Annotated in this window: 53 protein-coding genes and 1 pseudogene (1 of these 54 running past the window's edge); 33 read left to right on the top strand and 21 right to left on the bottom strand. The window is 60.3% G+C overall.

The genetic code is table 11. The features are described 5' to 3' along the window. On the top strand, positions 1-1,372 hold the 3' portion of the coding sequence (locus tag CKW16_RS27980) for an ATP-binding protein (RefSeq protein ID WP_095132467.1). The gene continues 239 nt to the left of window position 1, outside the view; the window shows 1,372 of its 1,611 coding nt (coding positions 240-1,611); the start codon falls outside the window, past its left edge; the stop codon is at positions 1,370-1,372. Between the two features lie 141 nt (positions 1,373-1,513). Here CKW16_RS27980 and CKW16_RS27975 read toward each other — a convergent pair whose 3' ends face one another. Next, positions 1,514-2,239, bottom strand: a complete 726-nt coding sequence (locus CKW16_RS27975; protein ID WP_218244134.1) for a 4'-phosphopantetheinyl transferase — start codon at positions 2,237-2,239, stop codon at positions 1,514-1,516. Between the two features lie 266 nt (positions 2,240-2,505). Here CKW16_RS27975 and CKW16_RS27970 point away from each other — a divergent pair, with 266 nt between their 5' ends. The 3 genes from CKW16_RS27970 to CKW16_RS27960 all read left to right on the top strand — a co-directional run bounded on the left by CKW16_RS27970 (position 2,506) and on the right by CKW16_RS27960 (position 5,245). Continuing rightward, positions 2,506-3,108 (top strand): hypothetical protein, encoded by a 603-nt coding sequence (locus tag CKW16_RS27970; protein WP_095132462.1) that lies wholly within the window; start codon positions 2,506-2,508, stop codon positions 3,106-3,108. Positions 3,109-3,224: 116 nt separating this feature from the next. Next, on the top strand, positions 3,225-3,902 hold the full coding sequence (locus CKW16_RS27965) for a response regulator (protein WP_046046505.1): 678 nt from the start codon (positions 3,225-3,227) through the stop codon (positions 3,900-3,902). After that, on the top strand, positions 3,899-5,245 hold the full coding sequence (locus CKW16_RS27960) for an ATP-binding protein (RefSeq protein WP_095132460.1): 1,347 nt from the start codon (positions 3,899-3,901) through the stop codon (positions 5,243-5,245). Before CKW16_RS27965 ends, CKW16_RS27960 begins: the two co-directional genes overlap by 4 nt. A 129-nt stretch (positions 5,246-5,374) precedes the next feature. On the opposite strand, the gene CKW16_RS27950 is transcribed toward CKW16_RS27960, so the two are convergent. Continuing rightward, entirely contained in the window at positions 5,375-6,373 is a 999-nt protein-coding gene (locus CKW16_RS27950) for an AraC family transcriptional regulator (RefSeq protein WP_095132458.1), read from the bottom strand. A gap of 340 nt (positions 6,374-6,713) precedes the next feature. On the opposite strand from CKW16_RS27950, the gene CKW16_RS27945 reads away from it, so the two are divergent. Further along, positions 6,714-8,048: a dicarboxylate/amino acid:cation symporter gene (locus CKW16_RS27945; RefSeq protein WP_074879147.1), complete on the top strand. Its 1,335-nt coding sequence runs from the start codon at positions 6,714-6,716 to the stop codon at positions 8,046-8,048. 144 nt (positions 8,049-8,192) lie between these two features. Further along, complete coding sequence (locus CKW16_RS27940) at positions 8,193-9,374, top strand: CaiB/BaiF CoA-transferase family protein (protein WP_095132456.1); 1,182 nt, start codon at positions 8,193-8,195, stop codon at positions 9,372-9,374. 109 nt (positions 9,375-9,483) lie between these two features. Here CKW16_RS27940 and CKW16_RS27930 read toward each other — a convergent pair whose 3' ends face one another. Together CKW16_RS27930 and CKW16_RS27925 are read right to left on the bottom strand one after the other, a co-directional pair. Then, positions 9,484-9,978, bottom strand: a complete 495-nt coding sequence (locus CKW16_RS27930) for a SprT family zinc-dependent metalloprotease (protein ID WP_033055255.1) — start codon at positions 9,976-9,978, stop codon at positions 9,484-9,486. A gap of 158 nt (positions 9,979-10,136) precedes the next feature. Then, on the bottom strand, positions 10,137-10,739 hold the full coding sequence (locus CKW16_RS27925; RefSeq protein WP_095132452.1) for a Yip1 family protein: 603 nt from the start codon (positions 10,737-10,739) through the stop codon (positions 10,137-10,139). A 281-nt stretch (positions 10,740-11,020) separates the two neighbouring features. Between CKW16_RS27925 and ttcA the strand changes: the two genes are divergently transcribed. Both ttcA and CKW16_RS27915 read left to right on the top strand, forming a co-directional pair. Then, entirely contained in the window at positions 11,021-11,845 is an 825-nt protein-coding gene (gene ttcA / locus CKW16_RS27920) for a tRNA 2-thiocytidine(32) synthetase TtcA (RefSeq protein WP_095132450.1), read from the top strand. A 126-nt stretch (positions 11,846-11,971) separates the two neighbouring features. Then, positions 11,972-12,646 carry a DNA-3-methyladenine glycosylase I gene (locus tag CKW16_RS27915; protein WP_074879137.1) on the top strand — a complete coding sequence of 225 codons (675 nt, stop codon included), beginning with the start codon at positions 11,972-11,974 and terminating at the stop codon, positions 12,644-12,646. 137 nt (positions 12,647-12,783) lie between these two features. On the opposite strand, the gene CKW16_RS27910 is transcribed toward CKW16_RS27915, so the two are convergent. The 3 genes from CKW16_RS27910 to arsC are packed head-to-tail and all read right to left on the bottom strand — an operon-like array spanning position 12,784 to position 14,157. Continuing rightward, the gene (locus CKW16_RS27910; protein WP_095132448.1) at positions 12,784-13,209 is read right to left on the bottom strand and encodes a DUF2069 domain-containing protein; all 426 of its coding nucleotides are present in this window, start codon (positions 13,207-13,209) and stop codon (positions 12,784-12,786) included. Position 13,210: 1 nt separating this feature from the next. Next, positions 13,211-13,807, bottom strand: coding sequence for an NAD(P)H:quinone oxidoreductase (gene wrbA / locus CKW16_RS27905; protein ID WP_046046494.1), 597 nt, complete (start codon positions 13,805-13,807; stop codon positions 13,211-13,213). Further along, positions 13,804-14,157: an arsenate reductase (glutaredoxin) gene (gene arsC / locus CKW16_RS27900; RefSeq protein ID WP_095132446.1), complete on the bottom strand. Its 354-nt coding sequence runs from the start codon at positions 14,155-14,157 to the stop codon at positions 13,804-13,806. Before arsC ends, wrbA begins: the two co-directional genes overlap by 4 nt. Positions 14,158-14,271: 114 nt before the next feature. Here arsC and CKW16_RS27895 point away from each other — a divergent pair, with 114 nt between their 5' ends. Continuing rightward, positions 14,272-14,739, top strand: coding sequence for a TlpA disulfide reductase family protein (locus CKW16_RS27895; protein ID WP_095132444.1), 468 nt, complete (start codon positions 14,272-14,274; stop codon positions 14,737-14,739). A gap of 128 nt (positions 14,740-14,867) precedes the next feature. Here the strand turns inward: CKW16_RS27895 and CKW16_RS27890 are convergent, their stop codons facing one another. Together CKW16_RS27890 and CKW16_RS27885 are read right to left on the bottom strand one after the other, a co-directional pair. Next, positions 14,868-15,272 (bottom strand): META domain-containing protein, encoded by a 405-nt coding sequence (locus tag CKW16_RS27890; protein ID WP_095132442.1) that lies wholly within the window; start codon positions 15,270-15,272, stop codon positions 14,868-14,870. After that, positions 15,272-15,706 carry a hypothetical protein gene (locus tag CKW16_RS27885; protein WP_095132440.1) on the bottom strand — a complete coding sequence of 145 codons (435 nt, stop codon included), beginning with the start codon at positions 15,704-15,706 and terminating at the stop codon, positions 15,272-15,274. The genes CKW16_RS27890 and CKW16_RS27885 overlap by 1 nt, the downstream gene beginning before the upstream one ends. Positions 15,707-15,840: 134 nt before the next feature. Between CKW16_RS27885 and CKW16_RS27880 the strand changes: the two genes are divergently transcribed. Further along, positions 15,841-16,236 (top strand): hypothetical protein, encoded by a 396-nt coding sequence (locus tag CKW16_RS27880; RefSeq protein ID WP_095132438.1) that lies wholly within the window; start codon positions 15,841-15,843, stop codon positions 16,234-16,236. 5 nt (positions 16,237-16,241) lie between these two features. Here the strand turns inward: CKW16_RS27880 and CKW16_RS27875 are convergent, their stop codons facing one another. Both CKW16_RS27875 and CKW16_RS27870 read right to left on the bottom strand, forming a co-directional pair. Next, entirely contained in the window at positions 16,242-17,231 is a 990-nt protein-coding gene (locus CKW16_RS27875; protein ID WP_095132436.1) for a 2-hydroxyacid dehydrogenase, read from the bottom strand. Between the two features lie 172 nt (positions 17,232-17,403). Next, the gene (locus CKW16_RS27870) at positions 17,404-20,157 is read right to left on the bottom strand and encodes a response regulator (RefSeq protein ID WP_095132434.1); all 2,754 of its coding nucleotides are present in this window, start codon (positions 20,155-20,157) and stop codon (positions 17,404-17,406) included. Between the two features lie 214 nt (positions 20,158-20,371). Between CKW16_RS27870 and CKW16_RS27865 the strand changes: the two genes are divergently transcribed. The 8 genes from CKW16_RS27865 (at position 20,372) to CKW16_RS27830 (ending at position 29,983) form a co-directional block, all read left to right on the top strand. After that, the gene (locus tag CKW16_RS27865) at positions 20,372-21,094 is read left to right on the top strand and encodes a response regulator transcription factor (protein WP_095132432.1); all 723 of its coding nucleotides are present in this window, start codon (positions 20,372-20,374) and stop codon (positions 21,092-21,094) included. Then, the gene (locus CKW16_RS27860; protein ID WP_095132430.1) at positions 21,081-22,511 is read left to right on the top strand and encodes a sensor histidine kinase; all 1,431 of its coding nucleotides are present in this window, start codon (positions 21,081-21,083) and stop codon (positions 22,509-22,511) included. Before CKW16_RS27865 ends, CKW16_RS27860 begins: the two co-directional genes overlap by 14 nt. A 182-nt stretch (positions 22,512-22,693) precedes the next feature. Then, positions 22,694-23,716, top strand: a complete 1,023-nt coding sequence (locus tag CKW16_RS27855) for a YhcG family protein (RefSeq protein WP_095132428.1) — start codon at positions 22,694-22,696, stop codon at positions 23,714-23,716. Positions 23,717-23,824: 108 nt separating this feature from the next. Beyond that, the gene (cysM, locus tag CKW16_RS27850) at positions 23,825-24,727 is read left to right on the top strand and encodes a cysteine synthase CysM (RefSeq protein ID WP_008148007.1); all 903 of its coding nucleotides are present in this window, start codon (positions 23,825-23,827) and stop codon (positions 24,725-24,727) included. Further along, the gene (rlmD, locus tag CKW16_RS27845) at positions 24,727-26,079 is read left to right on the top strand and encodes a 23S rRNA (uracil(1939)-C(5))-methyltransferase RlmD (protein ID WP_095132426.1); all 1,353 of its coding nucleotides are present in this window, start codon (positions 24,727-24,729) and stop codon (positions 26,077-26,079) included. Before cysM ends, rlmD begins: the two co-directional genes overlap by 1 nt. A gap of 123 nt (positions 26,080-26,202) precedes the next feature. After that, complete coding sequence (relA, locus tag CKW16_RS27840) at positions 26,203-28,446, top strand: GTP diphosphokinase (RefSeq protein ID WP_095132424.1); 2,244 nt, start codon at positions 26,203-26,205, stop codon at positions 28,444-28,446. 132 nt (positions 28,447-28,578) lie between these two features. Further along, positions 28,579-29,412, top strand: coding sequence for a nucleoside triphosphate pyrophosphohydrolase (mazG, locus tag CKW16_RS27835; protein ID WP_095132422.1), 834 nt, complete (start codon positions 28,579-28,581; stop codon positions 29,410-29,412). Positions 29,413-29,440: 28 nt separating this feature from the next. Further along, entirely contained in the window at positions 29,441-29,983 is a 543-nt protein-coding gene (locus CKW16_RS27830) for a DUF2058 domain-containing protein (RefSeq protein WP_008148015.1), read from the top strand. Positions 29,984-30,053: 70 nt separating this feature from the next. On the opposite strand, the gene CKW16_RS27825 is transcribed toward CKW16_RS27830, so the two are convergent. From CKW16_RS27825 to CKW16_RS27800, 6 genes are all read right to left on the bottom strand, one after another. Then, positions 30,054-30,242, bottom strand: coding sequence for a hypothetical protein (locus tag CKW16_RS27825; RefSeq protein ID WP_095132420.1), 189 nt, complete (start codon positions 30,240-30,242; stop codon positions 30,054-30,056). 443 nt (positions 30,243-30,685) lie between these two features. Beyond that, positions 30,686-31,906 carry a beta-ketoacyl-ACP synthase I gene (fabB, locus tag CKW16_RS27820; RefSeq protein WP_056743264.1) on the bottom strand — a complete coding sequence of 407 codons (1,221 nt, stop codon included), beginning with the start codon at positions 31,904-31,906 and terminating at the stop codon, positions 30,686-30,688. Positions 31,907-31,917: 11 nt separating this feature from the next. Next, positions 31,918-32,433: a 3-hydroxyacyl-[acyl-carrier-protein] dehydratase FabA gene (gene fabA, locus CKW16_RS27815; protein ID WP_008148022.1), complete on the bottom strand. Its 516-nt coding sequence runs from the start codon at positions 32,431-32,433 to the stop codon at positions 31,918-31,920. 247 nt (positions 32,434-32,680) lie between these two features. Continuing rightward, entirely contained in the window at positions 32,681-34,582 is a 1,902-nt protein-coding gene (locus CKW16_RS27810; RefSeq protein ID WP_095132418.1) for an ATP-binding protein, read from the bottom strand. Continuing rightward, the gene (locus tag CKW16_RS27805) at positions 34,579-35,511 is read right to left on the bottom strand and encodes an ABC transporter substrate-binding protein (RefSeq protein WP_095132417.1); all 933 of its coding nucleotides are present in this window, start codon (positions 35,509-35,511) and stop codon (positions 34,579-34,581) included. Before CKW16_RS27805 ends, CKW16_RS27810 begins: the two co-directional genes overlap by 4 nt. A 1-nt stretch (position 35,512) precedes the next feature. Then, a complete protein-coding gene (locus tag CKW16_RS27800; protein WP_095132415.1) occupies positions 35,513-37,636 on the bottom strand; it encodes a TonB-dependent siderophore receptor in 2,124 nt (707 codons plus the stop codon). Between the two features lie 196 nt (positions 37,637-37,832). Between CKW16_RS27800 and CKW16_RS27795 the strand changes: the two genes are divergently transcribed. The 10 genes from CKW16_RS27795 (at position 37,833) to CKW16_RS27750 (ending at position 46,471) form a co-directional block, all read left to right on the top strand. Continuing rightward, the gene (locus tag CKW16_RS27795) at positions 37,833-38,858 is read left to right on the top strand and encodes an NAD(P)H-dependent glycerol-3-phosphate dehydrogenase (protein ID WP_056743259.1); all 1,026 of its coding nucleotides are present in this window, start codon (positions 37,833-37,835) and stop codon (positions 38,856-38,858) included. A gap of 31 nt (positions 38,859-38,889) precedes the next feature. Beyond that, complete coding sequence (locus CKW16_RS27790) at positions 38,890-39,237, top strand: DUF4389 domain-containing protein (protein ID WP_095132413.1); 348 nt, start codon at positions 38,890-38,892, stop codon at positions 39,235-39,237. Further along, positions 39,234-39,686 (top strand): phosphohistidine phosphatase SixA, encoded by a 453-nt coding sequence (gene sixA / locus CKW16_RS27785; RefSeq protein ID WP_095132411.1) that lies wholly within the window; start codon positions 39,234-39,236, stop codon positions 39,684-39,686. Before CKW16_RS27790 ends, sixA begins: the two co-directional genes overlap by 4 nt. Before the next feature lie 207 nt (positions 39,687-39,893). Further along, positions 39,894-41,561, top strand: coding sequence for an AMP-binding protein (locus tag CKW16_RS27780; protein ID WP_095132409.1), 1,668 nt, complete (start codon positions 39,894-39,896; stop codon positions 41,559-41,561). 32 nt (positions 41,562-41,593) lie between these two features. Then, complete coding sequence (locus CKW16_RS27775) at positions 41,594-42,037, top strand: hotdog fold thioesterase (RefSeq protein WP_095132407.1); 444 nt, start codon at positions 41,594-41,596, stop codon at positions 42,035-42,037. A gap of 126 nt (positions 42,038-42,163) precedes the next feature. Next, positions 42,164-42,970, top strand: a complete 807-nt coding sequence (locus CKW16_RS27770) for an alpha/beta fold hydrolase (RefSeq protein ID WP_095132405.1) — start codon at positions 42,164-42,166, stop codon at positions 42,968-42,970. Next, the gene (locus CKW16_RS27765) at positions 42,967-43,821 is read left to right on the top strand and encodes an alpha/beta hydrolase (protein ID WP_095132403.1); all 855 of its coding nucleotides are present in this window, start codon (positions 42,967-42,969) and stop codon (positions 43,819-43,821) included. Before CKW16_RS27770 ends, CKW16_RS27765 begins: the two co-directional genes overlap by 4 nt. Positions 43,822-43,871: 50 nt before the next feature. Further along, positions 43,872-44,531, top strand: coding sequence for a glutathione S-transferase family protein (locus CKW16_RS27760; protein ID WP_095132401.1), 660 nt, complete (start codon positions 43,872-43,874; stop codon positions 44,529-44,531). 8 nt (positions 44,532-44,539) lie between these two features. Further along, positions 44,540-45,346, top strand: a complete 807-nt coding sequence (locus CKW16_RS27755; protein WP_095132399.1) for a DUF4892 domain-containing protein — start codon at positions 44,540-44,542, stop codon at positions 45,344-45,346. Positions 45,347-45,415: 69 nt separating this feature from the next. Further along, complete coding sequence (locus CKW16_RS27750) at positions 45,416-46,471, top strand: AI-2E family transporter (RefSeq protein ID WP_095132397.1); 1,056 nt, start codon at positions 45,416-45,418, stop codon at positions 46,469-46,471. Positions 46,472-46,586: 115 nt separating this feature from the next. Here the strand turns inward: CKW16_RS27750 and xopAW are convergent, their stop codons facing one another. The 3 genes from xopAW to CKW16_RS27735 form a co-directional block, all read right to left on the bottom strand. Then, positions 46,587-47,435 (bottom strand): XopAW family type III secretion system calcium-binding effector, encoded by an 849-nt coding sequence (gene xopAW, locus CKW16_RS27745; RefSeq protein ID WP_095132395.1) that lies wholly within the window; start codon positions 47,433-47,435, stop codon positions 46,587-46,589. 112 nt (positions 47,436-47,547) lie between these two features. After that, the gene (locus CKW16_RS27740) at positions 47,548-48,597 is read right to left on the bottom strand and encodes a HAMP domain-containing sensor histidine kinase (RefSeq protein WP_095132393.1); all 1,050 of its coding nucleotides are present in this window, start codon (positions 48,595-48,597) and stop codon (positions 47,548-47,550) included. Then, complete coding sequence (locus CKW16_RS27735; protein ID WP_046046464.1) at positions 48,597-49,355, bottom strand: response regulator; 759 nt, start codon at positions 49,353-49,355, stop codon at positions 48,597-48,599. Before CKW16_RS27735 ends, CKW16_RS27740 begins: the two co-directional genes overlap by 1 nt. A gap of 292 nt (positions 49,356-49,647) precedes the next feature. On the opposite strand from CKW16_RS27735, the gene pyrF reads away from it, so the two are divergent. After that, complete coding sequence (gene pyrF / locus CKW16_RS27730) at positions 49,648-50,346, top strand: orotidine-5'-phosphate decarboxylase (RefSeq protein ID WP_008148060.1); 699 nt, start codon at positions 49,648-49,650, stop codon at positions 50,344-50,346. 114 nt (positions 50,347-50,460) lie between these two features. Here pyrF and CKW16_RS27725 read toward each other — a convergent pair whose 3' ends face one another. After that, a complete protein-coding gene (locus CKW16_RS27725; protein WP_095132391.1) occupies positions 50,461-51,465 on the bottom strand; it encodes an NADP-dependent oxidoreductase in 1,005 nt (334 codons plus the stop codon). A 234-nt stretch (positions 51,466-51,699) separates the two neighbouring features. Between CKW16_RS27725 and CKW16_RS27720 the strand changes: the two genes are divergently transcribed. The 4 genes and pseudogenes from CKW16_RS27720 (at position 51,700) to CKW16_RS32980 (ending at position 56,110) form a co-directional block, all read left to right on the top strand. Further along, entirely contained in the window at positions 51,700-52,461 is a 762-nt protein-coding gene (locus tag CKW16_RS27720) for an SDR family oxidoreductase (protein ID WP_046046461.1), read from the top strand. Between the two features lie 184 nt (positions 52,462-52,645). Next, positions 52,646-54,037, top strand: a complete 1,392-nt coding sequence (locus tag CKW16_RS27715) for a PLP-dependent aminotransferase family protein (RefSeq protein WP_095132389.1) — start codon at positions 52,646-52,648, stop codon at positions 54,035-54,037. 108 nt (positions 54,038-54,145) lie between these two features. Beyond that, positions 54,146-55,249, top strand: a pseudogene (locus tag CKW16_RS32985) (HAMP domain-containing protein); the annotation flags it as partial. Then, on the top strand, positions 55,229-56,110 hold the full coding sequence (locus CKW16_RS32980) for a methyl-accepting chemotaxis protein (protein ID WP_371317146.1): 882 nt from the start codon (positions 55,229-55,231) through the stop codon (positions 56,108-56,110). The pseudogene CKW16_RS32985 and the gene CKW16_RS32980, both read left to right, overlap by 21 nt. Positions 56,111-56,318 lie beyond the last annotated feature (208 nt).

The following is a 56,318-nucleotide window of genomic DNA, read 5'->3' as shown; positions in this document are numbered from 1 at the left end:
GACTTTTGCCCAAACCGACCTCGACCTCACCCAACGCACCCGCGTGCTGCGCGGACAGGCGTTGGTGGAACAGACCGGTCCGCATGCGGCGAAGGTTTACCGGTTGGTCAGCGACAAGGAACAGCTGGTGTTGACTGGCGAAGTCCAGCAGATCAGCGAGCAACTGGCCCGGGCGACTATTTACCTGCTGGCCGATGAGCTGGTGCGCTACCCGGTGGCCGAGCAACCCGAGCGCCTGGCGCAGTTGAAGCGCGACAAAGGGTTTGGTTTCGACTTGCGGCTGGTGACGATCGAACAGGCGGACATGGACGAGGACCAGAGTCGCCGGGTGTCCGAGGGCGACACGGTGATGGCGCTGGGCAAGGGCGGCGATTCGATCCGGGTGTTTGCCGGCATGGTCGGTACGCCGTGGGTGCTGGAAATCGGCCCGTTGTATCAGATGAATCCTTATCCGCCGGAATGGCTGGTGCTGATCGCCGCACTGGGTTTGAGCCTGATCGGTTTGATCGTCTATTTGTTGGTGCGTCAACTTGAACGCCGCTTGCGTGGCCTGGAAGCGGCCGCCACGCGCATCGCCAAGGGCAGTCTGGAAACCCGCGTGCCGGCACGCGGCGCGGACTCGGTGGGACGGCTGGCTTCGGCGTTCAACGGCATGGCCGAGCACTTGCAACAGTTGCTGGCGATCCAGCGTGAGCTGGTGCGCGCCGTGTCTCATGAGCTGCGCACACCCGTGGCGCGGTTGCGTTTTGGCCTGGAAATGATTGGCTCGGCCACCACACCACAGGCGTTGGAAAAATACTGTGAAGGCATGGACCACGACATCGAGGATCTCGATCGACTGGTGGACGAGATGCTCACTTACGCACGACTGGAGCAGGGTTCGCCGGCGCTGAATTTTCAGCGGATCGATCTGGATGCGTTGGTCAATCAGGTGATCGAAGAACTGGCGCCGTTACGCGCCGAGGTCACGGTGCAGCGCGGTTTGTGTTTGTCCGCCGCTGACAACGACGACGCGTGGGTCGAGGCCGAGCCGCGCTACCTGCACCGAGCGTTGCAGAACCTGGTGAGCAACGCCATGCGCCACGCCCAATCACGGGTGACCGTCAGCTATCAGGTCGGGCAGCAGCGCTGTCGAGTGGATGTCGAGGATGACGGGCCGGGCGTACCGGAAACGGCCTGGGAGAAGATTTTCACACCATTCCTGCGCCTCGATGACAGCCGTACCCGCGCCTCCGGTGGGCATGGGTTGGGGTTGTCCATCGTGCGGCGAATCATCCATTGGCATGATGGCCGGGCGTTGATCAGCAAGAGCAAAAGCCTGGGCGGGGCGTGTTTCAGCCTGAGCTGGCCGAGGAATCAGGAGAAGCGGTGAGAGCAGTGTTGTCTGTGAGGGCCCCATCGCGAGCAAGCTTTGCTCCTACGGGTTTTGTGTCGAGTGCGAAATTGACGAACGCCGCCGGTCCGTAGGAGCAAGGCTTGCCCGCGATGGCGTCATTGGAGACGCTAAAAGCCTTCAGGCCTTGATGCTGACCAGACTCAACAACTGCCCATCCACCACCCCAAACTGCGCATCCAGCTCAGTGCCGTTGCACCATTCGCTGGACAGATCAGTCAGCAATCGCAGCCGCACCTCTCCGCTCTCGCTCCACTCCAGCACCTCGGCATGTTCAAAATAAAAGCGCTGCTGAACGATCGGATACAGCGCCTTGAACAGGCTTTCCTTCACCGAAAACGTCAGGGTCACCAGCATCGCCAGTTGATCGCGAGGGCCAGCGGTCATGCGTTGCAACTCTGGCGGGGTGAGGATTTCCCCGGCCAGTCGCTCGGCCCGTTCAGGGTTGAGCAGGTTTTCCAGGTCCATCCCCAAGCCGCGCCAGTGGGTTTTCTTCGCGACAATCGCCGAGGCCCGGCCGGTGCTGTGGGTGATCGAGCCCGTGATGTGTGTCGGCCACACCGGAGCCCGGTCCTCGCCGATGGCCGGGATAAAGCTCAGCCCTTCCAACTGTTGCAACGCCGCCCGAGCGCAAACCCGCCCGGCGAGGAACTCAGCCTGACGCTTGGCGACCGAACGCTGGATGGTGGGCGGCGGCTCGATGGCACTGCGCTGGAAATCATCGCTGGCCAGTTGCGAGGTATCGAAGTGAGTGCTCAACAGCACCGTATCGGGCAGCGCAAACGGCAGCGGCCAATGGGCATCGAGTGGAGTGCAGCAGACGGGTAGGGCGGGGGCGCGATTCATGTGGGGCATTTTGCCGGGTTGCTCTCAGGCTGGGTAGCCCCATGCTGATCGTTCCCACGCTCTGCGTGGGAATGCCTCAAGGGACGCTCCGCGTTCCAGCTCCCGAAAGGAAAACACGAATGGTCGGATCTCCTGCAAAGAGTCATCAAAACAGCCGAGTCGATTTGATTCAGCTCAGGTTCAGAGTGCGTTCAGGGGGAGTTCAGGGCCGGGTGAGTAACCTTGCCCCGTACCCAAATAGCACATAGCGCATAAGGAACTCCCCTATGACTGGTTTCAAAAAACTGCTTCTGGCTTTCGCTGTCCTGAGCGCGAGTACCGCGGCTTTCGCTTCCGACGACAATTTCGCCAGCCTTACTTTTGGACAGACCAGCAACAAGGTTAAAAAGTCCCACGCCCTGAACGACAACCTCAACAGCCCGAACGCCGACGGCGTGATCGGCAAGGACAACACCTGGGGTGTGCGTCTGGGCCAGCAAAACAGCCAGGGCCGCTACTACGCCACTTACGACAACGTGTCGGGCTCGCACAATGGCATTAAACTGCGTCAGGAAAACCTCTTGGGCAGCTACGATCTGTTCTACCCGGTGGGCGGCAGCACCAAGCTGTTCGGCGGCGCCACGGCCGGTTTGACCAAAATGACTCAGGATTCCCCAGGCTTCAGCCGCGACAGCGACATCGGTTACGCCATCGGCGGCCAATTGGGTGTCCTGCAACAGGTTTCGCAAAACACCTCGGTGGAACTGGGTTACCGTTATCTGCGCAGCAACGCCAGCACCGAGATGAGCGAGCGCGGTGGCAGCAAACAGGGTTCGCTGGACCTGACCAGCAGCGCCCAGACCTACCTGTCGGCGAACTACGCTTTCTAAGGAGCGCGTCCGAAAAGGCCTGCGCCGGATCAATCCAAAAGACTGATCCGGCGTCGCCATGTTAGCCATCGAGGTGCACGTGCCTCTGGAGATGATGATTTGCCTGGGAGAGCGTTATGAAACTGCTGGTCGTCGAAGATGAAGCGCTGTTGCGCCATCACCTGCAAACCCGCCTGACGGACAGCGGCCACGTGGTCGAGTCCGTGGCCAATGCCGAAGAGGCGCTGTACCAGACCGAGCAGTACAACCATGACCTGGCGGTGATCGACCTCGGCCTGCCGGGCATGGGCGGGCTCGACCTGATTCGTCAACTGCGCTCGCGCGGCAAGACCTTCCCGATCCTGATCCTCACCGCGCGCGGCAACTGGCAGGACAAGGTCGAAGGCCTCGCCGCCGGCGCCGACGATTACGTGGTCAAGCCGTTCCAGTTCGAAGAACTCGATGCGCGCCTGAATGCCTTGCTGCGCCGCTCCAGTGGTTTCACCCAGTCGACCATCGTCGCCGGGCCGTTGCTGCTGGACCTCAATCGCAAACAGGCGTCCCTCGATGAACAGCCGCTGGCGCTGACCGCTTACGAGTATCGAATCCTCGAGTACCTGATGCGGCATCACCAGCAAGTGGTGGCCAAGGACCGCTTGATGGAACAGCTCTACCCGGACGACGACGAGCGTGATCCGAACGTGATCGAAGTGTTGGTCGGCCGTCTGCGCCGCAAACTTGAAGGCCCGGCCGGCTTCAAACCGATCGATACCGTGCGTGGCCTCGGCTACCTGTTCAATGAGCGCTGCACTTGATTCGTTCCCTTCGTGTCCGTTTGATGCTCGCCGCCACGATCCTGGCGGTGTTGTTCATGCTGGCGTTGCTGCCGGCGATGCAGGGCGCGTTCAGCCTGGCGTTGCAGGACTCGATCGAACAACGCCTGGCGTCGGACGTCACCACGTTGATTTCCGCCGCCCGGGTGGAGAACAACCGCTTGCAGATGCCGGCGCAGTTGCCCGATGAGCGCTTCAACCTGACTGACGGCCGTTTGCTCGGCTACATCTATGACCGCGAAGGGCATCTGGTCTGGCGCTCGAAGGGCACCCAGGAAGAGCACATCAACTACAAGCCGCGTTACGACGGACGCGGTAACGAGTTCGCGAGGATCAGCGAAGCCAACGGCCAGGAATTCTTCGTCTATGACGTCGAGGTCAAACTGCTCGGCGGCAAGAGCGCGGCGTTCAGCATCGTCGCGCTGCAACCGGTGCGTGAGTACGAAGACACCCTCGAAGGCCTTCGGGAAAATCTCTACCTCGGTTTCGGTGCCGCCTTGCTGGTGTTGCTCGCGCTGCTGTGGATCGGTTTGACCTGGGGCTTGCAGGCATTGCGCCGGCTCAGTCAGGAACTGGACGAGATCGAAAGCGGCACCCGCGAAAGCCTCAGCGAACAACACCCGCGCGAACTGCTGCGCCTGACCGGCTCCCTCAACCGCTTGCTGCACAGCGAGCGCGAACAACGCAGCCGCTATCGCGATTCCCTCGATGACCTGGCCCACAGCCTGAAAACCCCGCTGACCGTGCTGCAAGGCGTCAGCGAAGACATGGCCCAGCGCCCGGCCGATCGCGATCAGGCCTGGGTGTTGCAAACCCAGATCGAACGCATGAGCCAGCAGATCAGCTATCAACTGCAACGCGCCAGCCTGCGCAAAAGCGGTTTGGTGCGCCATCAGGTCCGCCTGCGCCCGGTGCTGCAAAGCCTGTGCGACACCCTGGACAAGGTCTACCGCGACAAACACGTGCGGGTGGCTTTCGATCTGCCGGAGCAGTGTTACGTGCCGATCGAACAGGGCGCGTTGCTGGAAATGATGGGCAACCTGCTGGAAAACGCCTATCGCCTGTGCCTCGGTGAAGTGCGCATCAGCGTGCGCGAAAGCCTTGGCGGGGTTGAGTTGTGCGTTGAGGATGATGGGCCGGGCGTGCCGCCGGATCAGCGAGCGCGGATTCTGCAAAGGGGAGAGCGGCTGGATCGGCAGCATCCGGGGCAGGGGATTGGTCTCGCGGTGGTGAAGGACATTATTGAGAGTTACAGCGCGAAGCTGACGCTGGGGGATTCGCCGATGGGCGGGGCGGCGTTCCGGATTCATTTTCCGGTGGTTTGACCCTGCCACCGATCGTTCCCACGCTCCGCGTGGGAATGCCTCCCCGGACGCTCCGCGTCCACTTCGGCAGGGACGCGGAGCGTCCCGGGCTGCATTCCCACGCAGAGCGTGGGAACGATCGGTGCGCCTTCAGTTCTCTTTCGCGCGGTAAGCGCCCGGCGTCAACCCGGTCCACTTCTTGAACGCCCGATGAAACGCTGAAGGCTCGGAAAACCCCAGTTGCTCGGCAATCTGCTGCAACGACAGGTCCGCACGCCCCAGGTGATAAATCGCAATGTCCCGCCGCAGCTGATCCTTCAATTCCTGAAAACTCGACCCTTCTTCCCGCAAATGCCGCCGCAACGTCTGCGGGCTGATGTGCAGGTGCGCGGCCACCTCTTCCAGGTCCGGCCAGCGTGAACTGTCGCGGCTGAGCAACCGACGCAGCTGGCTGCTCAAACTGTCGCCGTCATCGGGACGCGACAACAGGTCGGCGGGGGAGTGTTCGAGGAAATGTTTGAGTGTCCGCTCGTCCTGCAACAGCGGCATGTTCAGGTAGCGACTGTGAAACAGCAGGCTGCTCTGCTCGGTGGAAAACTCCATCGGGCAAGGAAACAGCAAATCGTATTCGGCGCCGTGCTCGGGTTTCGGGTAGCTGAAGGTCGCCTGTTCCAGCCGAATGCGCTGGCCGATCAGCCAGCTGCCGAGTCGATGCCACACCATCAGCTGGCTCTCGGTGAGGAAGTGGTCCGGGTCCTGGAACTGCGAATCGTCGAGGCTGAGGCGAATCATGTCGTCTTCGCGGGTCAGGGTCAGGCGCGGGCCGTCGGGGAATAAGCTGTAAAACAATAGGCCGCGGTGGAGTGCTTTCTCCAGATTGCGGCAGTGGATCACTGCGTGGCACATCATCGCGAAGCTGCCGGGTTTGCTCGGCGCCTGTCCGAAGCCCAGGTATTCGTCATCCAGTGCCAGCCACAGTCCCTGGATCAATCGGGTGAACTGTTCAGGCGCAATTCTCGCTCGTGGCTCTTCAAGCAACTCGGGGCTGATGCCGAGTTGCTGCAGCAAATTTGAATAGTCATAACCCAGCCGACGCGCGCCACCGAGGGCGGCGCGGGCGAAATGGCTGGCGATGGTGCGTTCGCGCATAGAGGGCAGGTCCGTCCACTGAGCAATGGATGGTAGCGGTGCCCGTCGAGGATGAACAAGGCGGATATCCGCCAAATTGCAGGACGAGGTTTGGCGGGTGGGCGGAAATCCGCCACATCGTTGTAGCGGGTGAGTGACCCAAAAAAACCTGTAGCCCTTGATGTCACAAGGCTGGCAGGTTTTTTTTCGAAGGTGGCACGGGGCTTGCGATACAAGCCGCAGAGGTCTGCCATCGTGCAGCTCGACAAAACAAATCCCTCCAGTGCAGGAGGGTTCGCAATTGAGGTGTCAGGGACAACAGATGGATGTTGTTACTGAGGCACTCTTGAGGAACTTTGCAATGACGACTCGTCAGCCACTGTATAAATCCCTGTACTTCCAGGTGATCGTTGCCATCGCTATCGGCATCCTGCTCGGTCACTTCTACCCGCAGACCGGTGTAGCCCTCAAGCCGCTGGGTGACGGGTTCATCAAACTGATCAAAATGGTCATCGCGCCGATCATCTTCTGTACCGTCGTCAGTGGTATCGCTGGCATGCAGAACATGAAATCGGTCGGCAAGACCGGCGGCTATGCGCTGCTGTACTTCGAAATCGTTTCCACCATTGCCTTGCTGATCGGTCTGGTCGTGGTCAACGTCGTGCAACCGGGCGCCGGCATGCACATCGACGTAACCACTCTGGATACCAGCAAAATCGCTGGCTTCATCTCGGCCGGTAAAGACCAGAGCATCATCGCTTTTGTCCTCAACGTGATCCCGAACACCATCGTCGGTGCCTTCGCCAACGGCGACATCCTGCAAGTGCTGATGTTCTCGGTGATCTTCGGTTTCGCCCTGCATCGCCTGGGTGCCTACGGCAAACCGGTGCTGGACTTCATCGATCGCTTTGCTCACGTGATGTTCAACATCATCAACATGATCATGAAGCTCGCTCCAGTCGGCGCGTTCGGTGCGATGGCCTTCACCATCGGTGCCTACGGTGTCGGTTCGCTGGTGCAACTCGGTCAGCTGATGATCTGCTTCTACATCACCTGCATCCTGTTTGTGGTTCTGGTACTGGGCGCCATCTGCCGCGCGCATGGTTTCAGCGTACTCAAGCTGATCCGCTACATCCGTGAAGAATTGCTGATCGTACTGGGCACTTCCTCGTCGGAATCGGCTCTGCCACGCATGCTGATCAAAATGGAACGCCTGGGTGCGGATAAATCGGTAGTGGGTCTGGTGATCCCGACGGGTTACTCGTTCAACCTCGACGGTACTTCGATCTACCTGACCATGGCGGCTGTGTTTATCGCTCAGGCGACTGATACGCCGATGGACCTCACTCACCAGATCACCTTGCTGCTGGTGCTGCTGTTGTCCTCCAAAGGTGCGGCAGGTGTGACCGGTAGTGGTTTCATCGTGCTGGCAGCCACTCTGTCGGCCGTGGGTACTCTGCCGGTGGCCGGCCTGGCGCTGATCCTCGGTATCGACCGCTTCATGTCCGAAGCCCGTGCGCTGACCAACCTCGTTGGTAATGCTGTTGCGACCCTGGTCGTGGCCAAGTGGGTGAAAGAGCTGGACGAAGACAAGCTGCAAGTCGAGCTGGCTTCCGGCGGTCGCGGTATCTCCGACGAGCGCGAAGTAGACGACCTGGGCGTGGCCGAAGGCCCAACCCCAAGCAACGTCAAGTAAGACGGCTGCACTGAAAAAACCCGCTCCGGCGGGTTTTTTCATGCCTGCGATTTGAGCGCAACGGTCAGCGCAACTGATGCATAAGGTGATTGCTGCAAGGGCGTTGGCTGCCTAGTCTGGGAACATCGTTTACGGAGAACGCCCATGCTCGGTCCACTGGCATCACTCAAGGTTCTGGATTTCTCGACACTGCTGCCGGGGCCGTTCGCCTCGTTGTTGCTGGCAGACATGGGCGCCGAGGTGCTGCGCATCGAATCGCCAACGCGTATGGACCTGCTGCGGGTGTTGCCGCCTCACGATCAGGGCGTCTCCGCCAGCCACGCCTACCTCAATCGCAACAAGCGCAGCCTGGCGCTGGACCTCAAGCAGCCCGAGGCGCTGGAGGTGATCAAGCAGTTGCTGCAGGACTACGACATCGTGTTGGAGCAGTTCCGCCCCGGCGTGATGGAACGATTGGGCCTGGGGTATGAAGCCTTGAAGGCGATCAATCCGAAACTGATCTACGTGTCGATCACCGGTTACGGCCAGACCGGCCCCTACAGGGACCGCGCCGGCCACGACATCAACTACCTGGCGCTGGCGGGGCTGGCGAGCTACACCGGCCACGCCGACAGCGGGCCGCTGCCGTTGGGCATGCAAGTGGCGGATATCGCTGGTGGTTCGTTGCACGGGGTGATCGGGCTGCTGGCGGCGGTCATCGCGCGGCAGCAAACCGGGCAGGGGCAGCATCTGGATGTGAGCATGACCGACTGTGTGTTCAGCCTGAACGCCATGGCTGGCGCCGGGTATCTGGCCTGTGGCGTGGAGCCGGGAAGGGAGGATCAGATGCTCAACGGTGGCAGTTTCTATGACTATTACCGTTCTCGCGATGGGCGCTGGTTCTCGGTGGGCAGTCTGGAGCCCGCGTTCATGAAACAGCTGTGTGCAGCGCTGGGGCTGGAGGAACTGGAAACCTTGGGCTTATCGCCGGAACCGGCCTTGCAAAAGGCGCTGAAGAACGCGCTGCGGATTGAGTTCGAGACCCACGATTTCGCCGAGTTGTGCGCGCTGTTTGCCTCGTTGGATGCGTGTGTCGAGCCGGTGTTGAGCCTGGGCGAAGCGGTGCGCCATCCGCAGTTGAAGGCTCGGGCGCTGGTGACCGACGTGCCGCGTGGGGACGGGACGACTCAGGCGCAGATGGCATGTCCGTTGAAGTTTTCGCAAGGGTTGCCTGAACCGCGGCATATCGGCGCGGCCATAGGGCAGCATACGGATCAGGTGCTAAAGGAGTTGGGGTACAGCTCTGAGCGTATCGAAGAACTGCGGCGTGCCAAAGTTGTTAAATAGATCGTTCCCACGCTCTGCGTGGGAATGCATCCCGTGACGCTCTGCGTCACAGTGGACGCGGAGCGTCCATGGCGGCATTCCCACGCGGAGCGTGGGAACGATCAGACGGTCACTCGACCCGCATTTCCCCACTGAACACCAACGTGCTCCGGCACCGCCGACACAAATACCGCCGTCCTTGCCGCACCAAACCATGGCGCTGGGCTGAAAACGGAAAATCACTGTCCGCACACGGGCATTTGTAGATGTAGCGGGTCACGCTGCGGCGTTTGACGTCATAGGTGTGGCAACGATTGGGTGGCAGTTCGTACACGCCGCGCATGATCAGTTGCCACTCTTCGCCGTGCGGCTGGATGCGGTCGCCGAACAGTTGATGGGCGATCAGGTGCGCAACCTCGTGGGCCACGGTTTGTTTGAGGAAGTCTTCGGTGTTTTCCCGGTACAGCTGCGGATTGAAGCGCAGCAGGTTCTCGTGCAAATGCGCGACACCGGCTTTTTGCCCGCGCAGCTTGAGGCTCACCACGGGGCGTTTGAAAGGTCGTTTGAAAAAGGATTCGGCTAGTTGGTAACAGTCTTCGACGCGGGTATTGAGTTGCTCGGGCATGCTTGATGGATCTCCAGAGACGTCGAGTATGCCGCAACGCTCGAGAGTTGCGAATCGCCGAGGCGCCGAATGGTCGTCACCGTTTTCTAACCTTGAGCATTAGAAGGCCGCCTTGCGGCGGCCTGTGTTGGCAGATCTTGTTTTTGGGTGAAGTGTTGCTAATTCGTATAGACCGGCCCCACGCCGAGTCCCCAGACAATGACAGTGAACGCCATGATGGCGACCAGCACCACCAGGCCTACAGCAAGCACCGAACTCGAAAACAGAAATCCCTCGTCTGATGGAATGTTCATGAAAGTGGGTAGCCCCACATACAGCAGGTACACCGTGTAGCAGATGGCCGCGGTGCCGACGATCATCCCAAGCCACATGTGTGGGTACAGCGCCGCCAGACCGCCGATAAATAGCGGTGTCGCGGTGTAGGTCGCAAATGCAACGCAGCGTGCCAGACTCGGGTTGGCGTCATAGGTACGAGCCATCCAGTGGATGAACGCGCCCATTACCGCCACACCGCCGAGCATCGCCAGGTACGACATGACCGTCATCCATATCGCGCTTTCCACCGTCAGCATCACCGGTGCGCGACTGCCAATGACCCAGCCGACCTGAGTGGTGCCGATAAACGCGGATATCGCGGGGATCGCCGCCAGAATCAGGGTATGAGTGAGATACATGTGGCTGATGCTTTCCTCCTGGTCGCCACGAATCTCTTTCCATTCTTGGTCAGGGTGGGTGAAGAGCCCCACTACGTGATGGATCATGCCAGTCACTCCTCTTGTTTTTACCGTCGCCCCCCAGTGGAGCGCCTACGGGCCAAAGTGGCCGAGTAAGGAAAGGTCTGGATAATGTGTGCGACCTTATGTCGCAGTATAGAAAGGTCTTAACGGCGCAGGTTGCAGGGCTTTAGAGCAAATTGCGCTGTAAACACTCCTGTTAATCGCCGCAGGGTCTGTCATCAACCCAATCCCTTGTGAGCTCTTCGCCGACGACGCGTTTTTGCGTAAAATACCGGCCTTTCGTCACACCTCACGGATTTCGCGTCATGGGCACTCTTACGGTCAACCAGAACAAACTGCAAAAGCGCCTTCGCCGCCAGGCTGGTGAGGCTGTTGCCGATTTCAACATGATTGAAGACGGCGACAAGGTCATGGTCTGCCTGTCCGGTGGCAAGGACAGCTACACCCTGCTCGACGTGCTGTTGCACTTGCAGAAGGTCGCTCCGATCAAGTTCGAGATCGTGGCCGTGAACATGGACCAGAAGCAGCCGGGTTTTCCTGAGCACGTGCTGCCGGCCTACCTCAAAGCGTTGGGCATTGAGTACCACATCGTCGAGAAAGACACCTATTCGGTGGTCAAGGAGCTGATCCCGGAAGGCAAGACCACCTGTTCGCTGTGCTCGCGCCTGCGTCGCGGCACGCTCTACACCTTCGCCGACGAAATCGGCGCGACCAAAATGGCCCTCGGTCATCACCGCGACGACATCGTCGAGACCTTTTTCCTGAACATGTTCTTCAACGGTTCGCTCAAGGCCATGCCGCCGAAGCTGCGCGCCGATGATGGCCGCAACGTGGTGATCCGTCCGCTGGCCTACTGCAACGAAAAAGACATCCAGGCCTACTCGGACTTCAAGCAATTCCCGATCATCCCGTGCAACCTCTGTGGTTCCCAGGAAAACCTGCAACGCCAGGTGGTCAAGGACATGCTTCAGGAATGGGAACGCAAGACGCCAGGCCGCACCGAAAGCATCTTCAGAAGCTTGCAGAACGTGATCCCGTCGCAACTGGCGGACCGCAATCTGTTCGACTTCACCAACCTGCGTATCGATGAAACCGCCGCGTCGCGGTTCGTCAACGTAGTAAACCTCTGACACAAATTCTGTGGGAGCGGGCTTGCTCGCGAAGGCGGTGTTTCAGGCAACTAAGTTGTCGACTGACACTCCCTCTTCGCGAGCAAGCCCGCTCCCACAGGTTTTTCGATTACCTCAGGAGAGGGCATGCGCGATTACAAGTGGCTGCACGAATACTGTCTGAACCGCTTCGGTTCGGCGGCTGAACTGGAAGCCCATCTGCCCGTTCCGAAAACCCCGGCGCAATTGCGCAAGATCAGCGACGACCGCTACCTCTCGACCATGGCCTTGCGTGTATTTCGTGCCGGGCTCAAGCACAGTCTGGTGGACGCTAAATGGCCGGCGTTCGAAGAGGTTTTCTTCAAGTTCGACCCTGAGAAAGTCGTGCTGATGAGTGCCGAACACCTTGAACGTTTGATGCAGGACGCGCGGATCATTCGTCACCTGGGAAAACTCAAGAGCGTGCCGCGCAACGCGCAGTTCATTCTGGATGTGGCGCATGAGAAGGGCAGCTTCGGCGCGTTGATCGCCGATTGGCCGGTCACGGATATCGTTGGGTTGTGGACCTACCTGAAAAAGCGCGGTCATCAATTGGGCGGATTGTCGGCACCGCGGTTCTTGCGGATGGTGGGCAAGGATACGTTTGTGCCGAGCTACGACGTGGTCGCGGCGTTGAATGCGCAGAAGATCGTCGACAAGGTGCCGACCAGCCTGCGGGATCTGGCCACGGTGCAGGGCGTGTTCAACCAGTGGCATGAAGAAAGTGGTGGGCGGCCGATGAGCCAGATATCGATGATGCTCGCCTACACCGTCAATCATTAAAACCGAGTCGCGCCCTTCGCGAGCAAGTCGAATCGTCGCACCGCCGCTCCCACATTCGACCGTTTCCAACATGAGAGAACGCGGTCAAATGTGGGAGCGGCGGTGCGACGATTCGACTTGCTCGCGAAGGCGTCAGATCAGGCGACGCGAATCTCGCCCTCGCCAGCCAACTTGCGATTCAACTGAAACCGCCACCGCACATACAGCAGCGCCGAGCAGAACACCGCCAGGCTCGCGCCCATTTCCAGCAAACCAAACAGCTGCCGGTTCGGGTCATACGCCGCCAATGCGCCCTTGATGAAATACAGGTTCACCACAAAACACATCCATGAATGCCCGCGCGCACTGCCGATAATCATCCCCGGCGCCAGCAACAGCAGCGGCACCAGTTCGATCAGCAGAATCACCCACGGCCGGGCGCCGTGCAGATCGGCGACCACCAGGTAGTAGGCGCACAGCAAACCCACCAAACCGAAGTAACACAGCAGGCTGATGACGCGCATCGCCCGAACCCGCGGTTCGAGCCATTCGATGGAGGGCAAAATCTTCGGCTTTTTGGCCACGTCAGTTCCCCAGTTTCTGTGCAGTCTTCGCCAAGCGCAGGCCCAAGGCTCGGCACAGTGCGACTTCGTGTTCATTCAAGCCGCTTTTGCCATCGGCCCCGGCGTGATGGCTGGCGCCGTAAGGCGTGCCGCCACCACGGGTTTCCAGCAGGGCCGATTCGCTGTACGGCAGGCCGGTGATCAGCATGCCGTGGTGCAGCAAGGGCAACATCATCGACAGCAGCGTGGTTTCCTGGCCGCCGTGCAGGCTCGCGGTGGAGGTGAAAACGCCAGCCGGTTTGCCCACCAGAGCGCCGGTCAGCCACAGGTTGCTGGTGCCGTCGAGGAAGTACTTGAGCGGCGCCGCCATGTTGCCGAACCGGGTCGGGCTGCCCATGGCCAGGCCTGCGCAGTTCTTCAAGTCGTCGAGGCTGGCGTACAGCGCGCCTTCGTCCGGAATATCGGGTGACACGGCTTCGCACTCGGTGGAAATCGGCGGCACCGTGCGCAGGCGCGCTTCCATCCCGGACTGCTCGACGCCACGGGCAATCTGCCGGGCCATTTCATTGGTCGAGCCGCTGCGGCTGTAATACAGAACCAGAATGTACGGCGCACTCACGGCAGCAACTCCAGCACATTCTCCGGCGGACGGCCGATGATGGCTTTGTCGCCGACTTCGAGAATCGGTCGCTCCATCAGTTTCGGGTTGGCGGCGATGGCGGCGATCAATTGCGCCTCGCTCAGGCTGCTGTCGGACAGGTTGAGGGTTTTGTACTCGTCCTCACCGGTGCGCAGCAGTTGCCGGGCGCTGATGCCGAGCTTGGTCAGCAGGCTCTGGATTTGCGCGGCGTCCAGCGGTGTTTCCAGGTAGCGGACCACCGTCGGGGTCAGGCCACGGGCTTCGAGGAGTTCGAGCGCACCGCGGGATTTCGAGCAGCGCGGGTTGTGATAAAGCGTCAGATCGGTCATGTGCGGTTCGCATCTTGCGTAAGGTGACGGCTATTCTAACTGTGCAGCGCGTAATCCAGAACCTTGGGAGGCGATGGGTCGCAGGCGCATTCAATTTTGAACAAGGAATACAACATGACTAGGCGACTGGCAGCGGCATTGGCGATCATCGGTACGTTATTGCTGGGGGGCTGTGGTAACGACTACGGCATCGACCAGAGCGGCCAGAAAGTCGCCGCCGAACGTCTGGACAAACAATGGCTGGTGCTCAATTACTGGGCGGAATGGTGCGGGCCGTGCCGGACCGAGATCCCGGAATTGAACACCTTGGCCGATCAGCTCAAGGACAAGAAGATTGGTGTGTTCGGGGTCAACTTCGACAATGTGCAGGGTGAAGAGCTGAAAAGCGCCAGTGAAAAACTGGGGATCAAATTCACTGTGCTGGCTCAGGATCCGGCGGAGCTGTTCGAACTGCCACGCAGCGAGGCGTTGCCGGTGACTTACATCATCGATAACAAAGGCAAGGTAAGGGAACAGCTGATGGGGGAGCAGACGGCGGCGGGAGTGATGGCGAAGCTTGAGGCGTTGCAGGCAGTTAACTGAGTGCGCTGATCGTTCCCACGCTCTGCGTGGGAATGCATCCTGTGACGCTCTGCGTCACGATTTGCAAAGGGACGCGGAGCGTCCCGGGCGGCATTCCCACGCAGAGCGTGGGAACGATCATTAGAGGGTTAACCCTCTTCAAGCCACCAACGCAGCGGCTTGCCTTCAGCCGGCCAGAAGCGCATCTGGTCGATCGGCGAGATGTCCCAGCGCTGTACGTTTTCCAACGCCTGGAGGAAACGCTTTTCCTGCTCCATCAACGCCGGCGCACACAGTTTGCGCGTGCTGCCAACCTTGCCGAAGCTCAGCTTGTCGCCTTCCAGGGTGTACGGCGCGAACCAATGGTTGCAGCCGCCGTTGCCGTAGGCCCGACCGTCTTCACCGAGGGTAACGGTCAGGTGGCTGTAATCCATCAACGGACGTTCGCCAATCCACTCCAGAATGTAGCTGCGGTTCTGTTGCAATTGCACCGGCTCGGCGGCGCAGCCCAGCAGGCTGGCGCCAACCATAGCGGTCAGAGCGAGGCGTTTCATCACGCGGGCTCCTGGCATTTCGGGCACAGGTGCTTCTCGCCGATCGTGGTCCAGCCCAGCTCGGCAATCCGTGCAGTGGCAGCAGGCTTTTCAGCCTTGTTGCCCAGCTTGGCGTCAACCGCGAACTCGAAGTTCAGCTCTTTGGCGCAGCTGTCGCAGTTGGCTTTCCAGGTGTGGATCGCCAGTTCGCCGAATACCGGACCACTGGCCACCGCGACCCATTGGCCTGGCGGATTGATCAAGTGGCGAACCGTTTCGACGGTCAGGCGCATGGACAAGTCCTTGGCGCCTTTGAGGGTCACTACCAACACGTCGTTGTTACGAATCGAGCCGCCGTTGCCGGTGACTTGATAACGCCCCGGCACAAGGGCGCGGCATTCGGTGAGGGTGTGTTGCGGGTTCATCAGGCTATAGCGGAAATCGTGTTCGACCATGGGTCCTCCAAATATGCGCGATATGCTAGCACGGGCATGAACGCAGCATGGCGCGGGCATGTAACCTTCGATCTGGTTCAAATTACCTGCCAAGTCATGGCACACTGCCGCTTTTGCATCTCTAAGGAATAGAAATGGCGTTGATCGAATGTTTTGAGTGCAAGCAACGCATCAGCTCCACGGCGCCTGCTTGCATTCATTGCGGTGCACCTGCGGTGGCAGTGCAAGCGGATACGTCGACGGCAACGCAGGAGCAGGCGCCTCTTTCTTTCGGGCGTTTACCGACCAATGAGAGGGTGCCCAGGGTGACCCCGGCCGCTTTCGGGCGCAAACGTAAAGCCGAAGTCGAGGCAGAGATCCCGGCACCGGTACCCGGCGGGTCGCGTCCGGTGGAGCTCTGGCTGAAACTGATGATTTTCTTTCTGCCGCCGTTTTTTGTCTGGTTCCTGCTGCGTCGCGGGCATTCGCTGGGGCAGCGCTTGCTGGGCTTCGGCTGGCTGGCCCTGATGATTCTTTTGTCCAAGGCCTGAGCCGATCAGCTCTCGACCTGATTCTGTGGCGAACCGGCCGCCCAGGCCGCGATGTTCTGCAGGGTGGTCGCGGCAATCGCGCCCAAGGCTTCGCGGGTGAGGAAGGCCTGGTGCGCCGTGATGATTACATTCGGAAAGGTCAGCAGGCGCGCCAGCACATCGTCCTGTAGCGGCAGGTCGGAACGATCCTCGAAGAACAGCTGCGCCTCTTCTTCATAAACATCCAGCCCCAGATAGCCCAATTGGCCGTCCTTCAACGCATCGATCAGCGCCGGAGTGTCGACCAGACCACCGCGACCGGTGTTGATCAACATCGCGCCGGGCTGCATGTGCGCCAGTGACTCGCTGTTGATCAAGTGTTTGCTCTGTTCGTTGAGCGGGCAATGCAGGCTGATGATCTGCGACTCGGCCAGCAGTTGCGGCAGGCTGAGGTAGCGCGCGCCGAGCGCTTCGACCTGCGGGTTCGGGTAAGGATCACAGGCCAGCAACTGGCAGCCAAAGCCGTTCATGATTTTCGCGAAGGTCGCGCCGATCTGCCCGGTGCCGACCACGCCGACGGTCTTGCCCACCAGGTCAAAGCCGGTCAGCCCGTGCAGGCTGAAATCCCCTTCGCGCGTACGGTTGTAAGCGCGGTGCAGGCGTCGGTTGAGCGCCAGGATCAGCGCCACCGCATGTTCCGCCACCGCGTGGGGCGAGTAGGCGGGGACGCGCACAATCGCCAGCCCCAGACGCTTTGCCACTGCCAGATCGACATGGTTGTAACCGGCCGAGCGCAGGGCGATCAGGCGTGTGCCGCCCGCGGCCAGGCGTTCGAGCACCGGCGCACTGAGGTCATCATTAATGAAGGCACAGACCACTTCGTGATGCTCCGCCAGCGCCACCGTATCAAGGCTCAGTCGCGCTGATTGAAAGTGCAGTTCAATGCCGGCCGGTAGCTCTGCACTGAGAAAACTGTCGCGGTCGTAGGTCTGGCTGCTGAAAAGAATCGTACGCATGCGGTCCTCCATTTGACTCGGTCACGCTTTATGTAGCAGCTGGCGAAGCCTGCGTCCGGCGGCGACGCCGTCGTAAATCCGGCAAACGCGGTTTACCTGAAAGACCGCAGCGCCTGATTTTACGACGACTGCGTCGCCGAACGCAGGCTTCGCCAGCTGCTACAGGTATTCATCAAACATTTATACGGGCATGGGCGGCCAGGCGATTGATGGCCCGGTCGAGGTCTTCCAGCGCGCTGGGGGCTTTGGGGTCCTGTTGCTTGAGCAGGGTTTCGCTGCGCTGGCAGGCGGCGCGCAGTTGCGGGACGCCGCAATAGCGTGTCGCACCGTGCAGGCGATGGACGCGCTCGATCAGGGCGTTCTGGTCGTTGTTTTCCCGGGCGAAGCGAATCGCCTCGCGGTCGGCTTCCAGCGACGCCAGCAGCATTGCCAGCATGTCCGCCGCCAGATCAGCCTTGCCGGCGGCCAGGCGCAAACCTTCTTCGTGATCGAGCACCTGCAACTCATGACCGCCACCGTGGCTGTCGCTGGAGCGCTCCGGCCCATGATTGCGCAGCGCCAGGCCGGTCCACTTCAGCACCACTTGGGCCAGTTGCCGTTCGCTGATCGGTTTGGTCAGGTAATCGTCCATGCCGCTTTGCAGCAGCGCACGCTTTTCGTTGGCCATGGCGTGAGCGGTGAGGGCAACGATCGGCAGCGGCGTGCAATGCCGTTCACTTTCCCACTGGCGAATCGCTTCAGTGCTTTGCCGCCCGTCCATGCCGGGCATCTGAACGTCCATCAGCACCAGGTCGAAGGTTTCGGTCTGCACCGCCTTGACCGCCGCGTAACCGCTTTCCACCGCGAGGACTTTGGCGCCCATGTCTTCGAGCAGGGTTTGCACCAGCAGCAGGTTGGCCGGGTTGTCGTCGACACAAAGTACTTTTGGCGCACGGCTGGACACCGGTTCGCCGGGTTCGCTGCGTTGCTGACGCGGGTTGACCAGGTCGGACAAGGCCCGCCGCAGCTTGCGGGTGCAAGCCGGTTTGGCCTGGAGCTGGCTGTGTGGATTAGGCACCGAGAGGTGGAACAGCGTCTGTTCGGTGGTCGGGCATAACACCAGCACCTTGCAGCCCAGGTGTTCTAGGTCCCAGATGTGCTGGTTGAGGCGCTCCGGCGGCATGTCGTTGCTGGTGATGCCGAGCACCGCCAGGTCGATCGCCTGATCGGTTTGATGCGCGCCGGTCACGCCATTGGTCAGGCTTTCCAGCGTATTGAACGGGGTGACTTCGAGGCCGCAGTCTTCCAGCTGATGCTGCAATGCCTGACGGGCCAGTTCGTGGTTTTCCAGCACTGCCACCCGACGTCCGAGCAACGGCGGACCGGGCAGGTCTTCGGCATCGTCGCGGGTTTTGGGCAGGCTCAGGCTGATCCAGAATTCCGAGCCTTCGCCGGGGGTGCTGTCGACACCGATCTCGCCGCCCATCTGTTCGATCAGACGTTTGGAAATCACCAACCCCAGACCGGTGCCGCCCGGTTGCCGGGATAGCGAATTGTCAGCCTGGCTGAAGGCCTGGAACAAGGCGCGCACGTCCTGGTTCGACAGCCCGATGCCGGTGTCCTGAATGCTGATGCGCAGTTGCACGCTGTCTTCGTGCTCTTCCTCGAGCATGGCCCGGGCGACGATGGTGCCTTCGCGGGTGAACTTGATCGCGTTGCTGACCAGGTTGGTGAGGATCTGCTTGAGCCGCAGCGGGTCACCCACCAGCGACAGCGGCGTATCGCGATAAACCAGGCTCACCAGCTCCAGTTGCTTGGCGTGGGCGGCCGGGGCGAGGATGGTCAGCGTGTCCTGGAGCAGGTCGCGCAAGTTGAATGGAATATGGTCGAGCACCAGTTTGCCGGCCTCGATTTTCGAGAAGTCGAGAATCTCGTTGATGATCCCCAGGAGGCTGTCGGCGGACTTTTCGATGGTGCCCAGATAGTCGAGCTGCCGCGGGGTCAGCTCGCTTTTTTGCAGCAGATGGGTAAAGCCGAGAATGCCGTTGAGCGGCGTGCGGATTTCATGGCTCATGTTGGCCAGGAACTCGGATTTGATCCGGCTGGCTTCAAGGGCTTCCTTGCGCGCCAGATCCAGTTCGATGTTCTGGATCTCGATGGTTTCCAGGTTCTGGCGCACATCTTCGGTGGCTTGGTCGATGCTGTGTTGCAATTCTTCCTGCGCGTTCTGCAGGGTGCCGGCCATGCGGTTGATGCCCGACGCCAGTGTGTCCAGCTCCTGGCTGCCGAGGGGCGGCAGACGGGTTTCCAGATGACCGTCCTTGAGTTGCGCCACCGCTTGCTTGATCTGACTCAGCGGCCGATTGATGCTCCGACCCATGCGCAACGCCAGCAACGCCGCACCGGCCAGGCCTGCGCCGATCAGCAGCAGGCTGGCGAACAGGCTGCGGTAACCGCGCAGCAGCATGCCGTTGTGGGACAGTTCCAGTTCGACCCAGCCCAACAGGCGGTCGGCTTCGTCGGGAATCAAGTCACCGGCCAGATTGCGGTGCTTGCCGAACACCGGCAGCAAGTAACGCGTCGCGTCATTACCGCTGCGGCGCAGCATCTGTGAACTGTTGCCGATCGGCGCCTGATTGAGCATGGTCGGGCCGGCATGGGCCAACAGGGAGCGGTCGGGCGCGAGGAACGATACGGCGCGTACGTCCGGTTGTTCAAGGGATTGGGTGGCAATGCGTTCCAGCAGCTCGGTGTTCTTGTGGCCCATGGCCGGGGCCACCAGGGGCGCCAGTTGTTCGGCGATCATTTCGCCACGCTGCATAAGCTGGGTTTGCAGGTCGGATTGCTGCATCCAGGTGAAATAGCCGCCCAGAACCAAGGCCATCAGGCTGGTCGGCAACAGGGTCAGCAATAGCACGCGGCCTTTAATTCCCAGTTTCTTGAGCACGCATCTCTCCTGCATCCAGCGATTTAATGACCTGCACGTACGTCCAGCACGCGCCACCTGCGCAGTGTAGCGATTTGCAGGCGGGCAATCTTCGTAAAATTGATGTCGGCATTCGTCGGCTGGATCGCCACTTTTACCTCACGGGCAAACCTTGTGTTGCCCGCAGCCAGGCAATCTTGAATAATCGACAACTGAGAATTATTTGCAGATAGTCATGACTCCCATCACCGCTGGCCATCCTCGTATCCTGTCTATAGAAGACGACCTCGTACTCGGTGCTTATGTTCATGAGCACCTGGGGCGCTGCGGTTTTCAGGTGACGTGGTGCCAGAACGGTCTGGAAGGTTTGACCATCGCCCGCCAGCAAGCTTTCGATGTGGTGCTGATGGATATTCTGCTGCCGGGCCTGGACGGGCTGAACGTACTGACGCAGTTTCGCCAGAGCCATTCCACCCCGGTGGTGCTGATGTCGGCGCTCGGTGCCGAGGCGGATCGCATCAGTGGTTTTCGGCTGGGCGCCGATGATTACCTGCCCAAACCCTTCAGCATGGTCGAGTTGCGGGTGCGCATCGAAGCGATCCTGCGGCGCGTCGCGCTCGACCGCCGGCCTGCGCCGGCACCGACTGCCCCTTCGGCGGACAGCCTGCGTTTCGACGATGAATGCTGTGATGTCTTTTATGGCGAACACGCTGCCGGCCTGACCCGCAGCGAGTACCGGTTGCTGGAAACGCTGAATCGCAATGGCGATGAAGTCCTGAGCAAAGCCTTCCTTTATCAACATGTATTGCAGCGCGGTTATGCGCCCCATGACCGCAGCCTCGACATGCACATCAGCCAGATCCGTCGCAAGCTCAAGGCCGTCGGTTACCTCGAGCGCGAAGTGCGTACGGTGTGGGGCAAGGGTTACGTATTGAGTGCTGTCGATGAAGTTGACTGACCTGCCGGGCAGACATTCGCTGTTCTGGAAACTGGCGTGTTTGTTGGTGGCGTTCTGTCTGCTGATGATCTGGCTCAGTTGGTCCTGGGGGCGCTACATGGAAAAGAAAAACCTGTTCCTGTCCGACGAGGCACGGGTCACGCTGATGCGCTACGCCGCCGAGGCCGAGCAGGCGTGGAATCAGCGCCAGAGTGCAGGCGTCGATGCCTGGTTGCAGAGCGTCGGCCAACGCGAGTCGACATGGGTCGGTGTGATTGGCGGCGATTTGCAGTCATTGAGCAGTTACCCGCTGACGGAAAAAGAAACCCAGCGCCTGACCTTTTTACGCGGTCTGGATTGGCCGACGAGTCGCCATACCAAAGGCCTGCCGTGGTTGAGGGTGCCTTTTCCCAACGATCCGTCCGCTGGCAGTCTGGTGATCGAACTGCCCCAGCGTTTCGTGCCCGGCCGTTACCGGGTGTTCTGGCGGGTGATCACCAACGGGGTGATTCCCGGACTGTTCACCTTTCTGTTGTGCGTCGGTCTGTATCGGTTGCTGGTTGTGCCTTTGAACAGTCTGCGCGAACAGGCCAATGCTTGGCGTGCCGACCAGTTGAACGTGCGGTTGTCGAGCCGCATCACCAACCGCCCGGATGAGCTGGGTGAACTGGGCCGTGCCTTCGATCACATGTCCGAGCGCCTGCAAAGCACGGTGGCCCTGCAACAACAACTGTTGCGCGATCTGTCCCACGAATTGCGCACACCACTGAGTCGCCTGCGGGTGGCCAGCGAAAGCGAGCAGGGGTTGACGCAATTGCGCGAGCGCATTGGCCGAGAGGTCGATGGCATGCAACGTCTGGTGGAAGACACCCTGCAACTGGCCTGGCTCGACACCGAGCGCGCGCCGCTGCCCGACGAATCGATCCAGGTTCAGGCGTTGTGGGAAATGCTCACGGAAAATGCCTGCTATGAAAGTGGTTGGCCGACGAGCCAGTTGCAGTGCGCGGTGGATTCGTCCTGCTGGGTGCGCGGCCATCTCAATACGTTGGCTCAAGCGCTGGAAAACATCCTGCGCAATGCCATTCGTCATTCACCGCAGGGCGGCGTTGTACGCCTTGGTGGGCAGCGTGATGGCGATTTCTGGCATGTGTGGCTGGAAGATGAGGGCGGCGGGGTGGCTGAGGCGGATCTTGAACGGATCTTCTGCCCGTTTATTCGGCTCGACGGATCGCGGCCGGGGGATGGCGGGTTCGGGTTGGGGTTGAGCATTGCGAGGAATGCGGTGCAGCGGCAGGGCGGGAGTTTGTGGGCTGAGAACACTGGGGCCGGGTTGCGGCTGAATATGCGGTTGGTGGCTGATGAGGGTGGTGTCAGTGACGACGCCATCGCGAGCAAGCTCGCTCCCACAGAGGAACGGTGCCAACCACAAATAGTGTGAACAACCCGATCCCCTGTGGGAGCGAGCTTGCTCGCGATGGCGTCGTCACTGACACCACCATTTTGATTTTGCCGGAGCGTTCCCGTTATTTTGTACGACCTTTCCTAAAGGGTATTGCCGACACCTTAAGCCTGACTTGACGGAATAGACTCGCGTTTTTCCTCGTCCTCCAGGAGTTCGGCATGAATGCATCCAGCGTCCCCGGCAGCACAACCGACGACCGTTTCAATGAAGTGCTTGCGCTGATTCACAGTGCCAAACAGCAGGCCATGCAGGCGGTGAATACCCAGCTGATCGAGCTGTATTGGCAGGTGGGTGCTTACATCAGTCGCAAGCTGAAACAGGCTGAGTGGGGCGATTCTGTGGTCAGTCAATTGGCCGAGCATCTGGCTCAGACTCAACCAGGGTTGCGCGGGTTTACCCGGTCGAACTTGTTTCGCATGCGCCAGTTCTATGAGACCTATCACGCTGAAGAGAAAGTCGCACCACTGGTGCGACAATTGTCCTGGTCGCACAACCTGATCATTTTCAGCCAGAGTAAACGGCCGGAAGAGCGGGAGTTCTACGTCCGTTTGGCAGTTCAGGAAAAATGGTCGAAGCGCGAACTAGAGCGTCAGTTCAAGACTGCACTGTTCGAACGAAGCGTGACCCAACCAGCAAAAATCTCAGCAGTGCTGAGACAAGCCCACCCGGCAGCGCTTGAGATATTCCGCGACGCCTACATGCTTGAGTTTCTCGACCTGCCGGGTGGCCATGCCGAAACTGATCTGCATAAAGGGTTGATGGCGCGCCTCAAAGAATTCCTGAGCGAGCTCGGCCGCGATTTCTGCTTTGTCGGTTCCGAGTATCCGCTTCAAGTGGGTGGGTGTGATTTTGCCCTGGATCTGCTGTTCTTCCACCGTGGCCTTAATTGTCTTGTAGCCATTGAGCTTAAGGTCGGTCGTTTTAAACCAGAGTATTTGGGCAAGCTGAACTTCTATTTGGAAGCGCTGGATCGCAAGGAGCGCAAACCCCACGAAAATCCGGCCATCGGTGTGTTGCTCTGCGCCAGCAAGGATGACGAGGTGGTCGAATACGCCCTTAACCGCAGCCTGTCGCCAGCGCTGATCGCTGAATATCAGGTCCAGCTACCGGACAAACAGTTGTTGCAGGCCAAGTTGCATGAGTTCTATGCATTGAATGTCGCGCAAGGCGAAGAGTACTGATCCAGCTCCTTATTCCCATAAACCATAAGCACCGTACTTTGCGTGATATGGCCTTCGAAGGTTTGCCGGTATGATAGGCGCCCCCGCAGTCTGGATTGCGAATACGCCATGACCTTGCAGTACCCAACCATCGCCGATTGCGTCGGCAACACTCCGCTGGTCCGTTTGCAGCGCCTGCCTGGCGCCACCAGCAATACCCTTTTGCTCAAGCTCGAAGGGAATAACCCGGCGGGTTCGGTCAAGGACCGTCCGGCGCTGTCGATGATCACTCGCGCTGAATTGCGGGGGCAGATCCACGTCGGCGATACGCTGATCGAAGCGACCTCGGGTAACACCGGGATCGCTCTGGCGATGGCTGCCGCGATCAAGGGTTACAAGATGATCCTGATCATGCCGGACAACTCCAGCGCCGAACGTAAGGCCGCCATGACGGCGTATGGTGCCGAGCTGATTCTGGTCACCCAGGAAGAGGGCATGGAAGGCGCCCGCGACCTCGCTCAGCGAATGGAAGCCGAAGGCCGCGGCAAGGTGCTGGATCAGTTCGCCAACGGCGACAACCCGGAAGCGCACTACACCACCACCGGCCCGGAAATCTGGCGTCAGACCGAAGGCACCATCACCCATTTCGTCAGCTCCATGGGCACCACCGGTACCATCATGGGCGTCTCGCGCTACTTGAAAGAGCAGAACGAGAGCGTGCAGATCATCGGTCTGCAACCGATGGAAGGCTCGGCGATTCCGGGTATCCGTCGCTGGCCGCAGGAATACCTGCCGAAGATCTACCAGGCCGAGCGCGTGGACCGGATCGTCGACATGGCGCAAAGCGAAGCCGAAGACGTGACCCGTCGTCTGGCTCGTGAAGAAGGCATCTTCTGTGGCGTGTCCTCGGGCGGTGCGGTGGCAGCGATGCTGCGTCTGTCCAAAGAAGTTGAAAACGCGGTGATCGTCGCGATCATCTGCGACCGTGGCGACCGTTACTTGTCGACCGGCATTTTCGACGCGCCCAACTGATGGCCAAGCAAGAGAGAGGCCTGCGCTTCCAGCCCACCGGCGGCAGCAAGGCCCCGCAAATTCCGACCGGCAAAAAGCAGCGCTTGAGTATCGAGCGCCTGGCTAATGACGGTCGCGGTATCGCGTTTTTTGAAGGTCGCACCTGGTTCGTCATCGGCGCTTTGGCCGGTGAAGAAGTCGAAGCGCGTGTGTTGGGCGCCCACGGCAAAGTGGTCGAGGCGCGCACCGAACGGGTGTTCCAGGCCAGCGAACTGCGCCGCCCGGCACCGTGTCCGCATGCCGGTCGCTGTGGCGGTTGCAGCGTGCAACATCTGCCGCACAACGAACAACTCGCCCTGAAACAGCGCATGCTCGCCGAGCAGTTGTCGAAGGTCGCCGGTGTCGAACCCGAAGAATGGGCCGCGCCGTTGAGCGGTCCGGAATTCGGTTACCGGCGTCGCGCCCGAGTGGCGGTGCGCTGGGACATGAAGGCGAAAAAACTCGAAGTCGGTTTCCGCGCCGCCGGCAGTCAGGACATCGTTGCGATCAACGAATGCACGGTGCTGGTACAACCCTTGCAGCCGATCATGACCCGCTTGCCGGAGATGTTGCGACGCTTGAGCAAACCTCAGGCGCTGGGGCATGTGGAATTGTTCAGCGGCTCGTCGTTGGCGGTGTTGTTGCGGCACATGGCGCCGCTGTCCGACGCCGACATGACGATCCTCAAGGATTTCTGCGCCTTCCATGAAGCCCAATTGTGGCTGCACGGTGACGGAGAACCGCAACCGGTCGAGGCTGACCAGTCGTTGGGTTATCGACTTGAACAGTGGGATTTGAACCTGGCGTACCGACCGGGAGATTTCATCCAGGTCAACGCCGGGGTCAACGAAGCGATGATCGCCCAGGCGCTGGACTGGCTGAAACCGACGGCGGATGAACGCGTTCTCGATCTATTCTGTGGTTTGGGTAACTTTGCCTTACCGCTGGCCAAGGTCGTTCGCGAAGTGGTGGCGGTGGAGGGTGTGCAGGCGATGGTCGAGCGGGCAGCTGCAAACGCTGCTAGCAACAATCTTCATAATGCGGAGTTTTTTCAGGCCGATTTATCCCAGCCTTTGGCCGATGCCGAATGGGCGCGCGAAGGCTTTTGTGCGGTACTCTTGGACCCACCGCGTGACGGTGCTTTCGAGGCAGTGCGCAAGCTTGCGTCCCTGGGCGCCAAGCGGTTGGTGTATGTGTCGTGCAATCCGGCAACGCTGGCGCGCGATACGGTCGAATTGATCAAGCAGGGCTACCGGTTAAAACGTGCCGGGATTCTCGATATGTTTCCTCAGACGGCACATGTCGAGGCCATGGCGTTATTTGAAGCGAGCTAGGACGGCTCGTCTGGTCCGACTGGCCCGCCCGTGCAGCCGCGTACCGGCCCTGATGTGGGCGCACGGGCAACGAAGGTCAGCGATTTGACGCATTGAATCTGCGTCGTAGGGAAGGTAAGCAAGATGGTACAGGTGAGAGCACACCAGCCGATCAACACCGACGGCAGTATCAATCTCGAGGCTTGGCTCGATCACGCGGTCAGTGTCGATCCGGCACTGGATCGCGAAGCCTTGAAGGAAGCCTGCGAGTTCGCTCGACAGGCCGAACAGCAAGCCAATGCGGCGAAAAACCTGTGGTCCGAAGGGACCTCGAGTTTCCGCACGGGCCTTGAGATCGCCGAGATTCTCGCCGACCTCAAACTCGATCAGGATTCGTTGGTTGCCGCGATCCTGTATCGCGGCGTGCGCGAAGGCCAGATTGAATTGCCGGCGGTCAGCCAGCGCTTCGGTCCGGTGGTCGCCAAACTCATCGACGGTGTGTTGCGCATGGCGGCGATCAGCGCCAGCCTCAGCCCCCGTCAATCCCTGGTGCTGGGCACGCAGGGCCAGGTCGAGAACCTGCGCAAGATGCTGGTCGCCATGGTCGACGACGTTCGCGTTGCGCTGATCAAACTGGCCGAACGCACCTGCGCGATCCGTGCGGTGAAAACCGCCGATGACGAAAAACGCAACCGCGTCGCCCGTGAAGTCTTCGACATCTACGCGCCTTTGGCTCACCGTCTCGGTATCGGTCACATCAAGTGGGAACTGGAGGACTTGTCCTTCCGTTACCTTGAACCCGATCAGTACAAGCAGATCGCCAAGTTGCTGCATGAGCGGCGTCTGGATCGCGAGCGCTTTATCGCTGACGTGATGAGCCAACTGAAGAATGAGCTGACCGCGACCGGCGTCGATGCCGACATCAGTGGCCGTGCCAAACACATCTATTCGATCTGGCGCAAAATGCAGCGCAAGGGTCTGGAGTTCAGCCAGATCTACGACGTGCGCGCGGTTCGCGTGCTGGTGCCGGAAATGCGCGACTGCTACACCGCGCTCGGTATCGTCCACACCCTGTGGCGGCACATCCCGAAAGAATTCGACGACTACATCGCCAACCCTAAAGAGAACGGCTACCGCTCGCTGCACACTGCGGTAATCGGCCCCGAGGGCAAGGTGCTGGAAGTGCAGATCCGTACCCACGCGATGCACGAAGAAGCCGAACTGGGGGTTTGCGCGCACTGGAAGTACAAAGGCACCGACGTCAAGTCCAGCTCCAATCACTACGAAGAGAAAATCTCCTGGCTGCGTCAGGTCCTCGAGTGGCACGAAGAACTGGGCGACATTGGCGGCCTTGCCGAACAACTGCGGGTCGATATCGAACCGGACCGGGTCTACATCTTCACCCCGGACGGTCACGCCATCGACTTGCCGAAGGGCGCGACGCCGCTGGACTTCGCCTACCGCGTGCACACCGAAATCGGTCACAACTGCCGTGGCGCGAAGATCAACGGGCGCATCGTGCCGCTCAACTACAGCCTGCAAACCGGTGAACAGGTCGAGATCATCACCAGCAAGCACGGCACCCCGAGCCGCGACTGGCTGAACCCGAACCTGGGTTACATCACCACCTCGCGGGCGCGGGCGAAGATCGTTCACTGGTTCAAATTGCAGGCGCGCGATCAGAACGTCGCCGCCGGTAAAACCTTGCTGGAGCGCGAACTCAACCGCCTCGGTCTGCCAGCGGTAGATTTCGACAAGCTGGCCGAGAAGGCCAACATGAAAACCGCCGAGGACATGTTCGCTGCGTTGGGCGCAGGCGATTTACGTCTGGCACAACTGGTGAACCTGGCGCAGCAACTGGTCGAACCGGAGCGCGGCAACGAACAGCTGGAACTGATTCCACGCAAGGCCACCGGTTACAAACCGGGCAAGCGCGGCGACATCCAGATCCAGGGCGTCGGCAACCTGATGACCCAGATGGCCGGTTGCTGCCAGCCGCTGCCGGGGGATGCGATCGTCGGTTACATCACCGTGGGCCGCGGCGTGAGTATTCACCGTCAGGACTGCGCCTCGGTGCTGCAACTGGGCGGGCGCGAGCCCGAGCGGATCATCCAGGTCAGCTGGGGCCCGGTGCCGGTGCTCACCTATCCGGTGGACATCATCATCCGCGCCTACGACCGCTCCGGTCTGCTGCGTGACGTTTCGCAAGTGCTGCTCAACGAGCGGATCAACGTGCTGGCGGTCAACACCCGCTCGAACAAAGAGGACAACACCGCGTTGATGTCCCTGACCATCGAGATTCCGGGACTGGATGCACTGGGGCGGTTGCTGGGGCGGATTTCCCAGTTGCCGAACATCATCGAAACCCGTCGTAACCGGACCCCATGAAACCGATCCCTGTAGGAGCTGAGCTTGCTCGCGATAGCGATTTACCTGACACACCGCCATCGCGAGCAAGCTCGGCTCCTACAGGATTGAGGTTTGCCAAGCACACTGCGTACCGGATTTAGAGACTGATCGATGTATTCACTTGAAGACTTGCTGCACCTGATGAGCCGTCTGCGCGACCCGCAGTACGGCTGCCCGTGGGACATCAAGCAAACCTACGAAACCATCGTCCCGCACACCCTTGAGGAAGCCTACGAAGTCGCCGACGCCATCGAGCGCGGTGACTTCGATCACTTGCAGGGTGAGTTGGGGGATTTGCTGTTCCAGGTGGTTTATTACAGCCAGCTGGCACGGGAAGAAGGGCGCTTCGAATTCGCCGGTGTCATCGACAGCATCACTCGCAAGCTGATTCGCCGTCATCCTCACGTGTTTCCTACCGGTGATCTGTATGCGCCGCTGGATGTTCCGCGTCTGAATGAAGAGCAGGTCAAGCAGCGCTGGGAAGAGATCAAGGCTGAAGAGCGCGCCGAGAAATCATCCACGCCAACGCAGTTGTCGTTGCTCGACGACGTGCCCGCAGCTCTGCCGGCATTATCCCGTTCGGCGAAGTTGCAGAAGCGCGCAGGGCAGGTCGGGTTCGACTGGCCTGACGCCTTGCCGGTGCTCGACAAAGTGCGCGAAGAGCTCGATGAAGTGCTCGAAGCCATGGCCGACAATGACTCGGCAGCGATTGCCGATGAAGTCGGTGATCTGTTGTTTTCCGTGGTCAATCTGGCGCGTCATCTCAAGGTCGATCCCGAAACTGCACTGCGTGGCGCCAACAGCAAGTTTGAAAGACGCTTCCGTTTTATCGAACAGGCATTGCGCGACACCCACCGTCCCATAGAAGATTGCACCCTCGAAGAGTTGGACGCCTTGTGGGGCGAAGCCAAACGTCAGGAAAAGAATTTGCCCAGCTGCGGTTGAGCAGTTGCCTAAGTGAGTAATAAGCACCATGAGCATTTCCCTTCGCGACCAGTTGCTCAAAGCAGGGCTGGTCAACCAGAAGCAGGCCAAACAGGTCGGCAAAGAGAAGCAGAAACAGCAGCGTCTGGCCCACAAAGGTCAGATCGAACTTGATGACTCGCAGCAGCGGGCGGCTCAGGAAGCCATGGCCGAGAAGGTCAAGCGCGATCAGGAGCTGAACCGTCAGCAACAGGAGAAGGCCGAGGCCAAGGCTCGCGCTGCTCAGGTCAAACAGTTGATCGAAGTCTCGCGTCTGCCGAAGCTCACGACCGAGGACTACTACAACTTCGTCGACGACAAGAAGGTCAAGCGCATCTGCGTCAACACGCTGATGCGCAACAAGCTCAGCAGCGGTTCGCTGGCCATCGTGCACCACGCCGGCGGCTACGAAGTCATTCCGCGTGAAGCGGCCCTGAAGATCCAGGAGCGCGATCCACAGCGTATCGTGCAGATGAACGTGAAGACCGAAGAAGTCGCTGCCGAGGACGATCCGTACGCCGCCTATCAGATCCCGGACGATCTGATGTGGTAAGCCGTTAAAGACTGCAACAACGACAAACCCCGCTCATGGCGGGGTTTGTCGTTTTCAATGCTGTCATTGCTTATGCGGATTGGAGCTCTCGTTGCTGCTCCAGTTTTTCCAGTTCGGCCTTGTAGCTGTGGGCATCGGTTTCGGAGTGGAACATCCCCACCAGCATGTCTTGTTGGTGCACGTCCCAGATCCGGATACCGGCGGCTACGCCTTCGTGGGACTTATGTGAATCGTCGCGTTCAGTTACTTTTACAGTCATCTGCTAGCTCCAATCTCTGTTATCTGCAGCAAGGCGTGTGCAGGACTCCGTTATATGTTTGGTTAGCCTGCTAAGTAAACGACTGAGTTTGGTAACGGACTTTTGCGAGTTTGGTAAAAGTCCTGCAGCCCGCTAAACACGCGACATTCGGTCGCAGGCGCCTGAGTTTCATGACAAAAGCTTCATGTTAGCGAAGAACAAAACTGCAGGTTACGCACGACTTGTAGCAGCTGGCGAAGCCTGCGTTCGGCGACGCAGTCGTCGTGAAATCAGCTACCTCGATGATTCAGGCAGACCGCATACACTGAAATTACGACGACTGCGTCGCCGAACGCAGGCTTCGCCAGCTGCTACAGGGAGCTGTGGTGAATTCATTTTCCCAAGGCACAAAAAAACGCCCCGAACAAGTCGGGGCGTTTTTATGTGCGGCGTAGGCGGGGGTATTACTTACCGGCCCAGCGCTTCAGTACCAGCGTGGCATTGGTGCCACCGAAGCCGAAGCTGTTGCTCATCACGGTGTTGATGGTGGCGTTTTCACGAGTCTTGGTCAGGATCGGCATGTCAGCCACTTCCGGGTCCAGTTCGTCGATGTTGGCGGAACCCGCCATGAAGTTGCCTTCCATCATCAGCATGCAGTAGATCGCTTCGTGAACGCCGGCGGCGCCCAGGGAGTGACCCGACAGGCTCTTGGTGGAACTGATGGCCGGAGCCTTGTCACCGAACAGTTCACGCACACCTTTCATTTCCATGACGTCGCCGACCGGAGTCGAGGTGCCGTGGGTGTTCAGGTAGTCGATCGGAGCGTCAACGGTGGACATGGCCATCTGCATGCAGCGGATGGCGCCTTCGCCGCTTGGGGCGACCATGTCGTAGCCGTCGGAGGTCGCGCCGTAGCCAACGATTTCCGCGTAGATCTTCGCGCCGCGGGCCAGAGCGTGTTCCAGCTCTTCGACCACGACCATGCCGCCACCGCCGGCGATGACGAAACCGTCACGCTTGGCGTCGTAGGCACGGGAAGCTTTTTCCGGGGTTTCGTTGTACTGGCTGGACAGTGCGCCCATGGCGTCGAACAGGAACGATTGGCTCCAATGCTCTTCTTCACCGCCGCCGGCGAACACAATGTCCTGCTTGCCCATCTGGATCTGTTCCATGGCGGTACCGATGCAGTGAGCACTGGTGGCGCAGGCAGAAGCGATGGAGTAGTTCAGGCCCTTGATCTTGAACGGTGTGGCCAGGCAAGCGGAAACGGTGCTGCTCATGGTCCGCGTGACGCGGTATGGGCCGACGCGCTTGACGCCTTTCTCGCGCAGGATGTCCAGCGCTTCCATCTGGTTCAGCGTGGAGGCGCCACCGGAACCGGCGATCAGGCCGGTGCGCGGGTTGGAGACTTGCTCATCGGTCAGACCGGAGTCGGCGATGGCATCTTTCATGGCCAGGTAGGCGTAAGCCGCCGCGTGGCCGACGAAGCGAAAGATCTTGCGATCGATCATCTCTTCGAGGGGAAGGTCAATGGAGCCGGAAACCTGGCTACGCAGACCCATTTCGGCATATTCCGGGTTGAACCGGATGCCAGGGCGGCTTGCACGCAGGTTAGCGGAGACGGTCTCTTTGTCATTGCCCAGGCACGAAACGATGCCCAGACCAGTGATAACGACGCGGCGCATGCGGATAACCCTTAGAAGTTGTCAGTGGAGGTGAAAACGCCGACCCGAAGGCCTTCGGCGGTGTAGATCTCGCGGCCGTCGACGCTGACCGAACCATCGGCGATGGCCAGGTTCAGCTTGCCTTTCAGTACGCGCTTGATCTGAATGTTATAGGTTACTTTCTTGGCAGTCGGCAGAACCTGACCAAAGAATTTCACTTCGCCCGAACCCAGGGCACGACCGCGGCCCGGCAGACCTTGCCAGCCGAGGAAGAAGCCGACCAGTTGCCACATGGCGTCGAGGCCCAGGCAGCCTGGCATCACCGGATCACCTTCGAAGTGGCAGGCGAAGAACCACAGGTCCGGAGTGATATCCAGCTCGGCGACCAATTCACCCTTGCCGTACTTGCCACCCTCGGCGCTGATATGGGTGATGCGATCCACCATCAACATGTTCGGGGCGGGCAGTTGTGCGTTACCTGGGCCGAACAGCTCACCGCGACTGCAGCGCAGCAGGTCTTCCCGAGTAAAGGCGTTTTGTTGGGTCATGCGAGCTCCTCAATAGTCCCATGCGGCAGGTGGGGCAAATCTTCCCGGCCGATCGAAGCGTTCATGCCTCGAGTCAGCAGCCTACTCATAGACTATTGCGTTGTGGTGAAAGTCACAGCACCAAGGACATGAATGTACACTTGTGCACTGAAATTATTATTCAAGCCCCTTTTCGGGCCTGTTCGGGTGCCTAAGACTGCCGCACTTTCGCCTTTCACGCCAGTCGCAGATAGCCGAAAGGCCTGCACTACTGCACCCAGCGTTGCAGAATTTGCTGCAAATCTGTGCGTTTGAAGGGCTTGGCCAGGTAATCGTTCATTCCCGCCGATAAACAGGCTTCGCGGTCACCCTGCAAGGCGTTGGCGGTCAGCGCGATGATCGGCAAGTCTGTGCAGCCGGGTAATTGGCGAATCTGTCGGGTGGCCTCGTAGCCGTCGATGATCGGTAGCCGGCAGTCCATCAGAATCGCTTCGAAAATCAGACTCTCGGCGCTGCGTACTGCCTGGGCGCCATCGGTGACGACGCTGACAGTAAAGCCCAGACTGCGCAACATTGCTTCGATGACCGTCTGATTGACCGGATTGTCTTCCACCAGCAACACGTTGCGCCCTTCGCCATCACCGCTGCCGGTCGGTGTGCGCGGCGCCCGCACCGGCAGCGTCTGTTTATAGAGCGCCAGCGGGATTTCCAGGGTGAACACCGAGCCGCGACCTTCCTCGCTCTGGGCGCGCAACGTGCCGCCCATGCGTTCAGCCAGCGTGCGAGCAATCGGCAGGCCCAGCCCGGTGCCACCGTATCGCCTCGAAATAGAGCTGTCGGCCTGCTGGAAGGCGTTGAACATCAATTCCAGGCTTTCAGCCGAGATACCAATCCCGCTGTCGCGCACGGTGCAGGTGAACCACAGCAGTTCGTGATCCAGCGACTGCCATTGCGGTTCGATGCTGACGCGGCCCTGTTCGGTGAATTTCAGCGCATTGCCGATCAGGTTGACCAGGATCTGCCGGATCCGCGTCGGGTCGCCCTGAACCTGCAACGCGCGCATGTCGTCCGGAATCGACAGCGCCAGGTCGAGCCCGCGTTGCACGGCGCTGTGCGAGAACGACTGGGCGCAACTGCCGATCAGGTCCGCGAGGTTGAACGGAATGTGCTCCAGTTCCAGTTCCGAACGCTCGATGCGCGAGAAATCGAGAATGTCGTTGATGACTTTGAGCAGGTGTTCGGTGGACTCCGAGGCGAGCGCCGCGTATTCGACCTGCTCCTCGGTCATCTCGGTGGTTTCCAGCAGTTGCAGCATGCCCAGCACGCCATTCATCGGCGTGCGCAGTTCGTGGCTCATCATCGCAAGGAAATCGGATTTGGCGTTGTTGGCCTTTTCCGCTTCCTCGCGAGTCTGAATCAACTGCGCCATCGCTTGATGCTGTTCGCGACTGGCTTGTTCCAGCCCGTTGGCGAGGTTGTTGATGTGTTGCGACAGCGCACCCAGTTCGGTGTCGTCGACGATCGGCAGCGGCGTTTTGTAGTCGCCGTCCTGAATCGCCTTGACCGCGTTGCCGATGTCGCGGATCGGTTGCGACAGGCTGCCGGCCAGTCGCCGGGCGACCAGAAAAGTAAACAGCAGGGCGAACAGCGCCAGGATCCCGGCCTTGAGCAGGATTTCCTGCTGACGCTGGCTGAAGGCGTCATTGGACAGGCCGACGATCACCCGACCCAGATAATCCTCGGTGGGCGCCGTGTTGGCGACGCGGCTGCCCTGCAGGAAATCATTGTGCAGCTGGATGCGTTGCAGCCGCACCGGGGCCTGGAACACTTCGACCTGGCGCGAGCGGTTGTGGGTTTCCGACGGTTGCTCGACGTACACCAGAATCCGGTTGGCACTGTCCTGGACTTCCAGAAAGCGCACATTGGGCGTGGCCAGGGTGGCTTTGAGCAAACTGTCGAGCACCTCGTTGTTGCCCGAGATCACCCCGTATTCGGTGGCCGGCGCCAGTTGGTTGGCGATCAGCTGCCCGGTGTGGTTGAGCTCCTGACGCAAGTCCTGGATCCGCACGAAGGTGAAGAAACTGATCAACAGCAACGTCAGCAACAGGGCTGGGCCGAGGCTGATGATCTGTGTGCGGGTGTTGATGTCCCAACGGCGACGGAAGGTCATGGGCGGTTTTCTCCTTCGGCCAACTGTGTTGCGACAGACGCTTCATTCATCTGTTCAATCCCTAATGAACGAGCCACTTGCGGGTTGCTTAAGACTTTGAAGCGTTGCGGGTAGTGCGTGCGTGGCCAAGTGGCCGGTGGCCGGTCGAGCAGTTCGTCGAGTATCGCCAGCCAATCGCTCTGATCGCTGTAGGTGCTGGCCAGGCTCCCGGCCCTGACGAACCCGGCGTTAGGGCCGATCAGCGCCAATTGCCGTGCATAGCTGCTGAGCAACAGGTTTTTCGCGGTTTTCGGGTTGTACAGATCGGGGTCGTCGAGGCCCAGCAACACGTCGCTGTTTTTCAGCAAAGATTGCAACGGCCGGCTGTCGTTCGTGTTATCCCAGCGCTCGGTGACAACTTCAAGTCCTAGGGCGTGGGCGGCCTGATGCAGTTCTTTCAAGAGAAATTCGCTGTGACTATCGAAGAGCACGCCGACCCGTTTGGCCTGAGGCAGCAGCAGTCGGGTCAGGCGCAATTGTCGGTCCAGGGGCGGATCGCTCCAGAGCAGGCTGAGGCGCGAGGGCAGGGTGGCCCCCAGATGCTGACGGGCTTGCAGGCGGCTGATGCGCAGCACTAGCGTCGCCGGGCCCTGGGTGTCTTGCAGGCGCCAGTCGAGGCTCGGCAGGTCGAGCAGAATCAAACGGGTGCTGGCGGGCAGTTTGCCTGGCGCCGGCAGACTGGCCAGCGACTGGAAGTGCACGTTATCGGCAGGCCGCAACGCGCTCAGGGCCTGAGTGAAGGATTGCATGCCCGGGCTGTCCTCGGCGCCGGTCAGCAAAATGTCCGCGGCGCTGGCTTCCAGGCTGCTCAGCAGCCCGGCAAACACCAGGCACAACCCGGCCAGCAGGCGGCCAAGGATTGGCGTCTTGCGTGACGGGCGATACAGCATCTTAGAACGCCAGCTCTGCGCTGAAGTAAAGCACCCGGCGCTCGTCGTAGTTGTTGTCGACGAAGGTCGTGGGCTGGCTGTCGAGGCGTTGCTGGAGCACGCCGGCCAGTTCCAGGCTGGCCTTGCCCAGGCCGATGCGTTTGGCGATGCGCGTGTCGACCCGTTCGAAGCGGTAGCCGTTCAGGGCATCGTCACCATAGTAGAAGAGCGCGCTGTTCCAGCCATGGCCCCAGTTGCGCAGCCAACCGGCGGAACCGCTGTTTCGGGCAGTTTGTTGTGCATCCAACGGGTTGCTCGCCTCGGCATCGACGTAGGCATACGTCAGGCGCAGGCGATCGGCGCTGCTGATTCGCCAGTCGAGCTGGGTTTCTGCCCCTTCGAGGCGCGCGCTGTTTGAGTTGCTGGCGATGTACTGATTGTTGCGCAGCGGTTCGCTGATCATCCCGGTGATTTCGTCGTAGAACAGCTTCACATCGACTGCCAGCCCGACTTCGGCAAAGTAGCCGTTGTAGCCCAGCTCCCGGGAGCGCATGTGTTCCTGTTCGAGGTCGCCGGGGCCACGGGTCTTGACGAAATACCGGGCACTGGACTGGCCATAGGCGCTGGGCCGCAGGTTCTTTACCTGATAGCTCCAGTTGACGTTGTTCTCGAACATGTCCGGCGAGCGGATGGCTTCCGAATACACCGCCCGCAGGCCATGGCGCGGGTTGATCAGGTAGTTGACCGCCACCCGCGGGGTGAGCGAACTGCCGATCAATTGCGTGTCTTCAAACATCGCGCCGCCCTGCAGCAACCAATGCTCGGTGGCGCGCCACTCGAGTTGGCCGAACGCCCGCCAGGTGGTGTCGTCGAGGGTGCCATTGAAGTAGGTCTCGGAATCTGCCCGGTCGTAACGATAGTTCATGCCGCTGACCAGCCGCAGGCTGTCGGACAGGCTGAGGGTGTCCTGCAATTCAAGGTCGTAGCGCGATTCCCGGGTGCTCTGGTCAATATCGCCACAGAGGGTTTGCCGGGCGCCGTTTCGCCATTGGTCCAGCACTTGATTGGCCAGTGCGCGCTGGGCCGGGTCACCTGCGGGCGCGCCGGGGCCGGTGTAGCGCTCCATGTTGCGCGCCAGGCGTTCGGTGTAATTCGGGTTGAGCTGCCAGAGCTCGGTCAGCTGCGGGCTGAACGAGACCTCGGCATCGCAGGCACGCCAGGTTTGCTGACGATCCCAGTGTTGTGCCGAGCCTTGGATGTAAAGGCTGTGATCGGGATTGATGTCGAGGTTCCAGCGCAGCGAGCCGGCGTAGTCCTTGGCGATGACGTCGGAATTGTTCCCGGCATCGGTAATCCCCGAGAAGACCGGGCGGTAGGTATACGGCCGCTGATTGCTCCCGTCCTTGGCATTCAATTGCCAGTCGATGCTCTGGTTTTCAGTGAGCGTCTGGCTGACCGCGAGGTTGAAGCGGTTCAAGCGGCGGCTGTCGCGGTAATCGGCGCCGTTACGGTCCGAGTCGAAGCCGTCGTCTTGCTGGCCGGACAGTGACAGGCGCAGGTCGCCGCTGTCCCAGCCCACGCCCTGGCTGGCGTAAAAGTCGTCGATGCCGCGCTGCCCACGGGTGACTTTCATCCGCGTGCCATGGCTGTCGGCCGGGTTGCGCGTGATGATGTTGACCACCGCCATCAGCGCATTGGCGCCATAGCTGACGGTGTTCGGGCCGCGAAAAACCTCGATGCGTTCGATGTCTTCCAGAGCCACCGGAATGTCACTCCAGTCCACCGTGGCCAAGCCTGCGCGGTACACCGAACGGCCGTCGATCAAGACTTGCATGCGTCGCGCTTCGGTCGCATTGGTGCCGTGATAGTTCACTGCCGCCTGGTTGCCGTTGATGTTGCCGACCATCATTCCCGGCACCAGTCGCAGCAACTCACTGATGTCCCTGGCGCCACTGGCGTTGATCAGTTCGCTGTCGATCACCGTCATGCTCCCCGGTACCGCGGCCGGCGACTGCTTGAGTCGCGTAGCGGTCAATACTTGCGGCAGCGGCTCGCTGTCGAGGAACAAGTCGTCGGCAAGCAATGGCGAGCTGAAAATCAGCGCCAGTACCAGCGGCGAGCGAGGTGAAGGGGAGCCAAACGACACAACACATCCTTGATAGCGAACAATTGGCGCGCATGTTAACCGAGCGCAATGACTTTTCCAGTCACGTTGTGGGCATTTTCCTCGGTTTTCTTGGTCTTCTTCCTACAAGTACCGGTAATTGATGCGGGGGCTGGCCGCCACTGGGCCGCTCCGTATAATGCCGTCATCGCCACTGGTATGGATTAACGGATTGCATATGACTGAACAGCGCCCAATTGCGGTCCTGGGAGGCGGAAGTTTTGGTACCGCCGTGGCTAATCTGCTGGCCGAGAACGGGCATCAGGTCCGGCTGTGGATGCGTGACCCCGAGCAGGCCGAGGCCATTCGGGTCAATCGCGAGAACCCGCGTTACCTCAAAGGCATCAAGATTCTGCCGGCCGTGGAAGCGGTCACCGACCTGCTGGCCACTCTGCAAGCCTGCGACTTGTGCTTCGTCGCACTGCCGTCCAGCGCGCTGCGCTCGGTGTTGATGCCGCACGCCGAGCGTTTGAGCGGCAAATTGTTGGTGAGCCTGACCAAAGGCATCGAAGCCCACACCTTCAAACTGATGAGCGAAATCCTCGAAGAGATCGCCCCGCAAGCGCGCATCGGCGTGCTGTCCGGGCCGAACCTGGCCCGTGAAATCGCCGAACACGCGCTGACCGCCACGGTGGTCGCCAGCGAAGACGAAGAGCTCTGCCAGCGGGTCCAGGAGGCGTTGCATGGCCGGACCTTTCGCGTGTACGCCAGCGCCGACCGCTTCGGTGTGGAGTTGGGCGGCGCGCTGAAAAACGTTTACGCAATCATCGCCGGCATGGCGGTGGCGTTGGGCATGGGTGAAAACACCAAGAGCATGCTGATCACCCGGGCGCTGGCGGAAATGACCCGCTTTGCGGTGAATCAGGGCGCCAACCCGATGACCTTCCTCGGTTTGGCGGGCGTCGGCGATTTGATCGTCACCTGCTCGTCGCCGAAAAGCCGTAACTACCAGGTCGGATTCGCCCTCGGCCAGGGCTTGAGCCTGGAAGATGCAGTGACGCGCCTGGGCGAAGTCGCCGAAGGCGTGAACACCCTCAAGGTGCTCAAGACCAAGGCTCAGGAGGTGGGCGTGTACATGCCGCTGGTCGCCGGGCTACACGCCATCCTGTTCGAAGGGCGCACGCTGGAGCAGGTAATCGGTCTATTGATGCGTGCCGAGCCGAAAACCGACGTCGACTTTATTTCCACCAGCGGTTTCAACTGAGCACTCAATTGACAGGGGCAGGGAGCGAGACATGAACGATCCAAAAGTAGAAGCCAAGTACGAATCCATCCTGCTGCGCGTGTTGTGGATGATCGTCTACGTGCTGGTCTGGCAAGTGGCGCAATTCATCCTCGGCGCCGTGGTGTTGGTTCAACTGATCTATCGTTTGATATATGGCGCCCCGAGCGCCAGCCTGATGAACTTCGGCGACAGCCTGAGCCAGTTCCTGGCGCAGATCGGTCGTTTCGGCAGCTTCCACAGCGACCAGAAACCGTGGCCGTTTGCCGACTGGCCGACGCCGCGTACACCGGAAGGTGAAGCACCGCACGCTGTGGCGCCGGCACCACACCCGGCCCGAGATGAGGAACCAAAGCTATGAAACTCTGGATACTGCGTCATGGAGAAGCCGAGCCACACGGCAAGCGTCCTGATTCGGAACGGGCACTGACTGCCCATGGTCGTGAAGAAGTGCTGCGCACTGCCGCCGAGTTGGCCGGCAAGCCGCTGACCGCGATCTACGCCAGTCCTTACCTGCGAGCGCAGGAGACCGCAGAAATTGTGCGTACAGCGCTGAATTTCGCGCCGGAGATTCGCACCGTCGACTGGCTGACCCCCGACAACCGCCCGCAAGCGGTGGCGGAGCAGTTGGTGTCTGTGGATCACGCGTTGCTGATCAGTCATAACCCGCTGGTGGGTAACTTGCTGGGCTACCTTCAGCATGGACATGTGCAGGACCCGGAAGCGGTCCGCACCGCCGGCCTTGCAGAACTTGAAGGTGATTTGCCGCTGGCCGGCGCAATGAAGCTCAAAGGCATCAAGCACCCGTAACCGCTTTTGCCTTTGCTTTTGCTTTTGCTTTTGCTTTTGTAGGAGCAAGGCTTGCCCGCGAAGCTTTTGCGTTTTCGAAGGCCTCATCGCGGGCAAGCCTTGCTCCTACAGGGGGGTGTGACTCCTGATTTTTGTGTGAAATAGTCAACCAAGCAACTGCTTGGTTGACTACGCTTGCTCCAGACCAAAAATAAAGGAGCGAGTCGCATGCCTGCTGCTTTCCGTTTGCCGCTGGACGTCTTCTACGAGCGTGAGGCCCGCCATCCGCGCCAGCGCTTTCTGGTCCAGCCCGTGGGCGGCGGGCAAGTCGAGACCCTGAGCTGGGCCGACGTCGGTCATCAGGCGCGCTGCGCCGCGCATTGGTTGCGCGCACGCGAACTGCCCCAAGGCAGCCACATCGCCCTGATCTCGAAAAACTGCGCGCACTGGATCATCGCCGACCTGGCGATCTGGATGGCCGGCCATGTGTCGGTGCCGCTCTACCCGAACCTCACCGCCGAGACCGTGGCCCAGGTCCTTGAACACTCCGAAGCGGCGCTGGCGTTCATCGGCAAACTCGATGACTGGCCAGGCATGTCTCGCGGGGTCAGCGCTGATCTGCCGACGATCAGCCTGCCGTTGCATCCACCCGGGACGTTCGATTTCAGCTGGGCCGACCTGCAAAAGAGCTCACCGATCCAGGACGATCCCAAGCCGTCCGCCGACCAGTTGGCGACCATCATTTACACCTCCGGCACCACCGGCATGCCCAAAGGCGTGATGCACAGCTTCGCCAATCTGGGGTTTGCCACCACTCGCGGCACGCAGTTGTTTGGCTTGAATGAGTCGGATCGGCTGCTGTCCTACTTGCCGCTGTGCCATGTCGCCGAGCGGATGTTCGTCGAACTGGCGTCGATCTACACCGGGCAAACGGTGTTTTTTGCCGAGAGCCTCGACACCTTTCTGGCCGATTTGCGCCGTGCACGACCGACCGCGCTGTTCGGCGTGCCGAGGATCTGGACCAAATTCCAGATGGGCGTGTACAGCAAGATCCCGGCAAAGCGCCTCGACTTCCTGCTCGGTCTGCCGATCATCGGCAAGCGGGTCGGCCACAAAGTCCTGGCCGGGCTCGGGCTGGACGCCTTGCGCATCGCCTTGTCCGGCGCCGCGCCAGTGCCGCAGACCTTGCTGCTGTGGTACCGCAAACTGGGGCTGGATGTGCTGGAGGTCTACGGCATGACCGAAAGCTGCGGCTATTCGCACATTTGCCGGCCGGGCCAGAACAAACCCGGCTGGATCGGCAAGCCCTGCCCGGAAGTCGAGGTGCGGATCGCCGAGTCAGGCGAGGTCATGGTGCGCAGCGGCGCGACCATGCTTGGGTATTTCAAGGAGCCTGAGAAAACCGCCGAAACCATCACCGAGGACGGCTTCCTGCGCACCGGTGACAAGGGCGAGGAAGACGCCGAAGGCAACCTGCGTCTGACCGGGCGACTGAAGGAAATCTTCAAGACCAGCAAAGGCAAATACGTCGCCCCGGCACCCATCGAAAATCGTCTGGCGGAGCATTCGCGCATCGAGCAGGTTTGTGTGGTGGGCGATGGCCTGAGTGCGCCGCTGGGGTTGTGCGTGCTCTCGGCGGTCGGTCAGCAGGACGCCAGCGGAACGGCGCGGGCGGGCCTGCATTCAAGCCTGGAAAAACTCCTGGAGGAGGTCAACGGCGTCCTCGACAAACACGAACGCTTGCGTCGATTGGTGGTGGTCAAGGACAGTTGGGCGGTGGAGAACGGCTTCCTGACGCCGACCCTGAAGATCAAGCGCAACGTGATCGAAGCCGCCTACGGTGCCCGTTTCGAAGAATGGAGCGAGCGCAGCGAAGCGGTGCTGTGGCAGGATTGAGTCAAGAATAAAACCAACCAAGGAAAGCAACGATGAGCCTGTGGCGTACCATTCCCAACATCGAGCATCTGAACGAAATCCAGAAAAACACCATCGGCGAAGTGCTGGATATTCGCTTCGAAGCCGTCGACGAAGCGTCCCTGACCGCGAGCATGGTCATCGACCATCGCACTCACCAGCCTTTCGGCTTGCTGCACGGCGGCGCCTCGGTGGTGCTGGCCGAAACGGTCGGCTCGATGGCCAGTTACCTGTGCATCGACGCCAGCAAGTTTTATTGCGTGGGCCTGGAAATCAACGCCAACCATTTGCGCGGCTTACGCAGTGGACGGGTCACGGCGGTGGCCAAGCCGATTCACATTGGCCGCACGACGCATGTCTGGGATATTCGTTTGACCAGTGATGAGGGGAAGGCTAGCTGTGTGTCGCGGTTGACCATGGCGGTAGTGCCGTTGGGTGAGAATCCGCCGGTTCGGTGAAACGCGATAGATCTTCATCAGAAATCCTGTTGACCGGACTGTCATCATTCCTGGCACTTACGGTCATTGCTGCAGGACGTCGTCTTACGGACAATCAACCCTTGTTTTCGTTGATGGATCACCGGTATGTCGCAACAGATATTTTTCGCCCACGCCAACGGTTTTCCCTCGGGCACCTACGGCAAGTTGTTCGCGGCGCTGGCGCCCGAGTATCAGGTGACGCATCTGCAGCAGCACGCCCATGACCCGCGTTTTCCGGCGGACGACAACTGGTACAACCTGGTCGACGAGCTGATTCATCACCTCAAGCAGCAACCGGAACCGGTGTGGGGCGTCGGCCACTCCTTCGGTGGCGTGCTGCATCTGCACGCGGCGTTGCGGTGCCCCGAGCTCTATCGCGGCGTGGTGATGCTTGATTCGCCGGTGCTGACCCGCGCCGATCAATGGGTGATTCGCGCCGCCAAACGCTTCGGTTTCATCGATCGCCTGACCCCGGCCGGCCGTACGTTGGGACGTCGGGAAGAATTCGCCGATCTGGAAGCGGCCCGACTCTATTTCGCTGGCAAAACCCTGTTCCGCAGTTTCGACCCGGAATGCTTCGACGCTTACCTGCAACACGGCTTGCACAAGGTGGGCGACAAGCTGCGCCTGCGCTTCGACCCGGCCACGGAAATCAGTATCTACCGTGGCGTGCCGCACACCAGTCCCGGCCGCACACGGCAACTGAAAGTGCCGCTGGCGGTGGTTCGCGGGCACAAGAGCCGGGTGGTGATGCGTCATCACGCAAGCCTCGTGGGGCGCTTGCCGCAAGGGGAGTCTCTGACCATGCCCGGCGGCCACATGTTTCCCCTCGAACGTCCCCAGGACACGGCCACGCTGCTGAAGAACCTGTTCAGCCGTTGGGACGGTCGCCACCAACAGGATTGCGCATGAGCAACGTCGTTGAAGAAGTCCGCCTGAGCCTGCCGCATATCGAACTGGCCGCGCACCTGTTCGGCCCCGAAGACGGCATGCCGGTGATCGCCTTGCATGGCTGGCTGGACAACGCCAACAGCTTCGCCCGGCTGGCGCCGAAGCTCAAAGGCTTGCGCATTATCGCGCTGGACATGGCCGGTCACGGTCATTCCGGGCATCGGCCGACCGGTGCCGGTTACGCACTGTGGGACTACGCCCATGACGTGCTGCAAGTGGCCGAGCAATTGGGCTGGAAGCGCTTTGGCCTGCTGGGGCATTCCATGGGCGCGATCGTTTCGCTGGTGCTGGCCGGTTCGTTACCGGAACGCGTGACCCATCTGGCGTTGATCGACGGCGTCATTCCTCCTACAGACAAAGGCGAAAACGCTGCCGAACGGATGGGCATGGCCCTGCAAGCGCAGCTGGATTTGCGGGAGAAGCGCAAACCGGTCTACAACACCCTCGACCGAGCCATCGAGGCGCGCATGAAAGGCTTGGTCGCTGTCAGTCGCGAAGCCGCAGAACTGCTGGCCCAACGTGGATTGATGCCGGTGCCGGGCGGTTATACCTGGCGCACCGATAACCGCCTGACCTTACCGTCGCCGCTGCGTCTGACCACAGAACAGGCGATGGCCTTCGTCCAGCGGGTCAGTTGTCCTGCAAAACTGGTGGTGGCTGCCGACGGCATGCTCGCCAAACATCCCGAGTTGCTGGAACGTCTACCCTTTAGCCGTGAACAGCTGCCTGGCGGTCATCATTTGCATCTGAATGACGAACCCGGCGCCGACCTTGTCGCAGACTGTTTCAATCGGTTCTTCGCCGTTCCTTGACTTGCGCCGGGCAACTGTCGAGGCTGGGCGGGTTGAAATGGGAGACAACCATGATAGATCTCTACACCGCTGCGACCCCGAATGGCCACAAGGTCTCTATCGTGCTCGAGGAACTCGGCCTGCCCTACACGGTGCATGCCTTGAGTTTCGACAAAAAGGAACAGAAGTCCGAGGGCTTCCTCAAGATCAATCCCAATGGCCGGATTCCGGCGATTGTCGACCGCGCCAACGGCGATTTCGCTGTGTTTGAATCCGGCGCGATCCTGATTTACCTGGCTGAACTGAGCGGCAAACTGCTGCCAAAAGACCCCAAGGGGCGTTCAGTGGTCCTGCAATGGCTGATGTTCCAGATGGGTGGAATCGGCCCGATGCAGGGTCAGGCCAACGTGTTTTTCCGTTATTTCCCGGAGAAACTCCAAGGCGCCATCGATCGCTATCAACATGAAACCCGCCGCCTCTATGAAGTGCTCGACACGCGCCTGCAAGCCGTGGAGTTTCTGGGCGGTGAATACAGCATTGCCGACATCGCCACTTTTCCGTGGGTTCGTGGCCATGAGTGGTCGGGTGTCGAGGTCGACGGTTTGCCGGCCCTGCAGCGCTGGATGGCAACCATGGAGGCGCGTCCGGCGGTACAGCGTGGTTTGCTGGTGCCTGAGCGTATCGATGACGCCAGTATCATCAAGGGTGCCCAGGCCATGCTGATCCGATGAGTCTATCCATGCGTTCACTCAGTCTGCTGGCGCTGTGTTGTTTCAGTCCCCTGTTGTTTGCCGCCGATATCCCGGGCAGTCAGGACCTGCCGATCGTGCCGCGTATGGCCGATGCGCAGATCGTTGACTATCGCCCGGTCGCCGAACTTGAGCGGATCTATCCACTGGGCTCGATCCGCAAAATCAGCGGCCAGTTGCGCTTTGACGGCCAGGTCGCTGCCCGAGGGCAAGCCACTTCGGTGACCTACGAGTTGCCACCGGAACATTCCTCCACCGCCGCCTTCACCGCCGCTCGTGAAGCTTTGCAGAAGCAGGACGCCCAGTTGCTGTTCTGGTGCCAGGCCCGTGATTGCGGCGAAAGCAGCCTGTGGGCCAATGATGTCTTCGGCAATGCCAAGCTTTATGGCGCAGATGATCAGCAAGCGTATTTGCTGTTGCGCCTAGCGGCACCACAGGACAACACGCTGGTGGCGCTTTACAGCATCACGCGCGGCAATCGCAAAGCGTATCTGCACGTTGAACAGTTCGACGCCGCCGCGCCGCTGGGCGATTTGCTGCCGACTTCTGCAACCTTGCTTCGAGAACTCAAAAGCACCGGTGAGCTCGATTTCCCCAAATTGACCGGCGATCCTGACGATACCTGGCTACGCCTGATCTCTCGTGGGCTGAATCTGGACACCACGTTGCGGGTCAGTGTTTCCGGGCCGAAGGCCGAAGCCTGGCGTCAGGCACTGATCGGGCAGGGTGTGCGTACAGCCAGGATGGAAGCCGGCAGCGTCGACGGCGCTGGCTTGCACATCGAACTGTTGCGGTAAGCTTTATCAGGCGAACGCAGACACTGCGTTCGCCTACTCTTTTGCGAACTGACTTTTTTCGAGATTTAGATGATCAATAACGATCGGCTGTTGGTGCAGATCCTGCTCCTGGTGCTGTTTGGCGCGAGCTTCTGGGTGATGGCGCCGTTCTGGTCGGCGCTGTTCTGGGGCGCGGTGCTGGCGTTTGCCAGCTGGCCGCTGATGCGTTTGCTGACGCGTTTGCTTAATGGTCGCGAATCTCTGGCGGCCGCAGTGCTGACGCTGGGCTGGATGTTGCTGGTGGCGTTGCCGTTGGTCTGGCTGGGGTTCAACCTCGCGGACCATGTGCGCGATGCCACGGCGTTCATCAAGGATGTGCAGGTCGACGGGCTGCCGGAAGCGCCGACCTGGCTGGGCAGTATTCCCTTGGTGGGCGAGCGGCTGGTCGGGGTCTGGAACAGCATCGATCAGCAGGGCGCGGCGATGATGCTGGCGGTCAAACCTTACCTGGGCCAGGTCGGCAATTGGTTGCTGGCGCGCAGCGCGCAGATTGGCGGCGGGATACTTGAGCTGACGTTGAGTATCGTCTTCGTGTTCTTTTTCTACCGTGACGGGCCGCGTCTGGCGGCGTTTGTTCACGGGTTGCTGGAACGTCTGATTGGTGACCGTGCCGGGTATTACATTGAATTGGTGGCGGGCACGGTGCAGCGGGTGGTGAACGGCGTGATCGGGACGGCGGCGGCCCAAGCGGTTCTGGCGTTGATCGGGTTTTTGATTGCCGGGGTGCCCGGGGCGCTGGTGTTGGGGATCGTCACGTTTTTGTTGAGCCTGATTCCGATGGGGCCGCCGCTGGTGTGGATTCCGGCCACGGCCTGGCTGGCCTGGAAGGGTGAGTACGGGATGGCGGTGTTTCTCGGGATTTGGGGTATGTTCATCATCAGTGGCGTCGACAACGTGCTTAAACCGTACCTGATCAGCCGGGGCGGAAATTTGCCGCTGGTGATTGTCCTGCTCGGGGTGTTTGGCGGGTTGATTGCCTTCGGGTTTATTGGCTTGTTCATCGGCCCGACGTTGTTGGCCGTGGCCTACAGCCTGCTGAACGACTGGAGCAAGAGTCAGGCTCGGGTTGAGGATCGCCGGCCCTGAGATTTTTGGTTGAAGCTTAGGGCCTCTTCGCGGAAAAGTCGGATCGCCGCACCGCTCGCTCCTACGGTCATGCACTAAACCTGTAGGAGCGAGGCTTGCCCGCGAAGCTTTTGACTTAAGTGGCCTCGTTCAGGTACTTACCCACGGTCGCCACGTTGTCGAGCGAGTACTGCTTGCTCAGGTTGGCGATCATTTTGTTCAGGGCTTCGGTCACGTTCGACTGATCGGTGGAGCTATCGGTGTTTCGCTCGCGGCCGGCTTGCAACGCCGCGTTCAACTCGTCGCTGCTGACGCCGCCACTGCTGTCGCTATCCAGCACATTGAGCAACGCGGCACTGGTGTCGGTGCTGGTCGATGAGGTGCTGCTGGTCTGCAACGCGCTGGTCAGTTCGGTGGCGCTGACACTGCCGTCGCTGTCCGTATCGAGCTGGCTGAACAGTTCTTCGCTGGACACTTGTTGAGGTGGCGGCGGAGGCGGGGCGAGGCTGGCGACGAGTTCGTCCTGGCTGACGGAGCCGTCTTCGTTCTTGTCTAGAGCCGAGAAGATTTCTGTGCTGTCGGCGCTGCTGCCGGCGTTGGCCAGGCCGTTGCTCAGTTCATCGCTGCTGATGGCGCCGTCACCGTCGGCGTCCAAGGCGCTGATCAGCGCGTCAGCCAGTTCGGTGTTTGGTGCCTGGTCCCGTGGCGGTGGCGGCGGAGGGGCCATCGCGGCCATTTCTTCACCGCTCAGGCTGCCGCTTTCGTCGCTGTCCAGGTCAGCGAAATTCTTGCTCAGGCTGACCAGCAGACCATCGTCGGTTTTCTGCGACAGGGCGCTCTTCAGTTCATCCTGATCCACCGCGCCGTCGCTGTTGCTGTCGAGTTTGGCGAGCAGATCTTTCTGAAACTGCTGACTGCGGGCGGTGCTGGTTGTGGTGCTGCTGGTGCTGGTATAGCTCGTGTAACTGCTGACGCTACCGATCATTGCGCTCACTCCTTGGAATGGATAGCCGGTGGGAGCACCGGCTTATGCAGCCTCAAGGGGCAAGTTGTCGTGGGTATGTGAGGTTTGTACCGAGCGGTACACAGAGCGGTGATCAGGATCGGGGCAGACGAATCACTGCTGTCAGGCCACCACCGGGCGTTTCTTCCAGGCTCAACTGCCCACCCAGGCGTTCGGCCGCTTCGCGGGCGATGGTCATGCCCAGCCCGACCCCGCCTGAGTTGCGGTTGCGCGATCCTTCCAGACGAAAGAACGGCTCGAACACGGCTTCACGTTTATCCGCCGCAATACCCGGCCCATGGTCGATGACCCGGATCACCAGGGTTTCGCGCGAGTCTTCAAGCGTAATCATTGCCTGCCCGGCATAGCGCAGGGCATTGTCCAGCAGGTTGTTGATGCACGAACGCAAGGCCATCGGTTGCACTTGCAGCGGTGCGCAGTGGCCGCTGGTGAGCACATCGGCGCCCTGGTCCTGGGCGTTTTCACTCAGGGATTCGACCAGCGCCTGCACGTCCATCCACTGCAGGGCCTCACTGGTGCGCTGCTCGTGCAGGTAGGTGAGCGTGGCGTCGAGCATGCCGATCATGTCGTCCAGATCCTGACGCATCTGGCCTTGCAATTTGTTGTCGTCGATCTGCTCCAGCCGCAGCTTGAGCCGCGACAGCGGCGTGCGCAGGTCGTGGGATACGGCGCCAAGCATCCGCGAGCGTTGCTGCACTTGTTCACGAATGCGTTGCTGCATCTTGTTGAAGGTGTGTGCCGCTTGCCGTGCTTCCCGAGGGCCGGACTCATCCAGAGGCGGGCTGTCGAGGTTTTCGCTCAGGCGCTCGGCAGCATCGCTCAACCGCTGGATCGGCCGGCTCAGCAGTTTGGCGCCGTACCAGGCGGCGATGATCAGCGAGACCAGTTGAAAGGTCAGTGGCACCAAAGGGCCGCCGAACCACGGTCGCGGTGGCCGATTTCCGAAGCGCGGGTCCATTGGCGGGCGCTGTCCGTCGACGTTTTCGGAAAACCCCGGCGGCGGAGGGGGCGGCGGCGGGCCGTAATAGTGAAACCAGAAAAACGCCAACAAGTGCGCCAGGATGATCGCCACCAGCAGCATGCCAAACAGGCGGCCGAAAAGCGTATCGAAGCGCGCACGCATCAGCCGATGTCTCGGGCGTCGAACAGGTATCCCTCACCGCGAACGGTCTTGATCAACTGCGGGGCTTTCGGGTCATCACCCAGTTTCTGGCGCAGGCGCGAGACCAGCAAGTCGATGCTGCGATCAAAGGCTTCGATCGAGCGACCGCGAGCGGCGTCCAGCAGTTGTTCGCGGCTGAGTACCCGACGCGGACGTTCGATGAACACCCAGAGCAATCGGAACTCGGCGTTGGACAACGGCACCACCAGGCCATCGGCAGCGATCAACTGGCGCAGCACGCTGTTCAGGCGCCAGTTGTCGAAACGGATGTTGGCCCGTTGTTCGGTGCGATCGTCGCGTACCCGGCGCAGGATCGTCTGGATGCGCGCCACCAGTTCGCGGGGCTCGAACGGCTTGGCCATGTAGTCGTCGGCGCCCAGTTCCAGGCCGATGATCCGGTCGGTGGGTTCGCAGCGGGCGGTGAGCATCAGAATCGGGATGTCCGATTCGGCGCGGAGCCAGCGGCACAGTGACAAACCGTCTTCGCCGGGCAGCATCAGGTCGAGCACCACCACGTCGAAATGTTCCGCTTGCAGCGCCAGGCGCATCGCGGCGCCATCGGTGACGCCGCTGGCGTGAATGTTGAACCGGGCCAGATAGTCGATCATCAGTTCGCGGATCGGGACGTCATCGTCGACGATCAGGGCGCGAATGCTCCAGCGTTTGTCATCACCGGGTGCTTTTTGATCGTCATTCACAGGTGCGAGGAGGTTGTGCATGCGTGCGTTCATCTGCCAGGTAGGCTGCCAACCACAAAGATGGGCTGCGAGGTTGTGGTTTCAGCATAGGCGTCCGGCCCGGAGGCGGGAAGTGCTGTAGGACGTGTTGCGGCTGCCGAAGGTAACGTTGAAGGGTGTTGCAGGCGTGTCATGTGTGTATCCGACTCGACACAATGGGTGCAAGGGCTAGTCTTGCTTGAGCCGCCTCGACGAATTACCGATCATCGGGTCCCGCAGAGGCGCTGGTTCCGCTACAATGCGCGCCGATTTCGACCTGCCTGAGAGCCCACTCATGTCCGCCTGCCAGACTCCTATCATCGTCGCCCTGGATTTCCCCACCCGTGACGCCGCACTGAAGCTGGCCGATCAGTTGGACCCGAAGCTGTGCCGGGTCAAAGTCGGTAAAGAACTGTTCACCAGCTGCGCTTCGGAAATTGTTGGCACCCTGCGTGACAAGGGGTTCGAAGTGTTTCTGGACCTCAAGTTCCATGACATCCCGAACACCACCGCCATGGCCGTCAAGGCGGCTGCGGAAATGGGCGTGTGGATGGTCAATGTGCACTGCTCCGGTGGTTTGCGCATGATGGCCGCGTGCCGCGAAGTGCTCGACCAGCGCACCGGTCCGAAACCACTGCTGATCGGCGTGACCGTGTTGACCAGCATGGAACGTGAAGATCTGGCGGGTATCGGTCTGGATATCGAGCCGCAGGAGCAAGTGTTGCGTCTGGCAGCGTTGGCGGAAAAAGCCGGGATGGATGGTCTGGTGTGCTCGGCCCTGGAGGCCCAGGCCCTGAAATCGGCGCACCCGTCGCTGCAACTGGTGACCCCGGGCATTCGTCCGGCGGGTAGCGCCCAGGACGATCAGCGCCGCATTCTGACCCCGCGTCAGGCGCTGGATGCCGGTTCCGATTATCTGGTGATCGGCCGTCCGATCAGCCAGGCCGCGGATCCGGCCAAGGCGTTGGCAGCTGTGGTGGCAGAGCTGGCTTAAGCGGCGACTGCTCAAACCATTCGCGGGCAAGCCTCGCTCCTACAGGTCATGTGTCGGTCACATAATCCGTGCATGACACATAACCTGTAGGAGCGAGGCTTGCCCGCGAAGCTTTTAAACCTTCAGAACCAACTTCCCGAAATTCTCGCCGCTGAACAATTTCATCAGCGTCTCCGGGAACGTCTCCAGTCCTTCAACAATATCTTCCTTGCTTTTGAGCTGCCCCTTGGCCATCCAGCCGGCCATTTCCTGCCCGGCGGCGGCGAACTGCGCGGCATAGTCCATCACCACAAAACCTTCCATCCGCGCACGGTTGACCAGCAGCGACAGGTAGTTGGCCGGGCCTTTGACTGCTTCTTTGTTGTTGTACTGGCTGATGGCGCCACAGATCACCACCCGCGCTTTCATGGCCAGACGACTCAACACCGCGTCGAGGATATCGCCGCCGACGTTATCGAAATACACATCGACGCCTTTCGGACATTCGCGCTTGAGGCCGGCGTGGACGTCTTCATTTTTGTAATCGATGGCGCCGTCAAAACCCAGTTCGTCGATCAGGAACTGGCATTTGTCCGCACCCCCGGCAATGCCGATGACGCGGCAGCCTTTGATCTTGGCGATCTGCCCGGCAATGCTGCCCACCGCACCGGCCGCGCCCGACAGCACCACAGTGTCGCCAGCCTTTGGCGCGCCGACATCGAGCAGGGCGAAATAAGCGGTCATCCCGGTCATGCCCAGTGCCGACAGATAGCGCGGCAGAGGCGCCAGTTTCGGATCGACCTTGTAGAAACCTCGTGGCTCGCCGAGGAAGTAATCCTGCACACCCAAGGCACCGTTGACGTAGTCCCCGACCGCGAAGCCCGGATTATTCGAGGCAACGACTTTGCCTACGCCCAATGCGCGCATCACTTCGCCGATACCGACCGGCGGGATGTAGGACTTGCCCTCGTTCATCCAGCCACGCATGGCCGGGTCCAGGGACAGGTATTCGTTTTTGACCAGGATCTGACCCGCAGCCGGTTCGCCGACCGGTACTTCTTGATAGGTGAAGGTCTCGCGGGTCGCCGCGCCCACCGGACGTTTGGCGAGCAGGAACTGGCGATTGGTCTGGGTAGTCATGACAGGCACTCAAGATGAATAAAGACTTGTTGATAGACCTTCATGAACGATGCCGCAAGTTTGGCTGATGCGGCGAATGCACATCGATCCAGTGCAGTGATAGTCGAGCCGGCAGTTTTATCACTGTCACTCATGGGCACCCAACCGGCCTTCTGATAGTGCTGCCGCGCCGCAGGCCCTTGTGGCTAGATTGAGAACACGCGATCCCCGCATCTTCTCTTCGAGGGCATAACAATGAGCATGACGTTTTCTGGCCAGGTTGCCGTTGTAACGGGCGCCGCCAATGGCATTGGCCGCGCGACCGCCCAGGCGTTCGCCGCTGAAGGCTTGAAAGTGGTAGTGGCTGACCTGGACGTGGCGGGTGGTGAGGGCACGGTAGCGCTGATTCGTACCGCTGGCGGCGAAGCCACCTTCGTGCGCTGCAACGTCACGCTGGAAAGCGATGTAAAAAATCTGATGGACGAAGTGGTCAATACCTACGGCCGTCTCGACTATGCCTTCAACAACGCTGGCATCGAGATCGAGAAAGGCAAGTTGGCCGAAGGCACGGTCGATGAGTTCGACGCGATCATGGGCGTCAACGTCAAAGGCGTCTGGTTGTGCATGAAGTACCAGTTGCCGTTGTTGCTGGCCCAGGGCGGCGGTGCAATCGTCAACACCGCATCGGTGGCCGGCCTCGGGGCTGCGCCGAAGATGAGTATTTACGCGGCGTCGAAACATGCGGTGATCGGCCTGACCAAATCGGCGGCCATCGAATACGCCAAGAAAAAGATTCGGGTGAACGCGGTATGTCCGGCAGTGATCGACACCGACATGTTCCGTCGCGCCTATGAAGCCGACCCAAAGAAAGGCGAGTTCGCCAATGCCATGCACCCCGTCGGGCGCATCGGCAAGGTCGAGGAAATTGCCAGTGCGGTGCTGTACCTGTGCAGCGACGGCGCGGCGTTCACCACGGGGCATTCACTGGCAGTGGACGGTGGTGTCACGGCGTTCTGAAACCAGGCACTGCGACGTAGGAAAAAACCCGCATTTGTGCGGGTTTTTTTTCGGTTCCTTAAAGGTGCCGGACAATGTGTTTCAAATGGTTAGAACCGACGGTTTTAGTGGCGTTGTCGCACAGCTGATCGAGCGCTCCTGTGATTAACTGTTTCCCGCAAAACGGACAGGAGTTTGCTTGCTCATGGAGTTGAGAATCGATCGACAGGCATTGGTGCCGGTCGTACAGCAAATCGTCGACGCGCTAACCTGCTGGCTTTGCCGTGGCGAGGTGCCGCCGGGGACGCGTTTGCCTTCCGTGCGGCAAATCGCCCGGATCAATTTGCTCAGTCAGTCCAGCGTCGTTGAGGCCTGTGAGCGTCTGGTGGCTCAAGGGGTGCTGGCGTCGCGTCATGGCGCCGGTTTCATTGTCGCCATGCCAGCGCTGGCCGCTCAGGGGCAACAGGATTGCCCCAGGTTCGAGGGGGCAGAAGTGAAGCAGGGCCGCACCTCGGGCGAACTCAAACTGGGGTGTGGCGGACTGCCCGAGAGCTGGCGCGAAACTGACGACCTGAGCTACGCGATCTGCCAGGTCAGCCGCACCGACATGGCCGGCCTGTTCAACTACAGCACGCCGCTGGGCCTGTCAGCCTTGCGCCAGCAGATCAACAAACGGCTGAAACAGCTCGATATCCTGGTGGAGGAAAGCCGGATCCTGACAACGGCGGGGGCCAGTCATGGGCTGGACCTGATCGTGCGGACCTTGTTCAAGCCGGGTGATTGCGTGGTGGTGGAGAATCCCGGCTATTCCTTGCTGTTCGACCTGCTCAGGCTGCACGGTGTCAGCATGATCGAGGTGCCGCGAACCCCGCACGGACCGGACATTGAAGCGCTTGAGGCACTGCTGGTTAAGTACAGGCCCTGTGGGATCTTCATCAATAGCTTCTATCACAATCCCACTGGCAGCAGCCTGGCGCCGGCGGTGGCGCAGCGGGTTCTGCAACTGGCTAAAACCTATGGCCTTCTGGTCATCGAGGATGACGTCTATGCGGATTTGCACAGCGGCCCCGGTACGCGCCTCGCTGCGTTGGGTATCGATGACAACGTGATCTACGTCGGCAGCTACTCCAAAACCCTCAGCAGTTCGTTGCGGGTCGGTTTTGTAGTGGCCGGCGCCGGGGTTATTTCGCGGCTGGCCGAGGTCAAGATGATCAGCAGTATGGGCGCTTCACGGTTTTGCGAGTCGGTGCTGGCAAGCCTTTTAGCCAGCGGTGCCTACCGCAAATTGGTCCAGCGCCAGCGCCAGCGTTTGAGCAATGACAGGGAGGCTGCGTTGCAAGTGCTTGAAGACGCCGAATGGGAGGTGTTCGGCAAGCCGGTCGGAGGCCTGTTCATCTGGGCGCGATCGCGGATGTCCGACTACGCTCAGGTGCGCAAACAAGCCCAGCGCTTCGGTGTTTTGTTGTCTTCTGCGACGGCATTCAGTCCCACCGCAGAGGCCAGTGACTGGCAGCGTATCAATGTGGCCTATGCCTGTGATCCGCGAGCCCGGGCGTTTTTTCAGGCCACCGCTCTGGATCGACCTCAAGCGTTCTGAAAACGACGTAAGCGTAGCTTTTTGCCATTATTCCGACGCCAGAGACTTGTGTTGATACAGGCCCGTTGCGAATCTGCGTCAACAGACTATATCAGGGGACTAAGTGCAATGATTTCGGCCGTGCAAGGACGTTTTGCCAACCTCGGTATGGCGAAAAAACTGGGTGTCGGGTTTGTACTGGTGCTGCTGTTGACAGCCTTGGTGGCGGCCATCGGCGTATGGTCCCTGCAAACCATCAGCCAGCGCTTCGACGGGCTCAAGCAGATGTCGTCGCTCAACAGCGGTTTGCTCAAGGTGAGACTGCTCGAGCAGGAATACGCCTTGCACGGCAACCCGAAAACCGCTGACGCGCTGCGCGAGGGCGTTGACGGCCTGATCGCTCTTGCAACCCAGCTGAAAGCGGCGTCTGCGGCCAACGTGCCGGTGATGAGTGACGTCGAGCAGTCCTTGGGGGCTTACCGTAAGGCCTTTGACGAGTTCGTTTCGCTCAGCCAGGCCAAGGACCTGGCACTGGAGATGGCCAGTTGGTCGGTGTCCAGCGTGGCCAATAACCTCGACGTGCTGCAGGCCGGGCTGGCCGATGACGGCGCTTATACCTTGAAGGAATCCGAAGGCAAGGACGGTGGTCAGTTCATCGAACAGGCCAATCAGGTCAGCCAGGTGTCGCGGTTGATGTTGCAAGCCATGAACGAAGCGCGTGTGCGCCTGGACCTGAGCCGCAAGGGCGACGACAGCGCAGGGCAGGGCAAGATTGAGCAGGCCGACCAGGCACTGACCCAGGCCGAGCAGCTGAAAACCACGGTCAAGGATGAGGGTTACCTGACGGTCCTCAATGAAGTGGTCGGGCACATTGGCGGATTCAGCGAAAAACTCGCCGAGTACACCGGCCTGCTGGCGCAGGAAAAAACCGTCTATGAGCAACTCCATCAGCGCGCCGCTCAGGTGGTGGAGCGGGTGGATCAGGCCTATATCGCCGAAGACCAGTCGATGCAGGCGGAGCTGAAAAAGAACTCGCTGCTGATCATCGGTTCCTCGGCGCTGGCACTGCTGGTCGGGCTGATTGCGGCCTGGGTGATTACCCGGTTGATCGTGGCACCGCTGCGCAGTGTGATCCGTGTTGCTCAACAGATTGCCTCTGGCGATTTGAGTGCGACGGTTGAAGTGACCCGACGTGATGAGATCGGGCAGCTGATGCAGGCCATGCAGCAGATGGGCGCGGGGCTTAGCAGTATTGTCAGCGGTTTGCAGGCGGGTATCGAGCAGTTGGCCAGTTCAGCGCAGTCGCTGTCGGCGGTGACCGAGCAGACCAATCTTGAAGTCAGCAGCCAGAAGGAAGAAACCGAACAGGTTGCTACCGCGATGAATCAGATGACCGCCACCGTGCACGACGTTGCGCGTAACGCGGAGGAGGCCGCTCAGGCGGCGCAGACGGCGGATGGCAAGGTTGAAAGTGGTCAGCAGGTGGTGCGCCAGAGCATGGCGCGGATCGAGCAGTTGGCGGATTCAGCTACTTCGGCCAGTTCGAGCATCGAAAGTTTGAGTGCGGAAATCCAGAACATCGGCACGGTACTGAGCGTCATCAAGAGTGTGGCCGAACAGACCAATCTGTTGGCCCTCAACGCCGCGATCGAGGCGGCTCGAGCCGGCGAGCAGGGCAGGGGCTTTGCGGTGGTGGCCGATGAAGTGCGGGCCCTGGCCAAGCGCACGCAGCAATCGACCGAGGAGATTGAACGACTGGTGAGTGCCTTGCGCTCGGCGGCTCAGTCTTCTGTTCAGCAGATTCAGAACAGTGGCGAGCTGGTGAAGCTGGCGGTGAGTGATGCGTTGCAGACTGAGAGTGCGCTGGGGAGTATTGCGGCGGCAGTGTCTTTGATTCAGCAGATGAACCAGCAGATTGCAGCGGCTGCCGAGGAGCAGAGTTCAGTGGCTGAGGAGATTAATCGCAGTGTTACGAGTATTCGGGCCAGTGCGGATCAGTCTTCGTTGGCGATGCAGGGGAATGCGGCTTCCAGTATTGAGTTGGCGCAGTTGGGGGTTGAGTTGAAGGGGATGGTGGGGCACTTTCGGCTTTGATTCTTTTCTGTGTACATATCCGTTGCTGCGGTAACGGCTGCTAATGGTTTCGCTCTTACAGCGAGTCCCTTTTGGCAAACGCCCTCCGTGTCAGGCTACCTGTCGCCCTTGTTGATTGACTCAATCATTCAAGAGGGCGAAGGTGAATAACAAATGTCCAAAATGGGCAAGCGATACGAAAGCGACTTCAAAGACTGGGTCGTTCTGC

Origin of the sequence: Pseudomonas sp. Irchel s3h14, from assembly GCF_900187425.1 — a bacterium.
In the GTDB taxonomy this organism is placed as follows: domain Bacteria; phylum Pseudomonadota; class Gammaproteobacteria; order Pseudomonadales; family Pseudomonadaceae; genus Aquipseudomonas.
The sequence above is the reverse complement of the archived record's forward strand: the minus strand, read 5'-3'. Positions and strand labels throughout refer to the sequence as shown.

Bases quoted from the DNA above. Each gene is read 5' to 3' on its own strand.
- CKW16_RS27975 (WP_218244134.1), bottom strand. From the start codon at position 2,239: ATGAATCGCGCCCCCGCCCTACCCGTCTGCTGCACTCCACTCGATGCC.
- CKW16_RS27970 (WP_095132462.1), top strand. From the start codon at position 2,506: ATGACTGGTTTCAAAAAACTGCTTCTGGCTTTCGCTGTCCTGAGCGCG.
- CKW16_RS27965 (WP_046046505.1), top strand. From the start codon at position 3,225: ATGAAACTGCTGGTCGTCGAAGATGAAGCGCTGTTGCGCCATCACCTG.
- CKW16_RS27950 (WP_095132458.1), bottom strand. From the start codon at position 6,373: ATGCGCGAACGCACCATCGCCAGCCATTTCGCCCGCGCCGCCCTCGGT.
- CKW16_RS27945 (WP_074879147.1), top strand. From the start codon at position 6,714: ATGACGACTCGTCAGCCACTGTATAAATCCCTGTACTTCCAGGTGATC.
- CKW16_RS27940 (WP_095132456.1), top strand. From the start codon at position 8,193: ATGCTCGGTCCACTGGCATCACTCAAGGTTCTGGATTTCTCGACACTG.
- CKW16_RS27930 (WP_033055255.1), bottom strand. From the start codon at position 9,978: ATGCCCGAGCAACTCAATACCCGCGTCGAAGACTGTTACCAACTAGCC.
- CKW16_RS27925 (WP_095132452.1), bottom strand. From the start codon at position 10,739: ATGATCCATCACGTAGTGGGGCTCTTCACCCACCCTGACCAAGAATGG.
- ttcA (WP_095132450.1), top strand. From the start codon at position 11,021: ATGGGCACTCTTACGGTCAACCAGAACAAACTGCAAAAGCGCCTTCGC.
- CKW16_RS27915 (WP_074879137.1), top strand. From the start codon at position 11,972: ATGCGCGATTACAAGTGGCTGCACGAATACTGTCTGAACCGCTTCGGT.
- arsC (WP_095132446.1), bottom strand. From the start codon at position 14,157: ATGACCGATCTGACGCTTTATCACAACCCGCGCTGCTCGAAATCCCGC.
- CKW16_RS27895 (WP_095132444.1), top strand. From the start codon at position 14,272: ATGACTAGGCGACTGGCAGCGGCATTGGCGATCATCGGTACGTTATTG.
- CKW16_RS27890 (WP_095132442.1), bottom strand. From the start codon at position 15,272: ATGAAACGCCTCGCTCTGACCGCTATGGTTGGCGCCAGCCTGCTGGGC.
- CKW16_RS27885 (WP_095132440.1), bottom strand. From the start codon at position 15,706: ATGGTCGAACACGATTTCCGCTATAGCCTGATGAACCCGCAACACACC.
- CKW16_RS27880 (WP_095132438.1), top strand. From the start codon at position 15,841: ATGGCGTTGATCGAATGTTTTGAGTGCAAGCAACGCATCAGCTCCACG.
- CKW16_RS27875 (WP_095132436.1), bottom strand. From the start codon at position 17,231: ATGCGTACGATTCTTTTCAGCAGCCAGACCTACGACCGCGACAGTTTT.
- CKW16_RS27865 (WP_095132432.1), top strand. From the start codon at position 20,372: ATGACTCCCATCACCGCTGGCCATCCTCGTATCCTGTCTATAGAAGAC.
- CKW16_RS27860 (WP_095132430.1), top strand. From the start codon at position 21,081: ATGAAGTTGACTGACCTGCCGGGCAGACATTCGCTGTTCTGGAAACTG.
- CKW16_RS27855 (WP_095132428.1), top strand. From the start codon at position 22,694: ATGAATGCATCCAGCGTCCCCGGCAGCACAACCGACGACCGTTTCAAT.
- cysM (WP_008148007.1), top strand. From the start codon at position 23,825: ATGACCTTGCAGTACCCAACCATCGCCGATTGCGTCGGCAACACTCCG.
- rlmD (WP_095132426.1), top strand. From the start codon at position 24,727: ATGGCCAAGCAAGAGAGAGGCCTGCGCTTCCAGCCCACCGGCGGCAGC.
- relA (WP_095132424.1), top strand. From the start codon at position 26,203: ATGGTACAGGTGAGAGCACACCAGCCGATCAACACCGACGGCAGTATC.
- mazG (WP_095132422.1), top strand. From the start codon at position 28,579: ATGTATTCACTTGAAGACTTGCTGCACCTGATGAGCCGTCTGCGCGAC.
- CKW16_RS27830 (WP_008148015.1), top strand. From the start codon at position 29,441: ATGAGCATTTCCCTTCGCGACCAGTTGCTCAAAGCAGGGCTGGTCAAC.
- CKW16_RS27825 (WP_095132420.1), bottom strand. From the start codon at position 30,242: ATGACTGTAAAAGTAACTGAACGCGACGATTCACATAAGTCCCACGAA.
- fabB (WP_056743264.1), bottom strand. From the start codon at position 31,906: ATGCGCCGCGTCGTTATCACTGGTCTGGGCATCGTTTCGTGCCTGGGC.
- fabA (WP_008148022.1), bottom strand. From the start codon at position 32,433: ATGACCCAACAAAACGCCTTTACTCGGGAAGACCTGCTGCGCTGCAGT.
- CKW16_RS27810 (WP_095132418.1), bottom strand. From the start codon at position 34,582: ATGACCTTCCGTCGCCGTTGGGACATCAACACCCGCACACAGATCATC.
- CKW16_RS27805 (WP_095132417.1), bottom strand. From the start codon at position 35,511: ATGCTGTATCGCCCGTCACGCAAGACGCCAATCCTTGGCCGCCTGCTG.
- CKW16_RS27795 (WP_056743259.1), top strand. From the start codon at position 37,833: ATGACTGAACAGCGCCCAATTGCGGTCCTGGGAGGCGGAAGTTTTGGT.
- CKW16_RS27790 (WP_095132413.1), top strand. From the start codon at position 38,890: ATGAACGATCCAAAAGTAGAAGCCAAGTACGAATCCATCCTGCTGCGC.
- sixA (WP_095132411.1), top strand. From the start codon at position 39,234: ATGAAACTCTGGATACTGCGTCATGGAGAAGCCGAGCCACACGGCAAG.
- CKW16_RS27780 (WP_095132409.1), top strand. From the start codon at position 39,894: ATGCCTGCTGCTTTCCGTTTGCCGCTGGACGTCTTCTACGAGCGTGAG.
- CKW16_RS27775 (WP_095132407.1), top strand. From the start codon at position 41,594: ATGAGCCTGTGGCGTACCATTCCCAACATCGAGCATCTGAACGAAATC.
- CKW16_RS27770 (WP_095132405.1), top strand. From the start codon at position 42,164: ATGTCGCAACAGATATTTTTCGCCCACGCCAACGGTTTTCCCTCGGGC.
- CKW16_RS27765 (WP_095132403.1), top strand. From the start codon at position 42,967: ATGAGCAACGTCGTTGAAGAAGTCCGCCTGAGCCTGCCGCATATCGAA.
- CKW16_RS27760 (WP_095132401.1), top strand. From the start codon at position 43,872: ATGATAGATCTCTACACCGCTGCGACCCCGAATGGCCACAAGGTCTCT.
- CKW16_RS27755 (WP_095132399.1), top strand. From the start codon at position 44,540: ATGCGTTCACTCAGTCTGCTGGCGCTGTGTTGTTTCAGTCCCCTGTTG.
- CKW16_RS27750 (WP_095132397.1), top strand. From the start codon at position 45,416: ATGATCAATAACGATCGGCTGTTGGTGCAGATCCTGCTCCTGGTGCTG.
- xopAW (WP_095132395.1), bottom strand. From the start codon at position 47,435: ATGATCGGTAGCGTCAGCAGTTACACGAGCTATACCAGCACCAGCAGC.
- CKW16_RS27740 (WP_095132393.1), bottom strand. From the start codon at position 48,597: ATGCGTGCGCGCTTCGATACGCTTTTCGGCCGCCTGTTTGGCATGCTG.
- CKW16_RS27735 (WP_046046464.1), bottom strand. From the start codon at position 49,355: ATGCACAACCTCCTCGCACCTGTGAATGACGATCAAAAAGCACCCGGT.
- pyrF (WP_008148060.1), top strand. From the start codon at position 49,648: ATGTCCGCCTGCCAGACTCCTATCATCGTCGCCCTGGATTTCCCCACC.
- CKW16_RS27725 (WP_095132391.1), bottom strand. From the start codon at position 51,465: ATGACTACCCAGACCAATCGCCAGTTCCTGCTCGCCAAACGTCCGGTG.
- CKW16_RS27720 (WP_046046461.1), top strand. From the start codon at position 51,700: ATGAGCATGACGTTTTCTGGCCAGGTTGCCGTTGTAACGGGCGCCGCC.
- CKW16_RS27715 (WP_095132389.1), top strand. From the start codon at position 52,646: ATGGAGTTGAGAATCGATCGACAGGCATTGGTGCCGGTCGTACAGCAA.
- CKW16_RS32980 (WP_371317146.1), top strand. From the start codon at position 55,229: ATGCAGGCCATGCAGCAGATGGGCGCGGGGCTTAGCAGTATTGTCAGC.